The sequence below is a fragment of the Stenotrophomonas sp. TWI377 genome (assembly GCF_039674525.1).
GTDB lineage: Bacteria > Pseudomonadota > Gammaproteobacteria > Xanthomonadales > Xanthomonadaceae > Stenotrophomonas.
This window is the reverse complement of record NZ_JBDJNT010000004.1, coordinates 115,044-171,618: the sequence shown is the minus strand read 5'-3', so window position 1 is coordinate 171,618 and position 56,575 is coordinate 115,044. Positions and strand designations below refer to the sequence as shown.

At 66.2% G+C, this 56,575-nt stretch carries 50 protein-coding genes (2 of these 50 only partly in view); 18 read left to right on the top strand and 32 right to left on the bottom strand.

Annotation, left to right across the window (positions count from 1 at the left end; genetic code table 11):
• On the bottom strand, positions 1-1,862 hold the 5' portion of the coding sequence (locus ABE546_RS06425) for a TonB-dependent receptor (RefSeq protein WP_346462984.1). It extends 1,150 nt beyond the left edge of the window; the window shows 1,862 of its 3,012 coding nt (coding positions 1-1,862); the start codon lies at positions 1,860-1,862; its stop codon lies off the left edge, out of view.
• 421 nt (positions 1,863-2,283) lie between these two features.
• On the opposite strand from ABE546_RS06425, the gene ABE546_RS06420 reads away from it, so the two are divergent.
• On the top strand, positions 2,284-3,561 hold the full coding sequence (locus ABE546_RS06420; protein ID WP_346462983.1) for a sugar MFS transporter: 1,278 nt from the start codon (positions 2,284-2,286) through the stop codon (positions 3,559-3,561).
• 9 nt (positions 3,562-3,570) lie between these two features.
• Here the strand turns inward: ABE546_RS06420 and ABE546_RS06415 are convergent, their stop codons facing one another.
• Positions 3,571-4,578, bottom strand: coding sequence for a LacI family DNA-binding transcriptional regulator (locus ABE546_RS06415; protein WP_346462982.1), 1,008 nt, complete (start codon positions 4,576-4,578; stop codon positions 3,571-3,573).
• 389 nt (positions 4,579-4,967) lie between these two features.
• Between ABE546_RS06415 and ABE546_RS06410 the strand changes: the two genes are divergently transcribed.
• Entirely contained in the window at positions 4,968-7,499 is a 2,532-nt protein-coding gene (locus ABE546_RS06410) for a glycoside hydrolase family 3 N-terminal domain-containing protein (RefSeq protein WP_346462981.1), read from the top strand.
• A gap of 132 nt (positions 7,500-7,631) precedes the next feature.
• Here the strand turns inward: ABE546_RS06410 and rho are convergent, their stop codons facing one another.
• Positions 7,632-9,428, bottom strand: coding sequence for a transcription termination factor Rho (gene rho / locus ABE546_RS06405; protein WP_313211332.1), 1,797 nt, complete (start codon positions 9,426-9,428; stop codon positions 7,632-7,634).
• A 221-nt stretch (positions 9,429-9,649) separates the two neighbouring features.
• A complete protein-coding gene (trxA, locus tag ABE546_RS06400; RefSeq protein ID WP_019183509.1) occupies positions 9,650-9,979 on the bottom strand; it encodes a thioredoxin TrxA in 330 nt (109 codons plus the stop codon).
• A 559-nt stretch (positions 9,980-10,538) separates the two neighbouring features.
• Here trxA and rhlB point away from each other — a divergent pair.
• The 6 genes from rhlB to rpoH all read left to right on the top strand — a co-directional run bounded on the left by rhlB (position 10,539) and on the right by rpoH (position 16,960).
• Positions 10,539-12,248, top strand: a complete 1,710-nt coding sequence (rhlB, locus tag ABE546_RS06395; RefSeq protein WP_313211331.1) for an ATP-dependent RNA helicase RhlB — start codon at positions 10,539-10,541, stop codon at positions 12,246-12,248.
• 224 nt (positions 12,249-12,472) lie between these two features.
• Entirely contained in the window at positions 12,473-13,159 is a 687-nt protein-coding gene (ftsE, locus tag ABE546_RS06390) for a cell division ATP-binding protein FtsE (RefSeq protein ID WP_121040406.1), read from the top strand.
• Positions 13,156-14,106: a permease-like cell division protein FtsX gene (gene ftsX, locus ABE546_RS06385; RefSeq protein ID WP_313211330.1), complete on the top strand. Its 951-nt coding sequence runs from the start codon at positions 13,156-13,158 to the stop codon at positions 14,104-14,106. The genes ftsE and ftsX overlap by 4 nt, the downstream gene beginning before the upstream one ends.
• Positions 14,107-14,113: 7 nt before the next feature.
• The gene (locus ABE546_RS06380; RefSeq protein WP_313211329.1) at positions 14,114-14,956 is read left to right on the top strand and encodes a response regulator; all 843 of its coding nucleotides are present in this window, start codon (positions 14,114-14,116) and stop codon (positions 14,954-14,956) included.
• Positions 14,953-15,672: a uracil-DNA glycosylase gene (gene ung / locus ABE546_RS06375; RefSeq protein ID WP_284128706.1), complete on the top strand. Its 720-nt coding sequence runs from the start codon at positions 14,953-14,955 to the stop codon at positions 15,670-15,672. The genes ABE546_RS06380 and ung overlap by 4 nt, the downstream gene beginning before the upstream one ends.
• A 412-nt stretch (positions 15,673-16,084) precedes the next feature.
• The gene (gene rpoH / locus ABE546_RS06370) at positions 16,085-16,960 is read left to right on the top strand and encodes an RNA polymerase sigma factor RpoH (protein WP_019183519.1); all 876 of its coding nucleotides are present in this window, start codon (positions 16,085-16,087) and stop codon (positions 16,958-16,960) included.
• Between the two features lie 224 nt (positions 16,961-17,184).
• On the opposite strand, the gene purD is transcribed toward rpoH, so the two are convergent.
• The 11 genes from purD to prmA all read right to left on the bottom strand — a co-directional run bounded on the left by purD (position 17,185) and on the right by prmA (position 31,325).
• Complete coding sequence (purD, locus tag ABE546_RS06365) at positions 17,185-18,471, bottom strand: phosphoribosylamine--glycine ligase (RefSeq protein WP_346462980.1); 1,287 nt, start codon at positions 18,469-18,471, stop codon at positions 17,185-17,187.
• Between the two features lie 32 nt (positions 18,472-18,503).
• On the bottom strand, positions 18,504-19,967 hold the full coding sequence (locus ABE546_RS06360) for a class I SAM-dependent DNA methyltransferase (RefSeq protein WP_346462979.1): 1,464 nt from the start codon (positions 19,965-19,967) through the stop codon (positions 18,504-18,506).
• Between the two features lie 2 nt (positions 19,968-19,969).
• A complete protein-coding gene (gene rhuM / locus ABE546_RS06355; RefSeq protein WP_346462978.1) occupies positions 19,970-21,010 on the bottom strand; it encodes a RhuM family protein in 1,041 nt (346 codons plus the stop codon).
• Complete coding sequence (locus ABE546_RS06350) at positions 21,007-22,545, bottom strand: restriction endonuclease subunit S (protein WP_346462977.1); 1,539 nt, start codon at positions 22,543-22,545, stop codon at positions 21,007-21,009. Before ABE546_RS06350 ends, rhuM begins: the two co-directional genes overlap by 4 nt.
• On the bottom strand, positions 22,542-25,382 hold the full coding sequence (locus ABE546_RS06345; RefSeq protein ID WP_346462976.1) for a type I restriction-modification enzyme R subunit C-terminal domain-containing protein: 2,841 nt from the start codon (positions 25,380-25,382) through the stop codon (positions 22,542-22,544). The genes ABE546_RS06350 and ABE546_RS06345 overlap by 4 nt, the downstream gene beginning before the upstream one ends.
• Before the next feature lie 179 nt (positions 25,383-25,561).
• A complete protein-coding gene (locus tag ABE546_RS06340; protein WP_161578742.1) occupies positions 25,562-26,482 on the bottom strand; it encodes a hypothetical protein in 921 nt (306 codons plus the stop codon).
• Positions 26,483-26,502: 20 nt separating this feature from the next.
• On the bottom strand, positions 26,503-27,360 hold the full coding sequence (locus ABE546_RS06335) for a hypothetical protein (protein WP_346462975.1): 858 nt from the start codon (positions 27,358-27,360) through the stop codon (positions 26,503-26,505).
• Positions 27,361-27,377: 17 nt separating this feature from the next.
• On the bottom strand, positions 27,378-28,961 hold the full coding sequence (gene purH / locus ABE546_RS06330; protein ID WP_346462974.1) for a bifunctional phosphoribosylaminoimidazolecarboxamide formyltransferase/IMP cyclohydrolase: 1,584 nt from the start codon (positions 28,959-28,961) through the stop codon (positions 27,378-27,380).
• 141 nt (positions 28,962-29,102) lie between these two features.
• Positions 29,103-29,378, bottom strand: coding sequence for a DNA-binding transcriptional regulator Fis (gene fis / locus ABE546_RS06325; RefSeq protein WP_123730002.1), 276 nt, complete (start codon positions 29,376-29,378; stop codon positions 29,103-29,105).
• Between the two features lie 114 nt (positions 29,379-29,492).
• Positions 29,493-30,374, bottom strand: a complete 882-nt coding sequence (locus ABE546_RS06320; RefSeq protein WP_346462973.1) for a DUF3426 domain-containing protein — start codon at positions 30,372-30,374, stop codon at positions 29,493-29,495.
• A gap of 30 nt (positions 30,375-30,404) precedes the next feature.
• A complete protein-coding gene (prmA, locus tag ABE546_RS06315; RefSeq protein ID WP_346462972.1) occupies positions 30,405-31,325 on the bottom strand; it encodes a 50S ribosomal protein L11 methyltransferase in 921 nt (306 codons plus the stop codon).
• A gap of 186 nt (positions 31,326-31,511) precedes the next feature.
• Between prmA and ABE546_RS06310 the strand changes: the two genes are divergently transcribed.
• Both ABE546_RS06310 and ABE546_RS06305 read left to right on the top strand, forming a co-directional pair.
• Positions 31,512-32,474 carry a hypothetical protein gene (locus ABE546_RS06310; RefSeq protein WP_346462971.1) on the top strand — a complete coding sequence of 321 codons (963 nt, stop codon included), beginning with the start codon at positions 31,512-31,514 and terminating at the stop codon, positions 32,472-32,474.
• Positions 32,471-32,845, top strand: a complete 375-nt coding sequence (locus tag ABE546_RS06305) for a hypothetical protein (protein ID WP_313211322.1) — start codon at positions 32,471-32,473, stop codon at positions 32,843-32,845. The genes ABE546_RS06310 and ABE546_RS06305 overlap by 4 nt, the downstream gene beginning before the upstream one ends.
• A gap of 125 nt (positions 32,846-32,970) precedes the next feature.
• On the opposite strand, the gene accC is transcribed toward ABE546_RS06305, so the two are convergent.
• The 6 genes from accC to ABE546_RS06275 form a co-directional block, all read right to left on the bottom strand.
• Positions 32,971-34,338: an acetyl-CoA carboxylase biotin carboxylase subunit gene (gene accC / locus ABE546_RS06300; RefSeq protein WP_313211321.1), complete on the bottom strand. Its 1,368-nt coding sequence runs from the start codon at positions 34,336-34,338 to the stop codon at positions 32,971-32,973.
• A 10-nt stretch (positions 34,339-34,348) separates the two neighbouring features.
• Complete coding sequence (accB, locus tag ABE546_RS06295) at positions 34,349-34,837, bottom strand: acetyl-CoA carboxylase biotin carboxyl carrier protein (RefSeq protein ID WP_121040377.1); 489 nt, start codon at positions 34,835-34,837, stop codon at positions 34,349-34,351.
• Between the two features lie 52 nt (positions 34,838-34,889).
• Positions 34,890-35,312: a lysozyme inhibitor LprI family protein gene (locus ABE546_RS06290; RefSeq protein ID WP_346462970.1), complete on the bottom strand. Its 423-nt coding sequence runs from the start codon at positions 35,310-35,312 to the stop codon at positions 34,890-34,892.
• Positions 35,312-35,761 (bottom strand): type II 3-dehydroquinate dehydratase, encoded by a 450-nt coding sequence (gene aroQ / locus ABE546_RS06285; RefSeq protein WP_346462969.1) that lies wholly within the window; start codon positions 35,759-35,761, stop codon positions 35,312-35,314. Before aroQ ends, ABE546_RS06290 begins: the two co-directional genes overlap by 1 nt.
• A 206-nt stretch (positions 35,762-35,967) precedes the next feature.
• Positions 35,968-36,699 carry an antibiotic biosynthesis monooxygenase gene (locus ABE546_RS06280; RefSeq protein WP_346462968.1) on the bottom strand — a complete coding sequence of 244 codons (732 nt, stop codon included), beginning with the start codon at positions 36,697-36,699 and terminating at the stop codon, positions 35,968-35,970.
• Between the two features lie 20 nt (positions 36,700-36,719).
• Positions 36,720-37,358: a carboxymuconolactone decarboxylase family protein gene (locus tag ABE546_RS06275; protein ID WP_346462967.1), complete on the bottom strand. Its 639-nt coding sequence runs from the start codon at positions 37,356-37,358 to the stop codon at positions 36,720-36,722.
• 246 nt (positions 37,359-37,604) lie between these two features.
• Between ABE546_RS06275 and ABE546_RS06270 the strand changes: the two genes are divergently transcribed.
• Positions 37,605-38,525 carry a LysR family transcriptional regulator gene (locus ABE546_RS06270; RefSeq protein WP_313211309.1) on the top strand — a complete coding sequence of 307 codons (921 nt, stop codon included), beginning with the start codon at positions 37,605-37,607 and terminating at the stop codon, positions 38,523-38,525.
• Positions 38,526-38,572: 47 nt separating this feature from the next.
• Complete coding sequence (locus tag ABE546_RS06265) at positions 38,573-39,907, top strand: MFS transporter (RefSeq protein ID WP_346462966.1); 1,335 nt, start codon at positions 38,573-38,575, stop codon at positions 39,905-39,907.
• Here ABE546_RS06265 and ABE546_RS06260 read toward each other — a convergent pair.
• Positions 39,902-40,798: a LysR family transcriptional regulator gene (locus ABE546_RS06260; RefSeq protein WP_346462965.1), complete on the bottom strand. Its 897-nt coding sequence runs from the start codon at positions 40,796-40,798 to the stop codon at positions 39,902-39,904. The two genes, ABE546_RS06265 and ABE546_RS06260, sit on opposite strands and share 6 nt — an antisense overlap.
• A gap of 165 nt (positions 40,799-40,963) precedes the next feature.
• On the opposite strand from ABE546_RS06260, the gene ABE546_RS06255 reads away from it, so the two are divergent.
• A complete protein-coding gene (locus tag ABE546_RS06255; protein WP_346462964.1) occupies positions 40,964-41,998 on the top strand; it encodes an alpha/beta hydrolase in 1,035 nt (344 codons plus the stop codon).
• A gap of 78 nt (positions 41,999-42,076) precedes the next feature.
• On the opposite strand, the gene ABE546_RS06250 is transcribed toward ABE546_RS06255, so the two are convergent.
• The 3 genes from ABE546_RS06250 to ABE546_RS06240 form a co-directional block, all read right to left on the bottom strand.
• Entirely contained in the window at positions 42,077-42,523 is a 447-nt protein-coding gene (locus ABE546_RS06250; RefSeq protein ID WP_121040371.1) for a nuclear transport factor 2 family protein, read from the bottom strand.
• 32 nt (positions 42,524-42,555) lie between these two features.
• On the bottom strand, positions 42,556-43,401 hold the full coding sequence (locus ABE546_RS06245; RefSeq protein WP_346462963.1) for a type 1 glutamine amidotransferase domain-containing protein: 846 nt from the start codon (positions 43,399-43,401) through the stop codon (positions 42,556-42,558).
• A 90-nt stretch (positions 43,402-43,491) separates the two neighbouring features.
• Positions 43,492-44,508: a helix-turn-helix domain-containing protein gene (locus ABE546_RS06240; protein WP_346462962.1), complete on the bottom strand. Its 1,017-nt coding sequence runs from the start codon at positions 44,506-44,508 to the stop codon at positions 43,492-43,494.
• Between the two features lie 68 nt (positions 44,509-44,576).
• On the opposite strand from ABE546_RS06240, the gene ABE546_RS06235 reads away from it, so the two are divergent.
• Positions 44,577-45,320, top strand: coding sequence for a hypothetical protein (locus ABE546_RS06235; RefSeq protein ID WP_346462961.1), 744 nt, complete (start codon positions 44,577-44,579; stop codon positions 45,318-45,320).
• Here the strand turns inward: ABE546_RS06235 and ABE546_RS06230 are convergent.
• The 3 genes from ABE546_RS06230 to ABE546_RS06220 all read right to left on the bottom strand — a co-directional run bounded on the left by ABE546_RS06230 (position 45,315) and on the right by ABE546_RS06220 (position 49,499).
• Complete coding sequence (locus ABE546_RS06230) at positions 45,315-45,503, bottom strand: nuclear transport factor 2 family protein (protein WP_313212940.1); 189 nt, start codon at positions 45,501-45,503, stop codon at positions 45,315-45,317. The two genes, ABE546_RS06235 and ABE546_RS06230, sit on opposite strands and share 6 nt — an antisense overlap.
• 42 nt (positions 45,504-45,545) lie before the next feature.
• Positions 45,546-48,341: a PAS domain-containing protein gene (locus tag ABE546_RS06225; protein WP_346462960.1), complete on the bottom strand. Its 2,796-nt coding sequence runs from the start codon at positions 48,339-48,341 to the stop codon at positions 45,546-45,548.
• Positions 48,342-48,431: 90 nt separating this feature from the next.
• Positions 48,432-49,499: an SDR family oxidoreductase gene (locus ABE546_RS06220; protein WP_346462995.1), complete on the bottom strand. Its 1,068-nt coding sequence runs from the start codon at positions 49,497-49,499 to the stop codon at positions 48,432-48,434.
• 83 nt (positions 49,500-49,582) lie between these two features.
• Here ABE546_RS06220 and ABE546_RS06215 point away from each other — a divergent pair, with 83 nt between their 5' ends.
• Positions 49,583-49,963 (top strand): helix-turn-helix domain-containing protein, encoded by a 381-nt coding sequence (locus tag ABE546_RS06215; protein ID WP_346462959.1) that lies wholly within the window; start codon positions 49,583-49,585, stop codon positions 49,961-49,963.
• 250 nt (positions 49,964-50,213) lie between these two features.
• Here ABE546_RS06215 and ABE546_RS06210 read toward each other — a convergent pair whose 3' ends face one another.
• Positions 50,214-50,807, bottom strand: a complete 594-nt coding sequence (locus tag ABE546_RS06210; RefSeq protein WP_346462958.1) for a TetR family transcriptional regulator — start codon at positions 50,805-50,807, stop codon at positions 50,214-50,216.
• Between the two features lie 111 nt (positions 50,808-50,918).
• Between ABE546_RS06210 and ABE546_RS06205 the strand changes: the two genes are divergently transcribed.
• On the top strand, positions 50,919-52,127 hold the full coding sequence (locus tag ABE546_RS06205) for an MFS transporter (protein ID WP_346462994.1): 1,209 nt from the start codon (positions 50,919-50,921) through the stop codon (positions 52,125-52,127).
• Positions 52,127-53,326: an MFS transporter gene (locus ABE546_RS06200; protein ID WP_346462957.1), complete on the top strand. Its 1,200-nt coding sequence runs from the start codon at positions 52,127-52,129 to the stop codon at positions 53,324-53,326. Before ABE546_RS06205 ends, ABE546_RS06200 begins: the two co-directional genes overlap by 1 nt.
• Before the next feature lie 26 nt (positions 53,327-53,352).
• Here the strand turns inward: ABE546_RS06200 and ABE546_RS06195 are convergent, their stop codons facing one another.
• From ABE546_RS06195 to ABE546_RS06185, 3 genes are all read right to left on the bottom strand, one after another.
• Positions 53,353-53,922: a nuclear transport factor 2 family protein gene (locus ABE546_RS06195; protein ID WP_346462956.1), complete on the bottom strand. Its 570-nt coding sequence runs from the start codon at positions 53,920-53,922 to the stop codon at positions 53,353-53,355.
• Positions 53,923-53,997: 75 nt separating this feature from the next.
• Complete coding sequence (locus tag ABE546_RS06190; protein WP_313209021.1) at positions 53,998-54,201, bottom strand: hypothetical protein; 204 nt, start codon at positions 54,199-54,201, stop codon at positions 53,998-54,000.
• Complete coding sequence (locus ABE546_RS06185; RefSeq protein WP_179459899.1) at positions 54,198-54,341, bottom strand: hypothetical protein; 144 nt, start codon at positions 54,339-54,341, stop codon at positions 54,198-54,200. Before ABE546_RS06185 ends, ABE546_RS06190 begins: the two co-directional genes overlap by 4 nt.
• A 391-nt stretch (positions 54,342-54,732) precedes the next feature.
• Between ABE546_RS06185 and ABE546_RS06180 the strand changes: the two genes are divergently transcribed.
• Positions 54,733-56,575, top strand: partial view of a methyl-accepting chemotaxis protein gene (locus ABE546_RS06180; protein WP_346462955.1) — the 5' portion only. 719 nt of this gene lie beyond the right edge of the window; the window shows 1,843 of its 2,562 coding nt (coding positions 1-1,843); its start codon is at positions 54,733-54,735; the stop codon falls past the right edge of the window.

Genomic DNA, 56,575 nt, shown 5'->3' with positions numbered 1-56,575 from the left:
ATGTTCCAGTCAAAGGTAGTGCGGTATTGCAGGTAAGCGCTCTTGGACGTTTCCGTGGTACGGATGTCCTCGGAGTATTCCGTCGGGGCGACATAGCAGGTGGGGCAGGCAGGCTCCACGCCATTGGCCACCTGGGCGGCACGATCGCGCAGGCGGTCGAAATCGAAGACCAGGAACTGGCCCGTCAGGCGCGGATCGTTGTGGCCGGAGAACGCCTTGAAGTACTTGCCCATGTCATCGGCGTACCAGATGCTGTCATCGTAGTCCGCAGGCGTACCGACGCCACCCCAGCTGTCTCGCTGCATGATGGCCGCGGCCGAGCGATTGTCCACCTTGGTGTGGCCCACGCCGAAATCCAGCGCGGAGTAGTCGGCAAAGCGGAACACGCCCTTGGCCTGCAGCTGCTCCACTTCAGACTTGTTGTAGCTGTTCTGGAAGACCGAGCCGGTCACCAGGGCATCCGACGCCTGGATGCCGCCAGGAGGCAGTGCGATGTTGATGATGGGGAGGTCGCCGCTGTAATCCACCGTGGTCTTGCCACGCACGTAAGCGGCGACGCCCAGCACGCCCGCCGAGCCGTAGGGGCCATCGGGCTGCGATTCGGCACTGGCGCGGTTGTAGTCGAAGGACAGGTCCAGCGCGTCGTTGACCTCCCACTCGACGTTGAAGCCCACCGCTTCCATGTTGTTCTTGGTCGCCAGCTTCATGCCGCCCATGGCCACGTCGCCGTTGACCACGTCTTCGCTGTAGACGATAGGCGCGGCAACCGGGCCGTTGGTCCAGGTGCTGTCGCCAGGGCCATAGTTGAACCACACCGACAGTTCGCTGCGCTGCTGCTGGACCTTGTTTTCCACATAGGTGTAGTCCAGCGTGGTGGTCACGTTGTCCAGCGGCTTCCACTGGAACGTGGCCTGCCCGTTGGTGCGCTGCCGCTGCACCGCATTGACGTTGTAGGCCGAGTTCTGCGGGCGGCCATAGATATCATCGGCGCCCGGGCGGTTGGTGATCCGGTCGGCATAGCCCGTGCCTGGTTGTGGCAACGCCCGCCAGTCGGTGGTGTCGCTGCCACGAAGGGTCGCCCAGCCTTCGGCCACGGTCGCCTGGTTGAAGCCCGAGTCGCGTTCCTGATGGCTGGCACTGAGTGCAACACCGAAGCGTCCGTCGGCGTAGGTCTGGCTGAAGATGCCCGATAGCTCACCGGTGATGTTGGACCCTTGCAGCGTGCGCGGCACGTTGTCGTTGGAGGTGTCGTGCACCGCCTTCAGGCCCAGGCTGACGACCGGCGCCGCCTCCAATGGACGCAGCGTCTTGATGTTGATGGTGGCGCCGATGCCGCCCGTCGGATTGTCGGCGCGGGTGGTCTTGTAGACCTCGACGGCCGAAATCGATTCGGAGGCGATATTCGCAAAGTCGAACGATCGCGAACCGTTCAGGCCAGCACCGCCGTTGCCGAGGTTGGACGCCGGCATCTGCCGGCCGTTCAGGAGCACCAGGTTGTAGTCCGGGCCGATGCCGCGCACGGTGACTTTGGAGCCCTCGCCGCTGGAGGTGCGGTCGATCGACACGCCGCTGATGCGCTGCAGCGATTCGGCCAGGTTGGTATCCGGGAACTTGCCGATGTCCTCGGCAATGATGCCGTCGACCACCCCCTGGCTGTCGCGCTTGAGGTTCATCGACGAGGTGAGGCTGCCACGGATGCCGGTGACCTGCACCGCATCCAGCGTGGTGGGATCGACGCCATCGGGGGCCGTCGTGGTGTTCTCTCGGGCCGCAGGATCCTGCGCCCAGGCCGGGCCGGCCAGGACAGCGAGAAGTGCGGAGGTGAGCATCGCCTTGCGGGGTACGGCCTTGTACGTCTTCATGATGATCCCTCCCCAGGGAATTCGATCGTGGCGGTTCTGCGTTGTGTCGGCGCGGGGTCCAGTGCGCACGGCCCGGATTGGAGCCATGGTTGACAGCGTTGTCAACAAACGCACGTGGCGATGCGCTTGCGGCCGACACCGAGCTGTGTCGTGCGTTGCAGTCGGGACGGCTGCGCGCGCGGCGGAAACACTGCAGCACGGGCGTTGTAGCTCGATTATGCGGGGACGTGGGCCGCCGGAATGGCGATGCTGATCTGTTGTGCAGTGCAGAACGAAACTGCGCGAAGGCATTCGGGCGCGTGCACTGCAGCATCGGCCGACCGTCGGATCCGATTGCTGACAGCGCTGGACAATCGCGGTCCAAGCAGGTTCCATGTCTGGCCGCCGACTGGCCGGCACTCCCAATCTGGAAGGACATGCAATGGACACTCCTGCTGCCGTCCGCGGACAACATGTGCAAAGCAATGGCGTTGCACTGGCCGTGGTCACCGCCATCTTTTTCATGTGGGGCTTCCTCACCTGCCTCAACGACATCCTGATCCCGCACCTCAAGGCGGCGTTCGCCCTGACCTGGGTGCAGGCGATGCTGGTCCAGTTCACCTTCTTCGGTGCGTACTTCCTGATGTCGCTCCCCGCCGGGCGCCTGGTCGCGGCGGTGGGTTACAAGCGCGGCATCGTGGCCGGGCTGGCCATTGCCGGTGTGGGCGCGTTGCTGTTCTGGCCGGCCGCGCAGGCGCATGTGTACGGCCTGTTCCTCGGCGCGCTGTTCGTGCTGGCCACCGGCATCACCGTGCTGCAGGTGGCCGCCAATCCCTACGTTGCGCTGCTCGGGCCGGAACAGACCAGTTCCAGCCGGCTGACGTTGGCGCAATCGATGAATGCGCTGGGCACCACCATCGCGCCGCTGTTCGGTGGCCTGCTGATCCTCTCGGCCGCGCCGCGCACGGCCGATGAGCTGGCGCTGCTGCCGCACGCTGAAGCGCTCGCGTATCGCGCTGCTGAAGCGCAATCGGTGCAGGTGCCGTACTTCGGCCTGGCAGTGGCGCTGTTCGTGCTGGCGGTGGCGATCTGGATGTTCCGCCTGCCGACCATTCCCGGCGTGGAAGGCGAGGCTGCCACCGGCAGGGGCCGCCTGCGCGATGCGCTGCGCCACCGCCACCTGCGCTATGGCGTGCTGGCGATCTTCTTCTATGTGGGTGCGGAAGTCTCGATCGGTAGCGTGCTGGTCAACTTCCTTTCGATGCCGGGTATCGGTGAGGGGCTGACCGAGCAGGAAGCCACGCGCTACGTGTCCTTGTACTGGGGCGGCGCGCTGGTCGGGCGTCTGCTCGGTGCGGCATTGCTGACCCGTCTGGATCCGCGCCGCATGCTGGGGGTCTTCGCGTTGATCGTCATGGCCCTGCTGGCGGTGACGATGCTGGCCAGCGGCAACCTGGCCAAGTGGAGTGTGGTCAGCATCGGCCTGTTCAATTCGATCATGTTCCCGACCATCTTCGCGTTGGCGATTGCCCGCCTCGGTACGCTGACCGGCCAGGCATCGAGCCTGCTGGTGATGGCGATCGTCGGTGGGGCGGTGATCCCGCTGGCGATGGGTTGGCTGGCCGACCATCATGGGCTGCAGGTGTCCTTCCTGCTGCCGATGCTGTGCTACCTGTTCATTGCGTTCTACGCGTGGCGCGGTTCGCGCCACAGCGGCTGAGGCAGGCGGTCAGCGGCGACGCGGTGGGTGCGTGGATTCGCGCACCAGCACCGCGTGATCGACGGTGATCATGGTGCCGGCGTCCGGCGAGCGGATGTGATCGATCAACTGCTCGGTGGCCAGCCGCCCCATGGCGGCGGTCGGCTGCCGCACCGTGGTCAGCGCCGGGTAGATATGCCCGGCGATCGGGGTGTCATCGAAGCCGCAGACCGACAGGTCCCGGGGGATGCGCAGGCCGCGTTGGCCGGCGACGCGGAACACTGCGGCGGCCATGTCGTCGTTGGCGGCGAAGATCGCCGTGGGTGGCGCTGCCAGATCCAACAGGGCGTTGGCCGCGTGGATGCCGGATTCGAACGAGAACTGGCCGTTGACCACCAGCGCCGGGTCGTACTCGATCCCGTACTGGCGCAGCGCCTGGCGATAGCCGGCGTGGCGCCACTGGCAGGCGCCATGCGCGCGCGGGCCCTTGATGTGGCCGATGCGGCGGTGGCCCTGCGCGACCAGGTGGCCGATCAGTTCGACCACCGCCGTGGTCTCGTCCATGCGCACGCCGATGCAGCCTTCGGGGTGCCGCGGCGCAATGGAGGCATACGGAATTTCGTGTTCTTCCAGATAGGCCAGCACTACTGCGTCGTCGGTCAGTGGCGGGATCAGCACCACCCCGTCGGGGCGCGAATTCTCGAACAGCGCGGCCAGATCGGGCAAGGTGCGGCGCGCGGTGCCGACCGGGCCCAGGATCAGGTTGTAGTGGTTGGCGTGGCACGCCTCCAGCATCCCGTTCTGGATTTCCATCAGGTAATTGCGCGAGGGGTTGTTGTAGACCAGCGCCAGCGCATACGAGCGCTGACCGGCCAGGCTGCGCGCCGAGAGATTGGGTTTGTAGCCGAGGCGGGCCACCGCGGCCAGTACGCGGTCGCGGGTTTCCACGCGCACGTTGGGCTCGTTGTTGAGCACGCGGGACACCGTCTTGATCGATACACCCGCAACGGCGGCGACATCCTCGATACGACTACGCATGGTGCGGGGGTTCCTCTTGGAGGGGCGGGCGGGCAGATGCCGATGGTAGTGCGGGTGTGTCACATCGATGTTGCCGATGCAGGCGGATGTTGCCATGCCGGCGACGTGCGTGGCGGGTTCGTGTTTTTCCATGCCGCGATGCAGCAGTTCACGGGAGGGGCGGACACACGCTGCGCCGGCGATCCCTGCTGCAGCGGGACTTCGGCCGCAACCCTGCCCGACCGCGGTTGACAGCGTTGCCATGGGCTTATATGACAGCGCTGTCAGACAGGGGCGCTGACCGACGCAGTATCGCTACCCCGCCGGCCATCGACATCGCAGCGCGAGCGGTGCCCGGCTGCGGTCGCGCCCGTCCCGTTCGCGCGTATTTCATCAGAGGAAGATGTCCAGTGACCAGCTCCAACAAGACGATTCTCGCCACCTGCCTGCTGGCCGCGCTGGCCTCGACGGCCGGTGCCGCACCGGCCACCGGTGAACGCCTGCAGGACTGGCCCCACGTGACCAGCGCGATCGCGCCGGATGCCGCGCTTGAGGCGCGGGTGCGGGAAATCGTGGCGGAGATGACGCTGGCGCAGAAGGTGGGCCAGATGACCCAGCCCGAGATCAAGATGATCACGCCCGATGAGGTCCGCCAGTACTACATCGGCTCGGTTCTCAATGGTGGCGGCTCCTGGCCGGGCATGGACAAGCACGCCACGGTGGCGCAGTGGCTGCAACTGGCCGATGCCTATCGCGCGGCCTCGCTGGCCACCGATGCACGCACGCCGATCCCGGTGATCTGGGGCACCGATGCGGTGCACGGTCACAACAACGTCTACGGCGCCACGCTGTTCCCGCACAACATCGGCCTGGGCGCGGCGGGCGATGCCGCCCTGATCGAGCGGATCGGCCAGGCCACCGCACACGCGGTGCGCGCGACCGGCATCGACTGGGTGTTCGCGCCGACCCTGGCGGTGGCGCACGATCCGCGCTGGGGCCGTACCTACGAAAGCTATTCCTCCGATCCACATGTGATCCGCGCCTTCGCACAGGCCTACGTCAAGGGCGCGCAGGGACGTTTCGGCGATGACGGCAACGTGGTCGCCACGGCCAAGCACTACATCGGCGATGGCGCGACCGACAACGGCCGCGACCAGGGTGAGGCGCTGGTCGACAAGGCCACGATGATCAACGTGCACGGGCAGGGCTACTACGGCGCGCTCGGCGAAGGCGTGCAGACGGTGATGGCGTCGTTCAACAGCTGGAACGACCGCAGTGGCGGGGTCGACTACGGCAAGATGCACGGCAACAAAGCCCTGCTGACCGGTGCGCTGAAAGAGAAGATGGGCTTCGACGGTTTCGTCGTGTCCGACTGGAACGGCATCGCCCAGGTGCCGGGCTGCCGCAACGACAGCTGCGCGCAGGCGATCAACGCCGGCATCGACATGGTGATGGTGCCCGACGACTGGAAGGCCTTCATCGCCAGCACCATGGCCCAGGTGGAGCGCGGGGAGATCCCGATGGCGCGCATCGACGATGCAGTCACCCGCATCCTGCGCGTGAAGCTGCGTGCAGGCCTGTTCGATCACAAGCCGTCGGACAGCCGCTACGCCGGTGATGTCGCTGCCGTGCAGCACCGTGAGCTGGCGCGCCAGGCGGTGCGCGAGTCGCTGGTGCTGCTCAAGAACGATGCGAAGGTTCTGCCGCTGCGCCGCGATGCACGCGTCATGGTGGTCGGCAAGAGTGCCGACAACCTGTCCGATCAGTCCGGCGGCTGGTCGCTGACCTGGCAGGGCACCGAGAACCGCAATGCCGATTTCCCCCACGCTGATTCGGTGCTGGGGGCGTTGCGTGCCGAGCTGGGCACACAGAACGTTGCCTACAGCGCTGATGCCACCGCGCTGGATCCCACCCGGTTCGATGTGGTGGTGGCGGTGATTGGCGAGACGCCGTACGCCGAGACCAACGGCGACATCCTGGCCTCTGATTCGGTCAGCCACAGCCGCGCCTATCCGCAGGATCTGGCGGTGCTGCGCGCGGCCCAGGCCAGTGGCAAGCCGGTGGTGACCGTGTACTTCTCCGGGCGCCCGATGTACACCAACGACCTGCTCAACCAATCGCAGGCCTTCGTGGCGGCGTGGCTGCCGGGCACCGAGGGCAGGGGCATCACCGATGTGCTGGTGGCCGGCAAGGATGGCAAGCCCGTGCATGATTTCCGCGGGCGCCTGAGCTTCCCGTGGCCGGGCGTTCCCTGCCCGGCACCGATCGACCGGCCGGACCCGAAGCGTCCGCCGCTGTTCGCGCTGGGTCACGGCCTGGCCTACAGCTCGCCCGGCACGCTGACGCGTCTTCCCGAAGCCAATCCGGACAACTGCGGCGAGGTGACCACCCTGCCGATCTTCAACCGGGCTGACACGCCACCGTTCGCGCTGCATGTGGCGGCCGGCGGCGCGACCCAGCCGCTGGGCAACGACCTCAACGCCACGCTGCGCTGGCCGGCCGCCGCGCCAGTGGTGCAGGTGCGCACCGTGCAGGTCAACACCCAGCAGGACGCGAAGGAAGTCACGTGGCTGGCACCGGCGCAGTTGATCGCGCGCAGCACCTCGCGGCGCAACCTGGGCGCGCTGGCGCGCAACCACGGCGCGCTGCAGTTCGACCTGCAGCTGGTGCAGCGCCCGACATCGCCGGTGACGGTGAGCATGCAGTGCGGCACCGGCTGCGACGGCGGCGTGGATATCGCGCCGCTGCTGACCACGCTGGCACCGGGCCAGAAGCAGACCGTGACCGTGCCGCTGGCGTGCTTTGCCAAACGCGGCGTGGACCTGGGCGCGGTGGAAGCGCCGTTCGTGGTGAGCGCCGACACGCCGTTTGCGGCGGCGTTTACCCAGGTGCGCGTGTCGGTGAATGCAGACAAGGCGCCGGGCGTGGTGCGCTGCCCGTAGAGCCGGGCTCTGCCCGGCCGGCGTTCGGCGGAGGATGCGTGGAGCCGGCCAGCGGCCGGCACTACCCGGGCACCCTCTCAACGAAAAAGACCCCGCAATGCGGGGCCTCTTTCTGTCCGGATGCTGCGCCGATCAGCGCTTCATCGAACCGAAGAACTCGTCGTTGGACTTGGTGTTCTTCATCTTGTCGAGCAGGAATTCCATTGCGGCCATTTCATCCATCGGATGCAGCAGCTTGCGCAGGATCCAGATCTTCTGCAGCAGTTCCGGTTCGATCAGCAGATCTTCGCGGCGGGTACCCGAGCGGTTGATGTCGATCGCCGGGAACACGCGCTTTTCGGAGATGCGACGGCTCAGGTGCACTTCGCTGTTGCCGGTGCCCTTGAACTCTTCGTAGATCACCTCGTCCATCTTGCTGCCGGTATCGACCAGCGCGGTAGCGATGATGGTCAGGCTGCCGCCTTCCTCCACGTTACGCGCCGCGCCGAAGAAGCGCTTCGGACGGTGCAGGGCGTTGGCGTCCACACCACCGGTGAGCACCTTGCCGGAGCTGGGCACCACGTTGTTGTAGGCACGCGCCAGGCGGGTGATCGAGTCGAGCAGGATCACCACGTCCTTCTTGTGCTCGACCAGGCGCTTGGCCCGCTCGATTACCATTTCGGCGACCTGCACGTGGCGCGCAGCCGGTTCGTCGAAGGTGGAGCTGATGACTTCGCCGCGCACGGTGCGCTGCATTTCCGTCACTTCTTCCGGGCGCTCATCGATCAGCAGCACGATCAGGTGCACGTCCGGATGATTGGTAGTGATCGCCGTGGCCACCTGCTGCATCATCATCGTCTTGCCGGCCTTGGGCTGGGAGACGATCAGCGAACGCTGACCCTTGCCCTGCGGTGCCATCAGATCGAGGATGCGGCCGGTGATGTCTTCGGACGAACCGTTGCCGCGTTCCAGGGTGAAGCGCTTGCGCGGGAACAGCGGGGTCAGGTTCTCGAACAGCACCTTGTTCTTGGACGCTTCCAGCGGCTCACCGTTGATGGTGTCCACGATCGACAGCGCGAAGTAGCGCTCGCCGTCCTTCGGGAAGCGGATGCGGCCGGACAGGTGGTCGCCGGTGCGCAGGTTGAAGCGGCGGATCTGGCTGGGCGAAATGTAGGTATCGTCCGGGCCGGCCAGGTAGCTGGCTTCGGCCGCGCGCAGGAAGCCGAAGCCGTCCGGCAGGATTTCCAGCACGCCGTCGGCGGCAACGCCGTCGCCATGACGGGTCAGCACCTTGAGCAGGGCGAAGATCACGTCCTGCTTGCGGGCACGGGCCACGCCTTCGGAGATCTGCAGCTGTTCGGCGATTTCCAGCAGCTTCTGTGCCGGCATGCGCTTGAGGTCACTCAGCGAATAGACCGGGAAGCCTTCGGGCACGTTGGCCTGCTGGCTGCGCACGAACGGCTGCTGTTCGCCGTTGTCCTGCGGCATGCCGTCGTCGTTGTAGCGATCGCCACCGCGGTTGCGGTCACGGCGATTGCGGAAACGGTCGCGGCGGTTGCCTTGGCCCTGACCCTGGCCTTGGCCTTGGCCTTGGCCCTGGTTCTGGCCCTGACCCTGCTGGTACGGGTTCTGCCCGCCCTGCGGGTTCTGGTTGCGGCCGTTCTGGTTGCGCTGGCCACCGTCGCCGGTGTCCTGCTGACCACCGCCCTGCGAGGGCGATGCGTCGCCACCGGCAGGGGCTGCCGGTGCCGATGCCTGCGGGGCTGCCGAAGGAGCAGCAGCCGGCGCCGGCGCGTCAGACGCGGCAGCCAGAGGCAGAGCGGGTTGTGAGGGGGGAGAACCTGCGTCGGCAGCGGTGTTGGCGGCGGCCTTGGCGACGCGCGGCTTGCGCACGCGCTTCTCGGCGGGCGCGTCGGCGCTCCCGGGTTCGGAAGTAGTGATATCGGACAAGTGCTGGATTCCTCGCTAGAAGGTGCGAGCGCCCGGCAGGGCGGCGAACGTTGGGAAAGGATCTGGAAGGAAACTGCGTCCAGAAGATGCGGCGCGCGAATGCGGCCGGATATGCCGACACTAACACCGGCTCGCGGCGGCGCGCAAGCCGGGTGGGGCAGGGTCATTCATGCGGGCGACGGGCCCGCGTGGCAGCCGGACGGGCCGGCTGCCTGCTGCGATCAGGCCAGGGCCTTGTCGAGCATGCCGGCCAGCTGGGCCTTGCCGACGGCACCGATCTGCTGGGCCTGGACTTCGCCGTCCTTGAACACCAGCAGCATCGGGATCGAGCGCACGTGGTACTTGGCAGCCAGGGCGCGGTTCTGATCCACGTTGACCTTGGCGATCTTGGCGCGACCGTTGTAGGCGTCGGCCAGTTCATCCAGCGCCGGGGCGATCATCTTGCAGGGACCACACCATTCGGCCCAGAAATCGACCAGCACCGGTTCCTTGGAATTCAGCACTGCGCTATCAAAGTCGGCGTCGCCGACATGTACAACCTTGTCGCTCATCTTGGTTTCTCGTCTGGTAATGCACCCGGCAGGGCCGGAGGAAGTTGAATTTGGGCAACGCCGACCGGGCGTCACCCTCGTCTGGTGCCTCGTGGCCGCGGGCGGCCAGCGGTGCGTTCGGCGGATGCCTGGACGCTCACGGGGCGCAGTGTACCGCTATCGCCGTGACCGGACAGACGCTGGTTGGAAAGAAGCGTCCCGTGATCGCCCACCTGCGTTATCGCGACGATCCCGGTTGATATGCGGGGGCCGGGAGGCCGGTTCCAGCCCCGCCCGCCGCGCCGTTCAACCGGCGGCAGGGCGGGTGAATACGAGGTGCAGAGCGCACGCCAGCCCTGCCAACGCGCTGTAATGGCGCGCTGGGCGGGCATTCTCATGGGGTCGAGCGACGGGGGATCCCGGTTTGCCGCCGACATTGCGCTAAACTGGGGCATTGCGCGGCGCCCTGGACCCGAGTCCGGCCCCGCCAATCCCGGCGCAGGGGCCGTTTGCGACGGTGCCCCCCAAGATGATGCAAGCCACCCGCACCTCTGCCGGCTGGCCTTACCAAGACGGACTCATGAGCGACAAACCGCTGACCGATTTGACCTTCTCCTCCTTCGAGCTGCATCCGGCCCTGCAGGCCGGCCTTGAAGGAGCCGGATTCACCCGTTGCACGCCCATCCAGGCGCTGACCCTGCCGGTCGCGCTGCCCGGCGGCGACGTCGCCGGCCAGGCCCAGACCGGCACCGGCAAGACCCTGGCCTTCCTGGTCGCGGTGGTGAACCGCCTGCTGACCCGCCCGGCACTGGCCGATCGCAAGCCGGAAGACCCGCGCGCGCTGATCCTGGCCCCGACCCGCGAACTGGCGATCCAGATCCACAAGGATGCCGTGAAGTTCGGCTCCGACCTCGGCCTGCGCTTCGCACTGGTCTACGGCGGTGTGGATTACGACAAGCAGCGCGAAATCCTGCAGCAGGGCGTGGACGTGATCATCGCCACCCCGGGCCGCCTGATCGACTACGTCAAGCAGCACAAGGTGGTCTCGCTGCACGCCTGCGAAATCTGCGTGCTCGACGAAGCCGACCGCATGTTCGACCTGGGCTTCATCAAGGACATCCGCTTCCTGCTGCGCCGCATGCCCGAGCGCAGCACGCGCCAGACGCTGCTGTTCAGCGCCACGCTCAGCCACCGCGTGCTGGAGCTGGCCTATGAGCACATGAACGAGCCGCAGAAGCTGGTGGTGGAGAGCGAGTCGATCACCGCCGCCCGCGTGCGCCAGCGCATCTACTTCCCGGCCGACGAAGAAAAGATCCCGCTGCTGCTGGGCCTGCTCTCGCGCAGCGAAGGCGCCCGCACCATGGTCTTCGTCAACACCAAGGTGTTCGTCGAGCGCGTGGCCCGTTCGCTGGAAAAGGCCGGCTACCGCGTCGGCGTGCTGTCCGGCGACGTGCCGCAGAAGAAGCGCGAGAGCCTGCTCAACCGCTTCCAGAAGGGCCAGCTGGAAATCCTGGTGGCCACCGATGTCGCCGCCCGCGGCCTGCACATCGACGGCATCAAGTACGTCTACAACTACGACCTGCCGTTCGACGCCGAAGACTACGTGCACCGCATCGGCCGTACCGCGCGCCTGGGCGAAGAAGGCGATGCGATCAGCTTCGCCTGCGAGCGCTACGCGATGGGCCTGCCGGACATCGAGGCGTACATCGAACAGAAGATCCCGGTCGAGCCGGTCACCAGCGAAATCCTGACCCCGATCCCGCGCGCGCCGCGTGCACCGTCGCCGGAAGGCGAGGGTGATGCCGAGGGTGACGAGAACGAAAGCGTCGGCCAGATCTTCCGCGAAGCACGCGAAGCGCGTGCCGCCGAAGAGCAGCGTCGTGGCGGTGGCAGCAGCCGTGGCGGCAAGCCGGCCGGTGGCCGTGGCGAACGCCGCGCACCGGGCGAGCGCAGTGCCGATGGCAAACCCCGCCGTGAGCGAAAGCCGCGCGTGGAAGGCGAGCCGCCGGCCGTGGCCGCCGATGCCGCTGCCACCCCGCAGCTGGCCCCGACCGCCGCGCCGTCTGCCGAAGGCAGCCCGGCCGTGGAAGGTGAGCGTGCGCCGCGCAAGCGTCGTCGTCGTCGCCACGGCCGTCCGGTCGAAGGTGCCGAGGGCGCCGCAGCGACCGGCCCGGTGACCCCGGTGCAGGTGACCGCCAAGCCGATGCGCGGCACGCCTGCCGCCGATCCGGGCGCCTCGTTCCTGACCCGCCTGGGCCGCAAGATCCGCCGGATGCTGTCCGGTTCGTAAGACCGGACGCGCGACCCGCGATGCCTGGGGGGTATAGCCCCCTTGGTAAGGGGGCGGTCGCGAAGCGACGGGGGATCGGGTGCTGATGAGAGGGGCCCACGGTTTGCGCAGCGAACCGTGGGGCGACAGCGCGAATGCGATGGCGCTTCCCCCGACCAACGGTCGGCACCTACCGTCTGACGCCCGACCTCCACGCCGCCACCCTCGTCCTGCATAATCAGGGGATGAGCGTCCTGCGTTTTGACAATGTCAGCAAACAATATGCGGGCGGCCACCAGGCACTGGTGGACGTCAGCTTCGATGTCGCCCCCGGGGAAATGCTGTTCGTCACCGGCCATTCCGGTGCGGGCAAGAGCACCCTGCTCAAGTTGATCCATCTCGACGAGCGGCCCAGCCGCGGCGCGGTGATCTTCAATGAGCGCAACCTGCTGAAGGTGCGCGGCGGAAGTATTCCGCGGCATCGGCGCGAGGTCGGTGCGGTGTACCAGGACCATCGGCTGCTGATGGACCGCAGCATCGCCGAGAACGTCGCCCTGCCGTTGATCCTGCGCGGCACCCGCCGCAACGAGATCGGCAAGCGCGTGCGCTCGGTACTCGAACGCATGGGCCTGGGCCATCGCGAAAAAGCCCTGCCCTCGCAGCTGTCGGCCGGTGAACAGCAGCGCGTCGGTATCGCCCGTGCGATTGTCGGCGAGCCCACGCTGCTGGTCGCCGATGAGCCCACCGGCAATCTCGATCCCACGTTGGCGGCGGAAATCATGGCGTTGTTTGCCGAGTTGCCCGATCGCGGCACCAGCGTGCTGGTGGTCAGCCACGATCTGGCCCTGCTGCGACGCATGCGCAAGCGCGTGCTGATCCTGGATCACGGCCGCCTGGTCGATGACATCTCGCCGCAGGACCTGGCCGAATGAATACTCCGGTGACCAAGGAAACCGCCGCGCCCTCGCGCTTGGGCGTGTGGCTGCACCATCACGGCCACAGCGTGGTCTTCAGCCTCGGCCGTGCGTGGCGCAAGCCGTGGGCGACGCTGCTCACGGTGATGGTCATGGCGCTCGCGCTGGCCCTGCCGCTGGGCCTGTCGATCGCGCTGGACAACCTCAAGCACTTCGCCGGCAGCGTGCAGCAGTCGCGCGACATCAACCTCTTTCTGAAGACCGACGCCGGTGCCGATGCGGCCCGCCAGGTGGCCGAGACCCTGCGCGGTCGCGCCGACGTGGCCAACGTCACCGTGCAGACCCCGGAGCAGGGCCTGGCCGAGCTGCGCGAGAGCGCCGGGCTCGGTGAGGCCATCGATGCACTGCATGACAATCCGCTGCCGACCCTGCTGATCGTGACCCCGGGCGAGGGCGCCGACGACGCGCGCCTGGCGCAGTCGCTGGAAGGCCTGCCGCAGGCCGATCTGGTCCAGCACGATGCGTTGTGGCGCAAACGCCTGGATGGCTGGCTGGGCTTTGGTACGCGCCTGGTGCAGGTGCTGTCGGTGCTGCTCGGCCTCGGTGCCGCACTGGTGGTCGGTAATACCGTACGCCTGGACATCCAGGCGCGCCGCGATGAGATCGGCGTGCTGCAGCTGCTCGGCGCCAGCGATGGCTTCATCCGCCGCCCGTTCCTGTATCTGGGCGCGTGGTACGGCCTGGGCGCCGGCGCGGTCGCCCTCGCGCTGATCGGTGCGGCCGGGCTGGCGCTGCGTCCGCCGCTGGCGGCGCTCTCGCAGAGTTATGGCAGCCCCTTCGTGCTGCATGGTCTGGACCTGCTGCATTCCTCGTTCGTGCTGCTCGGCACCGTGGTGCTGGGCTGGCTGGGCGCCTGGCTGGTGACGGGGCATTTCCTGCGCCAGACCCGTCCGACCGAAACCTGAGGCCCGCATGCGTCCGCAAGCCCTCAAGCACCTCGCCGACGACGCCCCGCGCGTGATGGTCGTCGACGGCTCCAGGCTGGTCCGCAAGTTGATTGCCGATGTGCTGCAGCGCGAACTGCCGGCCGTGGAGGTGGTGGGCTGCGCGAGCATCGCCGAGGCGCGTGCGGCGCTGGATGCCGGGCCGGTCAGTCTGGTCACCACCTCGCTCACCCTGAGCGATGGCGACGGGCTGGACCTGGCGCGCATCGTGCGCGACGCGGCGGGGCAGGCCTACGTGCCGGTCATCGTGGTCTCCGGCGACGCGCAGCAGCATCTGGAACAGCGCCGCTTCACCGAGTACGTCACCGATTATTTCGACAAGGCGCTCGGTCACGAAGCCCTGGCCACCTTCATCCGTGGCTATGTGCAGCCAGAGACCATTCCGGGCGCCACGATCCTGTATGTCGAAGACAGCCGCGTCGTCGCCGAGGCGACCAAGCGCATGCTCGAACGGCAGGGCCTGAACGTGCTGCACGTGCTCACTGCCGAAGATGCCTTCGCGCTGCTCACCGCCGAGTCGCTCGGCCGCAGCAGCCACCGCATCGATCTGGTGCTCACCGATGTCACGCTCAAGGGCGAGCTCAGTGGCCGTGATGTGGTGCAGCGCGTGCGCGTGGACTTCGGCTACGGCAAGCGCCGCCTGCCGGTGCTGGTCATGACCGGCGACGGCAACCCGCACAACCAGTCCGGCCTGCTCCAGGCCGGTGCCAACGATCTGGTCCAGAAGCCGATCGAAGAGCGCCTGCTCATCACCAAGGTGCTGTTCCAGCTGCGCCTGTCCCGCCTCAACGAAAAGCCTGTAGTGCGATGAATGACGATGTAGTGCCCAGCATCCAGCTCGAACCGAGCTGGAAGACGCGTATCGGTGATTACCTGCTGCGCCCGGACATGCGCGAACTCTCCGCGTTCCTGCGCCAGCGCAAGGCGGCCGGTGCCCAGGTGTTTCCCCCTGGCCCGCAGATCTTCGCCGCGTTCGACGCCACGCCCTTCGACCAGGTCAAGGTGGTCATCCTCGGCCAGGATCCGTATCACGGGCATGGCCAGGCCCACGGCCTGAGTTTCTCGGTCATGCCGGGCGTACCGGTGCCGCCATCGCTGCTGAACATCTACAAAGAGATCGAGGCCGATCTGGGCATCCCGCGCCCGGACCACGGCTGCCTGCTGCCGTGGGCGCACCGTGGGGTGCTGCTGCTCAATGCGGTGCTGACCGTGGAGGCGGGCAACGCCGGCTCTCACCAGCGGCGTGGCTGGGAGGGCTTCACCGACCATGTGGTGGACACGCTCAACCGCGAGCGCGAGGGCCTGGTGTTCCTGTTGTGGGGCAGTTACGCCCAGCAGAAGGGCAAGGTCATCGATACCGGCCGGCACCGGGTGCTCAAGGCACCGCATCCTTCGCCGTTGTCGGCGCATCGCGGCTTCCTGGGCTGCCGTCATTTTTCGATGGCCAATGACTACCTGCAGCGCCGCGGCAACGCGCGCATCGACTGGTCGCTGCCGCCGCGTGCCGCGCTGGAGCCGGCGGCGTAATCACTGGCGGTCGTCATCTGGACGGCCAGCATCGCGATGATGGAGTGCGCCACCTGCCGCTTGCGGGTTGAACATGGCGGGCTATTACCAGGCGTCGGTGGGTTTGGGCCTGCCACGCGTAGCGGTGGCGCAGGGGTAGAGCCAGGCCATGCCTGGCTGAACTGCCGACAACCTTTCCGGGCTGAATGGGCGCATCCGGCAGCCTGTTCAGCCAGAAAACACGCGCCAGCGCCCAATTCATCCGTCTATCTTGTTGATTTCATGGAGTTTGATGGTTTGTTTCCAGCCTCTCGCCACTGTCATCATTTCGCGGTACGTTAGGGGTGTCTTCGGTGCCAGCGTCCCATGAACAGAACGCTGGAACTTCTTTCCCCTTTAGCAGTCCAATTCCGGGACTGCTAAGATGAGTGCTATGAGCCAGAACACCTCTACTGCCCTTGTGGCAAACAATCTCCCGATTCCCAGTGCGCTCGGTTCGCTGGACGCCTACATCGGTGCCGTGCATCAGATCCCGGTGCTGTCGGTCGATGACGAGCAGGATCTGGCCCGCCGCTTCCGCGACGAGCTGGATCTGGACGCCGCGCGCGAGCTGGTCCATTCCCACCTGCGCTTCGTGGTGCACGTCGCCCGTGGCTACAACGGCTACGGCCTGGCGCTGGGCGACCTGATCCAGGAAGGCAACATCGGCCTGATGAAGGCGGTGAAGCGCTTCGACCCGGACATGGGCGTTCGCCTGGTGTCGTTCGCGGTGCATTGGATCCGTGCGGAAATGCACGAGTTCATCCTCAAGAACTGGCGCATCGTCAAGGTCGCCACGACCAAGGCGCAGCGCAAGCTGTTCTTCAACCTGCGCAAGTCCAAGACCCGCCTGGGCTGGATGAACGCGGCCGAAGTCAGCGCGGTGGCCAAGGACCTGAACGTGTCCGAGCGTGAAGTGCTCGAGATGGAGTCGCGCCTGTCGGGTCGCGATATCGGTTTCGATCTCTCCAGCGATGACGATGACGATCATGCGCCGCCGTCGCCGGCTGCCTACCTGCGCGCCAACGAAGAAGATCCTTCGATGGCGTACGAGCGGATGGACAGCGAAGACAATCAGCTGCAGCTGCTGCGCGAAGGCATGGCCGAACTGGATGCGCGTTCGCGCGACATCATCCGCCGTCGCTGGTTGGACGCGGACAGCAAGGTGACGCTGCAGGAGCTGGCCGATGAGTACGGCGTGTCGGCCGAACGCATCCGCCAGGTCGAGGCGAACGCGCTGAAGAAGATGAAGGCGCTGTTTACCGCGTAATGCGGGGCGGCGTTGAGGTGATGAAAGGCCCGGCACTGCCGGGCCTTTTCTTTTCTGGAAGCGCTATGCCTATGTGGGGCCGCTGACCTGTCCGACAGCAAGGGGTGCCGTGTGCTGATTCGCCTGCGTCGCAAAGGTCTCGACGCGGTCCTGTAACGCAACGGCCCGGCAATGCCGGGCCGCTGACGTCACACGCTCCACGCCATGCGCGGATCCGTGCGGCCTTACATCTCCCGCGCGATCGCACGCCAGCCGATGTCGGTGCGGTGGAACTCGTTGTCCCAGGTCACCTTCGCCACGCCGGCATACGCGTTGGCCTGCGCATCGCCCACGCTGTCGCCCAGCGCCGCCACGCACAGCACCCGGCCGCCCGCGCTCACCACCTGGCCCTGCGCGTCCAGCGCCGTGCCTGCATGGAACACCTTGGCCGTGGCCGGCACCGTGTCCAGACCGTGGATCACATCGCCGCTGATCGGCGTTTCCGGGTAGGGCGCCGCCGCCATCACCACGCCCAGCGACGGGCGCGGATCCCACTGCGCCTCTACCTCGTGCAGGCGTGCGTCGATGGCCGCCTGTACCAGCTCGACCAGGTCCGACTGCAGGCGCAGCATCACCGGCTGCGTTTCCGGGTCGCCGAAGCGCACGTTGAACTCGATCACCTTCGGCGCGCCGTTGGCATCGATCATCAGCCCGGCATAGAGGAAACCGGTGAACGGAATACCGTCGGCGATCATGCCCTGCACGGTCGGGTTGACCACCTCGCGCATCACCCGGGCATGCACCGCGTCGGTGACCACCGGGGCCGGCGAGTACGCGCCCATGCCGCCGGTGTTCGGGCCGGTGTCGCCGTCGCCCACGCGCTTGTGGTCCTGCGAGGTCGCCATCGGCAGCGCGGTGGTGCCGTCCACCATGGAAATGAAACTGGCTTCTTCGCCGTCGAGGAACTCCTCGATCACCACGCGCGCGCCGGCGTCGCCGAACGCGTTGCCCGACAGCATGTCGCGCACCGCGTCTTCGGCCTCGGCCAGGGTCATCGCCACGATCACGCCCTTGCCCGCGGCCAGGCCGTCGGCCTTGACCACGATCGGTGCGCCCTTCTCGCGGATGTAAGCCAGCGCCGGCTCGATCTCGGTGTGCACCGCATAGAACGCGGTCGGGATGTTGTGGCGGGCCAGGAAGTCCTTGGCGTACGCCTTGCTGCCTTCCAGCTGCGCAGCGGCGGCGGTCGGCCCGAAGATGCGGTGCCCGGCGGCGCGGAAACGGTCCACCACGCCGGCCACCAGCGGCACTTCCGGGCCGACCACGGTCAGGCCGATGCCTTCGGTGCCGACCAGCGCCAACAGACCGTCCAGATCGGTGACCTTGATGTCCACGTTGCGGCACTTGGGCTCGGTGGCGGTGCCTGCATTGCCGGGGGCCACGATGACTTCGCTGACCTGCGCGGACTGTGCCAGCTTCCAGGCCAGGGCGTGTTCACGGCCGCCGGCGCCGATGACGAGGATCTTCTGCATGGTGACGTATTCCGGATAGGGGGTCGGGGGAATCAGGAGGGACGGGGAAGCGCTTGGGCGACGTCCTTGAAGGCAGCAAGGGCGGCTTCGAGATGTTCGATGATTTCCTGTGCCAACACATCCGGCGGCGGCAGGTTGTCGAGGTCATCCAGGCTGTCGTCCTTCAGCCAGAAGATATCCAGGCTGGCTTTGTCGCGGGCAACCAGTGCCTTGTAATCGTAGTAGCGGAAACGTTCCGATTCCTTGCGCGTGTGACGATTTGCCGGATTGTAAGCGTCAACGAATTCCCGCAGATCCTCATCGCGTAGCGGCTTGGTCTTAAGGGTGAAGTGCTTGTTGGTGCGCAGGTCGTAGATCCATACGCCCTTGGTGTGGATCTTGCCATCCTTGGGCTTGGAATCGAAGAACAGCACGTTTGCCTTGACGCCTTGGGCGTAGAAGATGCCAGTCGGCAGGCGCAGCAAGGTATGGACGTCGCAGGTTTCAAGCAGCTTGCGCCGAATCTTCTCGCCGGCCCCGCCTTCGAACAGCACGTTGTCAGGCAGCACCACCGCAGCGCGGCCGGTGGTCTTGAGCATCGATACGATGTGCTGAAGGAAGTTGAGCTGTTTGTTCGACGTGGTCTGCCAGAAGTCCTGGCGCTCGTAGGTGAGCGCATCACGGTCTTCCTCGCCTTCCGCGTTGGTGATGGTCATGCTGCTCTTCTTGCCGAAGGGCGGATTAGCCAGCACATAGTCGACCTTTTTGCCTGGCTCGGAGATCAGTGCGTCGGAGCGGCTCACAGTGGGCTCGCCATCGAGGTCGCCGATGTTGTGCAGGAACAGATTCATCAAGCACAGACGGAGCGTGGAAGCGACGATCTCATTGCCGAAGAAGGTCTGGTGCCGCAGGAACTTCTGCTGCTTCTTGTCCAGGTGCATGCCTTCGCGGGTCAGCCAGTCGTAGGCACCCAGGAAGAACCCACCAGTACCACAGGCCGGATCGGCAATGGTCTTGCCAGGTTCGGGCTGCAGGCATTCAACCATTGCCTTGATGAGCGGGCGGGGGGTGAAGTACTGGCCGGCACCGCTCTTGGTGTCTTCAGCGTTCTTCTGCAGCAGGCCCTCATACATATCGCCCTTGACGTCGATCTCCAGGCTCAGCCAGTTTTCCGAGTCGATCATCTGAACCAGTCGCGACAACTTCGCAGGATCGTGGATCTTGTTCTGCGCCTTGAAGAAGATCGCGCCAAGCACGCCCGGCTTGTCGCCAAGCTTGTGCAAAACGTCAAGATAGTGCTCTTCCAACTTGGCGCCGGTCTGTTTGCGCAGACTGGCCCAGTCGTACTTTTTTGGGATGCTCAACTCGCGGTTATGCGGTGGCTGTGAATACTCGTAGGCCAGCTTCAAAAACAGCAACGAGGTGAGCTGTTCGAGGTAGTCGCCATAGCCCATGCCGTCGTCGCGCAGGGTGTGGCAGAAGTTCCAGATCTTCTGAACGAGGGTGCTGCTGTTCATGGTTACGGCGTGTCTTTCTTTGGAAGGGAGGTCAGGCGCTTGGCTTCGGCCTGCAGGAGTTTCAGGTCTTCCTCGGCCTCGTGGTCGGCGGCCAGCGTCTCGGTCGCGCGGCGGTTGGCATCGAAGGCGGCGTAGCGTTCACCCACAATGGATTCCATCTGTTCCCGTGAGATGCGGCCCGGACCGGTCAGAACTGCCCGTTCGTTGAAGTCGAGGAAGCGGTCGGTCTGGGTGATCCAGTCGGACATGCGGGTTTCGAGACGACGCAGGGCGCGGTCCTCGGCGAAGTCCAGGAACATGGTCACCAATCTATTCAGTTGATCGAGCTCCTGGGTATCCAGGTAGTTCTTCGATACTACGGTGTCCGATTTGCGCAGTCGGCTGCCACTCCAGTTGGTCAATCCCATATGCTCGGCATCCGCATCGGCACGCTCCACAATCAACTGGGCGGCCGTGCGGCCGGTGATGGCGTAGACAAGCTTGTTCTGGATGGTGGCGAAGAAGGTCTTGGCGGTCTGGGCGGTGCCGTCGTAATCGCTGCTGCTGACCTTGAACAGGTCGCGCAGCGTCTGGTAGAAGCGCTTCTCCGAACTGCGGATATCGCGGATGCGGCGCAGCAGGTCGTTGAAGTAATCGGTGCGCTCGGCATCCTTGAGCCGCAGGTCATTGAGCAGGAAGCCCTTGACCAGGTACTCGGCCAGGGAGGAGCCGGCCCAGCGGCGGAACTGGACCCCACGAGGCGAGCGGACCTTGAAGCCGACGGCCATGATCAGCTCCAGCCGGTAGGCTTTCACGGTCCGGCGGACCTCACGGCTGCCTTCCTGGCGAACCTGTAAGTAATCCTTACAAGTTGCTTCCTCATCAATCTCACCCTCCTCGTAGACTGCCCGGATATGCTGGGTGATGTTCTGCGGCGTGGTGTCGAACAGATCCGCCATCTCCGCCTGGGTCAGCCACACCGTACCGTGAGCAGCGCGGAGGTGGACATCGGTGCGCCCGTCTTCGGTACGGTAGAGGATCAGCTCCCCGTTGTTGTCGTTCATGGCGTTACCTTGGACTTTCGGCCGCGTTTGGCTGCAACCGAACCGCTGGCCTTGGTGTCACGGGCAGCACGGATGCGGGCCAGCAGTTCGCTGGCGGGCTCCTCGTTGGGATCTTGGGAGACCAGTTGGCCGGCGAAGGCTGCCTTTAGCACGTTCTTACGCTGTGCCGTAGCCTGGAGAAGTCCGCTGAAAACACTTTCATGAAGTGTGGCTATCTGAGCGCTAAAATTTTCCAACCGACGTGTGATGACGTCCAACTCATCTAGAGGTGGCAGCGGGATCGGGAACGGCTGTAGGTCGCTCATGGAGATCCGTTTGTGGCCGGCAGTAGACTTTGCTGCAGCTTCTATCCGAGTCCTCGCCATTGGGCTCCGAAGCCAATATGAAATATAGGTACCCAAGCATTCAAAACCAGGAGTCATCTTGCCGCAGAATATCCGGTCGGGATACTGAACTGCTCCGTCGGGCAAATGATCAATGGTGACACAGCAGCCAACGTACTCCACCGAACCACTAAGCCGGGTAATGAGTAGATCGTGCAGGGCGAGAACATTCTCTTCACGAGATTGTTTCTCTGTGACATAGTTAAGCGCAGAAAAATCAACGGACCCTTGACGGACGGCACTTGACTTGAGTATCGGGAATGGCGTCACTTCTCGGATTGATGTCTCTGCACTACCGCTGCGCAGTTGAATAAGGAGTTGATCGAGACTGGCCCATGCCCAATTCTCCGGAAGCGTCGGAAGTTTGTCCTGATCTGGCTGAACAGGTTCCGCATACCTGGCTCGCCAATTCTTTGGTGGAGCCTTGCGCTGTTCATTGAGCTTGGCGAGTTGCTTCTTTTCCCAGCCGGCTCGGCGCTCGGACAGGATGCGCTGCAGTAACTCCGTGCCGGTTTCCTCTGGTTCGCCGTTTGCCGCGCGCCAATCCGCAGTCAACGTGCCCTCCACCGCCGACTTCAGTAGTGATTGGCGGTACCGATTCAGTTTGCGCCGCGCATCCTTCAGCTCGGCCATCCCCGCGTCAAGGTCGGACAGTAGCTCTTCCAACTTCTCAACGATGCGGGTTTGTTCGAGGCTGGGTGGTAGAAGAAGTGGAAGCGATCTGAGGGTCTCCAAGCGGATTCCGCTCACGGTTGTGCCTGTGCCTTCCCTTTGGATGACCTGTTCATTGGCGAGGATCCAGTAAAGAAGGAAGTCCGAGTCGACACCATCGCCGACGATCAGAGCCTTCAAATCCTGGTTGATGGCGCACTCCACTGTGGGTCGAATCGCCCGGCCGAGCGCAATGCGGGTTGCGCAAATCAGTGTGTTGGGCGGCACCACGTTGGTCGCACTGTTGGCAACCGCTTCCTCTGAAATATGCTCTTCGGCATCACTTGGTTTGGGCGACTTCATGTCCTTCACGGTGAACCAAGGAATTGCACCTTCGAAATAGGTCGCCACATTCCTTGAGGGGGTGCCGCCTCCCACTATGGAAAGCAGGCAGTCGCCCAGTTCTGATTCCGCCCAACCCACTGGCAGGTTCTTGCTCACGCCACCAACTCCTCATTCATCTCGGCCAGCAACTCATCCAGCTGCCCGTCAAACACTGTCCAAGCCTTCTGCAGCCCGCCCTTGCCGGCCAGCTGCGCGTAATCAAAATCGTCCCGTTCGATGCGGCAGCTGCTGGCGATATGGTCCTTGACCAGCCGCAGCCACTCCATCTGCTCGGGGGTGAACGAAGTAGCGCGCTGCCGGTTGTGGCGGAAGGTCCATGCCTGGAAGCGCTTATCTACACTGTCGGCGAACGGCCGCAGCTCTTCGTCCATGCCCAGCGCGAAGCGCACTAGTGATACGAGATCGGTCAGCTGGCGGCGAACGCTGTTGCCGTGCACCTTGTTTTCCTGCAAGCGAGCATAGGCTGACCAGAGTCTCTCCGTGGTCAGCATCAGTGGCGGCCGCGACAGGGTCTCTTGAAGCTCCTCGATCATCTCGAAGGTCAGCTCGCGGCGGCGGTAGGGTTGTGCATAGAAGAAGCCCAACGCCGCAATTTCTTCACGATGCGTCTGCAGAAACTCGCGGAACTGCTCAACAGCGGCTTCGGCATTGGCCTGCGCCTGCGCGGCAAACTCACTGCGCGTCACCGTGTCGAGATTGAGGTGGTCGATCAGCTGCTCACGGTCGCGGCGCGCTGACTCGATCCTTTCCCGTAGCGCGGGGTTGTCGAAAGGCTGGCAAGCAGCATCCACGCGCTTGCAGCGTGCTGCCTCCAGTTCTTCCTGGGTCAGCGAGGCTTCGTCTCGGGTGATACCGGCGGCCTGGGCCGCGTCAAGCGCATCGGCCGTCACCCGGTCGGGGTCGAGTGCTTGTATCAGTCCGCGTGCGAGATCGTGCAGACTGATGCCGCCGCTGGCCTGTTTGATCTTGGCTAGGGCCTTGTCATCCAATCGCTTGGTCAATCGCACCAGGCGATTGCCCAGGCTGAGCACAGTGTCCTCGTCGCGTGCGCCGACCGCCACGCCCTTGAGCAGGCCATCCAGGCTGAGCGCAGGCAAGCGCTCCAGTGGCCGGCTTTCGGTCTTCAGCGTTTTCTCCACACCTACGGCATCGATCAGCACAAAGCGGGCCTTGGCCCCATCGGCGGAGTTGCTGACCTTCTTCAGCGACTCGGCATCCAGGCTGCGCACGCCTCGGCCTTTCATCTGCTCGTAGTACCCCTTGCTGCGCACGTCACGCATAAATAGCAGCACTTCCAGTGGTTTCACGTCGGTGCCGGTAGCGATCATGTCCACGGTAACGGCGATACGCGGATTGTAGTCATTGCGGAAACTGGCAAGCACGCTATCGGCGTCGTCGCCGGCTACTGCTTTGCCGGTGTCAGGGTCGGTCCCGGCCCGGTAAGTGACCTTTTTGCAGAAGGCATTGCCCTCGCCATAGATCTGGCGCACGGTACGGATGATGTCGTCTGCGTGGCTGTCGGTCTTGGCGAAGATCAGCGTCTTCGGGGTCTCTTCGCGGTTGGGGAAAATACGGTTCTCTACCGCATTCTTCATTTCCTGGATGACGTTGCGGATCTGGCTGGGATTGACCACCGACCTATCGAGGTCCTTGTTGCTGTAGGCGGTGTCCTCTTCGGTCTGCGCCCAGCGCTTGGCCCGCGTTTCCCGGTCGCGGTGGTCGATCCATTCCCTGGCCTTCACCTCGGCACCCTTGGCACTTATCTCGGTGTCGATTTCGTAGACGTCGTAGCCCACATTAACGCCGTCCACTACGGATTGCTCGTAACTGTACTCTGCGACGATGTTCTCGTTGAAGAAGCCGTAGGTGCGCCTGTCCGGGGTGGCTGTCAGGCCAATCAGGAAGGCATCGAAGTAGTCCAGAACCTGCTTCCAAAGGTTATAGATGCTGCGGTGACATTCATCGATGACGATGAAGTCGAACTCTTCCACCGGCATCTGCGGGTTGTATTGCACCAAGTGCGCTTGGGCGGCGGACTGGCCCATTTCGTGCAGCGAAATGTCTTCGCTGGCCTCGGTCAGCTCAGTGCCCGACAGGATCGAGTACATGCGCTGGATGGTGCTGATACACACCTGCGCATGTGGATCTACATTGCTGGAGGTCAGCCGCTGGACGTTGTACAGCTCGGTGAACTTGCGGGCATCGTCCGGCGCGGTGTACGCCATGAACTCTTGATGTGCCTGCTTGCCAAGGTTGCGGGTATCGACCAGAAAGAGAATGCGCTTGGCACCGCCGAATTTGAGCAGGCGGTAGGCCGAGGTGATCGCGGTGAAGGTCTTTCCCGCACCGGTGGCCATATGGATCAAGGCGCGCGGCTTGTTTCTGGCCAGCGACTTCTCCAGGCCGGTGACCGCCTGGATCTGGCAGTCGCGCAGGTTCTGCTCGGCAAGTGGTGGCATCTGTGTCAGACGGTGGCGCAGGGTATCGGGCTGTGCGGCCCAGTCGGCGAGCGTCTGCGGGCGGAAAAAGTGAAACAGCTCGCGCGCGCGCGGTGATGGATCACCAGCGTCGGTAAAAAATAGGATCTGCCCCGTGGCCTCGTAGAGGAAACGCAGCGGCGTGTGGCCATTGCGCCACTTCAGCGGGGCTGTCGCGTAGCGTTCGGATTGAGTCTCGTGAACACTGAGATTTTTGCCGGCGTCATTGCGCTTGGCTTCGATAACCCCGACGGGCTCACGGTCGACGAACAGCAGGTAGTCCGCCGGGCCAGCATCGGTAGGGTACTCACGGACCGCGATTCCTGGTCCTGCACTGAGGTTGATTTCCTTCATGTCCTGCACGACCCAGCCGGCGGATTCCAGCTTCCGGTCAATGATGAGGCGCGCTTTAACTTCCGGTGTCATATCAACCCCCTGTGGTTGTTCGATAAGCATTCAATCTGCTCAGTTATCCCCATCAATATTCGACAGATACTGAAGCCGGTCAGTACGAGGCCAGGGCGTGTTCACGGCCGCCGGCGCCGATGACCAGGATCTTCAATGCAGTTCTCGCGTGTGGCGGGGGCAGACCCGCGATTTTACGCGGTGTCGGTCGGCCCTGCATTCGCCCCGGCTCAGGGCGTGCCGCAGCCTTCACGTTGCAGCGAGTCGGGCACCGCATACGCCCGTAGCGTCGGGTCGAAGATCAGCCGGTGATACTCCTGGAACGGGCCGGCGCAGTCCTGCCCGGTGCCGCGCACGATGAGTGGCCAAAAGCCGTCCACCGCCTCGTCGCTACCCAGCTGCGTACTGAAGTCGATGTTGTAGCGCGCGTCCTCGCACCCGGAGCGCTCCGCATCGCAGTCTTGGCGCCGGTCGTTGTCCAGGTGGTCACGGTAGCTGGCCACCTCGCGCAGGTAGTCGCCGTGCATCGCCACATAGCTGCGGGTGATCCGCGTGGCGCCGCGGCGGGCCCACGGATGGGTGATGATGAAGGCGTCGCGCTGCGGCCCCAGCCCCACGATTCCCACCGTGCCCGGCGCGCCCCACTGGCCGTACTGGGACTGCAGGCGCTGGGCGATGATGCGGAAGGGCACTTCCAATGCCATCAACTGTTCCAGCCCGCTGGTGTCCTTGGGCACGCGCGCATCCTCGCCCACCTGCAGCGCGTACAGGTCGATCCGGCCCGGCTCCACGCTGGCGGCATCCTCCAGCCGCTGGCAGACCGCCAGCAGGGTGCGCGCGCGGCCATCGCGATGCACCGGCTCACGTGCGCACACCTCCCGCGTGACCGGGCGCTGCGCGTCCACCTCGGTGTCTTCCCACTGGTCCTGCCAGGCGCCCTCCAGCCGTGCGCGGTCGCCGTAACGCGCCTGCAGGAAGCCCAGCAGACGTTGCTCGGTGGTGCCGCGCAGGTGGGGCATCGCCTCTATCGGCGCGCTGGTATCGAGCGCCCGTCGCGGCTTGGTGGGGTTGGCCGGTGAGCTGCTGTTGGTGCAGCCGGCCAGCAGAACAAGCAGGGCGGTGGCCAGCGCGGCCCGGTGCGGGCAGGTCACTGCACGGCCCGCGCACACCATCACTCGCACCCTTCGCGGTTCAATGCATCGGGGAAAGCGTAGGTCCAGGTCTTCGCGTCCAGGGTGAAGCGATGCTCGCGGCGCACCGGGGTGCGGCCACAACTCATCCCGGTTTCTTCGATCACCAGCGGCCACTGCCGTGCAGCCGGGTCGCGGGCGTCGAAGGTCAGGGCGAAATCAAGGTTGAACAGGCGGGCCTGGCAGTCCGGCTCGGCGTCGGCATCGTCGCAGTCGTAGGCACTGCTGTTGTCGATGTGGCTGCGCACGCCGCCGGCCTCCACCAGCCCGTTCGGGCCGGGCAGCACCAGCGTCTGGGTGATCAGCGAATAGCCCTGGCCAAACCAGCCGTGCTCGATGCGGAACCCGTAGAAGTCGCTGCCGGCGCGGATGATCTGCACCGTGCCGGGCTGGCCCTGGCTGCCGAAGTTCTGGCCGGTCAGTTCGGCGGCCACGGCGAAACGGTCGGCCGCGGGGCGCAGTACGAAGAAGTCGATCGCGCCCGGGTCCGGGTGCGCGCCGTCCAGCGGCCAACCGCACACAGCCAGCAGCTGTTGCCAGCTGTCGCCGGTCACCACCGGTTGTTCGGCGCAGACGCGCCAGTCGGTGGGGCGGGTGTCGCCATCCTGGTTCCAGCTGCCACGCCAGGTGCCGCCCAGTTTCGCGGCCTTGCCATAGCGTTCAGTCAGAAAGGCCTGCAGCCGCGCGGTACGGCTGACGTGGGCCACCGGTGCGGCAGGCGTCTGCGCCGCAACGGGGGCGGCCGGGGTCGCCGGTTCACTGGCCGGGGTGCACCCGGCCAGCGCGGCCGCACTGGCGATGGCCAGCGCGGCGAGGGTCTTCATGTGCTGCGGGGACATCCGTGTCGCTCCAGGGGTCAGTGGCGGAAGTGGCGGACGCCGGTGAACACCATGGCCAGGCCGTGTTCGTTGGCAGCGGCGATCACTTCGTTGTCGCGCATCGAGCCGCCCGGCTGGATCACCGCCTTGATGCCGGCCGCAGCGGCGGCATCGATGCCATCGCGGAACGGGAAGAACGCATCGGAGGCCATCACCGAGCCTTCCACCACCAGGTTCGCGTCGGCCGCCTTGATGCCGGCGATGCGCGCCGAGTACACCCGGCTCATCTGCCCGGCGCCCACGCCGATGGTGCGGTTGTCCTTGGCATACACGATGGCGTTGGACTTCACGAACTTGGCCACCTTCCAGGCGAACAGCAGGTCGGCAAACTGCTTGTCGGTGGGGGCCAGCGTGCTCACCACGGTCAGTTCGTCGCGCGCCATGCCGCGGTTGTCCGCGCTCTGGATCAGCAGGCCCGAGCCCACGCGCTTGGTGTCGTAGTTGTTGCGGCCCTGCCCATGCGGAATGCGCAGCACGCGCACGTTGGCCTTTTTCTGCGCGTATTCCAGCGCAGCCGGTTCGTAGTCCGGGGCGATCAGCACTTCAACGAACTGGCGGTCCAGGATCACCTTGGCGGTGGCGGCATCCAGCGGCTGGTTGAAGGCGATGATGCCGCCGAAGGCGCTGGTCGGGTCGGTCGCGTAGGCCAACTCGTAGGCATCGCCGTTGCCGGCACCCACGGCCACGCCGCACGGGTTGGCATGCTTGGCGATCACGCAGGCCGGCGCGTCGAACTGGCGCACGCATTCCCACGCCGCGTCGGCGTCGGCCAGGTTGTTGTAGCTCAGCTCCTTGCCCTGCAGCTGCTGGAAGGTGGCCAGCGTGCCCGGCACCGGGTACAGGTCGCGGTAGAACGCGCCGCTCTGGTGCGGGTTCTCGCCGTAGCGCAGGTCCATCACCTTCACGAAGCTGGAATTCATCTGCGCCGGGAATTCGCTGCGCACCGGTACCGCCGTATCGCGGGCGGCAACGGCGGACAGGTAGTTGCTGATCGCCGCGTCGTACTGGGCCACGCGGTTGAACGCGGCCACCGAGAAGGCAAAGCGCTTGGCCGCCGACAGCTTGCCGTCGTTGGCGTCCAGTTCGGCCAGCAGCTCGGCGTACTGCGCCGGGTCGGTGGCCACGGCCACGCGCGCGAAGTTCTTCGCGGCCGAGCGCAGCATCGCCGGGCCGCCGATGTCGATGTTCTCCACCGCATCGTCCAGCGTGCAGTCGGCTTTGGCGGTGACCGACTCGAACGGGTACAGGTTCAGCACCAGCAGGTCGATCGCGCCGATGCCGTGTTCGGCCATCACCGCGTCATCCAGCCCGGCACGGCCGAGCAGGCCGCCGTGCACCATCGGGTGCAGGGTCTTGACCCGGCCGTCCATCATTTCCGGGAAGCCGGTGACGTCGGCGACGTCCTTGACGGCCAGGCCCGCCTCGCGGATCGCCTTGGCGGTGCCGCCGGTGGACAGCAGCTCCACGTTGCGCGCCGCCAGGGCGCGGGCCAGGTCGATCAGACCGGTTTTGTCGGAAACAGACAGCAGGGCCCGGCGCACGGGCAGCAGATCGGAACTCATGGGGGCAGGAGATCGAAGCGGAGCGGGGGCATATTGTAGGCCAGTGGCGCTGGCATGGCCCCAGAAACGACGAAGGCCGGCACCGAGCGCTGCTCGATCCGGCCTGCTTTCCGCCAGGCACTAAGCGCCTGCCCACCGGCATCAGGTGGTGATGCCGTATTCCTTCAGCTTCTTGCGCAGGGTGGCGCGGTGGATGCCCAGCATCGCCGCGGCGCGGCTCTGGTTGCCTTCGCAGTGGTTGAGCACCTCCACGAACAGCGGGATTTCCATCTCGCGCAATACGATCTCGTAGACATCGTCCGCATCGCAGCCATCCAGGTCCCGCAGGTAGCGCCTGACCGACTGGGCCACGTGTTCGCGCAGGGGTGGCTTTGGCGCGCCACGACTGTTGTCAGGACGAGAAAGGACAGCGTTCAAGGAGTTTCCCGGTGCAAGAGCCGGGGCGGACAACAGCCCACGGCGGAAGGGTGATGGGGTCAGTCTAGCGCGTGCGTCGGCCGCCTGCCACGCTGCGGCGGCCCCGGCGACGCCTCAGAGGAACTCAAAGGTGAATGCGACGGTAGACGCCGCAGGCTCGCGCACGCGGAAGGCGATCTGCGCGCTTTGCCCCGGTTCCAGCGTCGCGGCCGGGTCCGTGGCGCGGTCCAGATAGTCGGCCGGCGCGAACACATTGGTGCCGATCACGCGGCCATCGGCATCAGACAGCGACAGCCGCAGCGACGGCCAGGCCTGGGCCCAGCGCGCGTCGTTGCGGATGCTGGCCTGAACCTGCAGCGCGCCGGCCTGGCCCGGCACCGGGCGCACATCGCGGCTGAGCATGCTGAAGGCCGCCGGCTCGCGCCAGGCTGGCAATGAACAGCCCAGCACACCGCACAGCCCGGCGATCCACGGGCGGGTGCCGGCATCGGCGGCAAGCCGGGCGCGGTCGGCCACGGCGATCTGCACCAGCAGCAGGGCGGCCAGCCCGGCGACCATGCCCCACTGCCAGCCCGGCGTTCGCAGGCGCGCACCGGGCAGGCGGAGGAAGCTCGGTGTGGTGATGGCATCGGCTGGCGGCAGGGCCGCCGTGGCCGTGCTGCGCGCGTCCTCGTTGAAGGTGCGCACGTCATCCGATGGGGCTGCCGTCTCAACGAGTGGCGCGGCCGCCAGCGCATCGTCGGCGACACGGTGCCGCTCGGACGCGGGTGAGCGTTCCCATTCCGAGACGGAGGGTTCCGGCGCGTGCACCGGCTGTGCTTCGATCACCTGTTCGACCGCCAGCGGTGCGATGCGATCGTCCACAGGCATGGCCGACGGCGCAGGTGCTGCGTCAGACGGCGCGGCCGGGCGGTCAGCCGGATCGGCCGGCGCCTCCGGCGACGGACGCAGGAACGTGGCGATCGGGCGGCGCGGCGGCATCGGAGGCTCGGACATGGGCACGGGACCGGGCAGGAGACGGGCTATTCAAGCACGGCGGACGCCGGTGATGCGCATCCAGTCACCGTCCTGCGCCACCGCCAGCTGTTCGAAGGCCGGGGCATAGCGCTCCAGCAGTTCGCCTTCCTGCCCATGCAGGATGCCCGACAGCGCGATGCGGCCGCCCGGCGCGACACGCGCGGCCAGCACATCGGCCAGTGCATCCAGCGCCGAGGCGAGGATGTTCGCCACCACGACCGGATACGTCGCCTGCGGCTCGTCGTCCGGCAGGTAGACCTGCACACGGTCCTGCAGCCCATTGCGCTCGGCGTTGTCACCGGTGGCGAGCACCGCCTGCGGGTCGTTGTCCACGCCGACCGCGCGCGCGGCCCCCAGCTTCAGCGCCGCCAGGGCGAGGATGCCCGAGCCGCAGCCGAAATCGAGCACGGTGTTGCCGGGCAGCGCACCTTCGGCGGCCAGGCCGTCCAGCCAACGCAGGCACAGGGCCGTGGTCGGGTGGGTGCCCGAGCCGAACGCCAGGCCCGGATCCAGGCGGACCACGGCGGCATCCTCGGCCTGCGCGGCTTCTGGAAGTTCATGGTTCCACGGCACGATCCAGGTGCGGTCACCGAAGGCCATCGGCTGGAACTGGTCGATCCAGGCGCGTTCCCAGTCTTCGTCGGCCACGGCGCGGAAGCTGGCATTGGCCCAGTCCAGGCCGGGATCGAAGGCATCCAGCGCGGCCAGCAGGGCCAGCGCATTGGTATCGCCCGGGAACAGCGCGGTCAGCACCAGGTCGTTCCACAGCGGGGTCTCGCCCACGCCCGGTTCCAGGATCGCGCGCTCGTTGCTGGTGTCGGCATCGGCATCGAGCAGGGTCACCGCCAGCGCGCCCACGTCGTCCAGCGCATTCTCATAGCGCGGCTGGGTGGCTTCGGTGCAGTGCAGGGTGAGTTCCAGGAAGGGCATGGGGGCAGGGACCGGCGGAAAACCGTGCATGTTAGACCAGTGCGGCCCGCGGGTCCCGGCGTACCGTGGGGAGGTCGTCTCGCCGGCCGGTAAGATCGGCCGGACGACCGGTTCAGACAGCGTTGCGGCTGCTTGCTAAACTTACATTTCTGCTGTCTATCGCTGACAGCCTCTGACGTCCCGCCCATGGCGCTCGTGCCCACCCTCAAAACCTGGTTGCTGGTCGTGCCAGCCCTGGCGTTGCTCGGGGTGGTGGGCTATCGCGCGGGCGATCGGGCGCTGCATGCCGAGCACGTGGCCTCGCCGGGCGATGAACCGACGGCGGCCAGCGCGCCGAGCGCGGTCCCGGCCGAAGCGCGGCAGCTCGCCCGGCGCCTGCTGGGCAGCGAGCGCGGCACGGCCGTGGCCTCCGGCCTGCCGTTGGACCTTCGCGCCGATATCGAAGGCGATACCGATCTGTTTGCGTATGCGCAGCGCCTGCAGCTGCAGGCCGCCAACGGCAATGCGGAGGCCGGGTGGATGGTCAGCCGTGTGTACGACTACTGCGCCACCTACGCCATGGACCCGGGGGGCTACCAGCTCGACAACGACGTGTTGACCGGGCTGGGCATGAAAGCGTCCGTGTCGATGGTGACCGCGCGCGAGCGTGTTTCGCGCCGCTGCGCCGGCTTCGTCAGCAGCGACAATCTGGGCCGGTCCTTGATCCTGACCCAGCGCCTGCAGGCCGCCAAGGCCGGCAACCTGGCGGCCGAGGCCTCGCTGTTCGCCGAAGGTTATCCACTGGAAACCGCTCCGGCCTATCGTCGCGGGCTGGTCGAGCGGGTGATGGAGTCGCGGGATCCGGAAGCCTTCATGGCACTGGCGCCGGGCATGGGCCAGCGCGCCAGCGGCGACAGTGCGATGAGCGGCATGGTGGCCGGCGATCAGTTCAGCGAACTCGCCTGGCGGCTGGCGGCCTGCGGGTTGGGCATGGCGTGCGGGCCCGACAGTGTGCTGATGAATAATTTCTGCGCGAACGGAGGGATCTGTTCGCAGGACGGTGGGCAGGACTTTGCCACTTTTGTGTATGACGCCGCGGTATCGCGGCAAGGTGCGGGGAAAATGAACGTGTTGGTTGAAGAGCTGGTCAAGCAGAGGAATGGGCGATGAATTACCGTCGAATCCTGCACGGTGCGAAATTCTGGTTCTGGGTGGCGTTGTTTGTCGCTTACTCGGCCGGGGCAGTGGGTCTGGTGATGATCGACACCTATGACGATCGTTACCGAAGCCTGTCCAAAGTGCAGTTGACCTCGGTCAAGGCCGATGCCGAAGTGCGTCGTGCCGGTGCCAGTCAGGTCGCTGCGGTGTATCGCGCGCAGAGTGGCATGCCGTTCGCTTCGCTGCCCACCGGCAGTACCTTCCAGGTGGTGTGGCCGGACGGGTCCACCGAGACGATGGTGATCGTGGATCCGACCTCCTCGCTGGGCGTGGAGCCGGTGAAGCATTCGCAGGTCACCGCAGCTGATACCGCCAAGCCGTAAGCACGTCAGCCAACCATGGGTTGGCTCTACCGGGTTTGTGCCCTCCGGCAGCCCGGTTCGCGCAAACAAAAAGGCGGGGAGATCCCCGCCTTTCTGCTGTCCAACGTGACGCGTGAATCAACCGATCAGGTCAACGCGATCGACTTGTTCTTGCGTTCGGCCAGGCGCTTTTCCAGGTAGTGGATGTTCTGCCCACCGGCCTGGAAGCCCTTGTCGCGCATGATGCGCTGCTGCAGCGCGACGTTGGTCTTGATGCCGTCCACGACCAGCTCGCTCAGTGCCACGCGCATGCGCGCGATCGCGGTCTCGCGATCCGGGCCGTGCACGATCAGCTTGCCGATCATCGAGTCATAGTTCGGCGGCACGCGGTAACCACTGTAGATGTGGGTATCCACACGCACACCGGGGCCACCCGGCGGATGGAACGCGGTGATCTGGCCCGGGCTCGGCACGAAGGTTTCAGCGTCTTCGGCGTTGATGCGGCACTCGATCGCGTGGCCGGTCAGCACCACGTCGCTCTGCTTGATGGTCAGCTTCTGGCCGGCGGCGATGCGCAGCTGCTCGCAGACCAGGTCGATGCCGGTCACCATCTCCGTCACCGGATGTTCCACCTGCACGCGGGTGTTCATTTCGATGAAGTAGAAGCGGCCGTCTTCGAACAGGAACTCGAAGGTACCCGCGCCGCGGTAGCCGATGCGGATGCAGGCTTCCACGCACACCTTGCCGATCTCATCGCGCAGCTCGGCGGTGATGCCCGGTGCCGGCGCTTCTTCCACCACTTTCTGGTGGCGGCGCTGCATGGAGCAGTCGCGTTCACCGAGGTGGATGGCATTGCCCTGGCCATCGGCAAGCACCTGGATTTCCACGTGACGCGGATTCTCCAGGAACTTCTCCATGTAGACCTGATCGTTGCTGAAAGCGGCCTTGGCTTCGGACTTGGTGGTCTCGATCGCCGCCTTCAACGAGGCTTCGGCATGCACCACGCGCATGCCACGGCCGCCACCGCCACCGGAGGCCTTGATGATGACCGGGTAGCCGATCTCACGGGCGATCTTGGTGTTGGCCACGATGTCGTCGGTCAGCGGGCCGCCCGAGCCGGGCACGCACGGCACGCCGGCGGCCTTCATCGCGCGGATCGCTTCCACCTTGTCGCCCATCAGGCGGATGGTGTCGGCCTTGGGGCCGATGAAGATGAAACCGGACTCTTCCACGCGCTCGGCGAAGTCGGCGTTCTCCGACAGGAAGCCGTAGCCCGGGTGGATGGCCTGGGCGTCGGTGACTTCCGCCGCGGCGATCAGGGCCGGGATGTTGAGGTAGCTCTCCGAGGACGGTGCCGGACCGATGCAGACCGACTCGTCGGCCATGGCCACGTGCTTGAGGTTGCGGTCGACCGTGGAATGCACAGCCACCGTGCGGATGCCCAGGGTATGGCACGCGCGCAGGATGCGCAGCGCGATCTCCCCTCGGTTGGCAATAACGACTTTGTCGAGCATGGACTAATCCTTAGCCGATCACGAACAGCGGCTGGTCGAATTCGACCGGCTGGCCGTTTTCGCCCAGGATGGCGACGATGGTGCCGGAAACATCGGCTTCGATCGGGTTGAACATCTTCATCGCTTCGATGATCGCCAGCGTTTCACCGGCCTTGACGGCCTGGCCGACCGACACGAAGGCCGGCTTGTCCGGCGAGGACGACGAATAGAAGGTGCCGACCATCGGCGCGCGCAGCACGTGGCCATCCGGCAGGGCGTTGCCGGCCTTGGCGGTGCCACCGGTGGAGGCTTCGGTCGGCGACTGCATCGGCATCGCCGGGGCAGCGGCCTGGGCCGGTGCGGGGGCCATCATCATCTGCGGCTGGGCCTGGACCATGCCGTAGCCGGAGACGGGCGCGCGCGACAGACGCACGGACTCTTCGCCTTCCTTGATTTCGATTTCGGCGAGGTTCGACTCTTCCAGCAGGTCGATCAGTTTCTTGATTTTGCGGAGATCCATAGGGGCCTCTTTGGCTCGTGGTGTCAGTGGTGGGAAGCGCGGCGCGCTCGGGTCAAAGCAATTCGTAGAAATCGCGCAGCTGCCGCGTACGGTCGCGCGCGAGGGTGGTCAGGCAGTGCATCTGCGCGCCATTGCGCGAGGTGCCATCGGCGTTGAAGGCGTAGACCGCGTCGCAATCGTGGTCGCGCAGCTGCATCCACGCGCGCTGGGCCAGGATCAGCTGCTTTTCGGCATCGGCGCAGTGCGTGCAGGCGCCTTCGGCCGCCTGGCGGCGCAACTGCTGGCGCGCCTGGGCGTACACCGCGTTCAATTCGGTATCGGCCTCGCTGGCCCCATCCGAGGCGCACAGATCCGATTCCATGGTGCCGCTCGGCTGCGCGCAGTCGATGCCTTCCGCGCTGCGATCAGCGGCACTGGCGGCGCCACACAGGCAGCCCCACAGCGCGACGCTGGCCAGGACACGCGGCAGGGTCATCACGCCGAAGCAGCCGCCAACCGGGTCAGCGCTGCATCCATCGCATAGCGATAGCTGTCCGCCCCGAACCCACAGATCACCCCGACCGCCTTGTCGCTGAAATAGCTGTGCTGGCGGAAGGGCTCGCGCGCGTGCGGATTGGACAGGTGGATCTCGATGAAGGGCAGGTCCACCGCGGCCAGCGCATCGCGCAGGGCCACGGACGTGTGAGTGAACGCGGCCGGATTGATCAGGATGAAGGCGGTGCCGTCATCGCGGGCGGCCTGCACCCGATCGACCAGCACGTGCTCGGCATTGGACTGCAGGCTCTCCAGGGCATGGCCGACGGCCTGCGCCTGGGCCAGCAGGGCCTGGTCGATCTGCGCTAGCGTGGTGTGCCCATAGACCCCCGGCTCGCGCGTGCCGAGCAGGTTGAGGTTGGGGCCATGCAGGACCAGCAGTTTCGCCATGGGTGCCGAACAACAGGAAAGGGCGGAGTCTGGCGGAACTGGTGGATCGTGTCCAGTTCGACGAAGTTACGCGTGTTTCAAGCGGTTGTTTGAAAATTGTGCGGGACCGTTGTGGCAGATGGATGTTGGCCGCTTGGCGTCGGCGGCACGGCGGTTGCAGCCTGTGGCACCTGTTCATCGCATGGCAGGACATCCAAGTCCTCCTCTCAGGGCACGTGGGTCGCATCGAACGACACCCCGCCACGGCTTTTCAACGCGATGGTGCTTACCTCGCTGTGCCCCTTGTCCACCAGCATCTCCGCGGTCCGCTGCAGATAGTCCTTGAAGTGGGGCGTTTGCCGGTGCGTGTCATAGGCAGCGGCATCGGCGTAGATCTCAAAGAAGATCCACTGCTCCGGATGCTCCTGCCGTGTAACGGCATACATCGCCAGGACGCCCGGTTCGATCCGCATGGACTCGCGCATCTCCGCCGTGACGATCCGGGTGAATGCCGGTATATCCGCGGGTTTGACCGTCACATCGACGATCCGGACCTCCGGCGTGTCGCCGCGCTGCATGACCGAAAGAGGGGCCGACTTTTCGGCAAGGAACACGGGCGTTGTTTCCGTCAACGTCTTGTCGGCGATGAGCGGCTGCGTGGCGCGTAGAAAATCGGCGTAGTGCGCGGACGCAAGATGCGTCTTCAAGGCGTCCGCATCCGCGTAGATTTCGAAGACGTACGCCACGCCCGGCCGCTGGCGATCGGTGACGGCGTGCATCGCCAGAACACCGGGCTCGGTCTGCAGGGAGGCGTCCATGTTGCGCCGGCCGGCCGCGTCGAACGCTTCCTGTCGGCCCGGGTCGGTGTGCAGCTCGAACATGCGCACGATGGGCTGTGCGGCGACGTCGGTGCTTCCCAGTATCAGGGACGTCAGCATCAATGCTATCCAGCCGGTCATGGTCTCCTCCTGCGCAGGGTTCAGTGGGCGAGCGTGCCGCGCCGCGCCTGGTCCGCGCGATCGGCGGCCTCGGCACTGACCACGTCGCGCAGCACCGCCACGGCATGTTGCAGCTGCGCCTCGCTGAGCGCCACGTTCCGGCTGATGCGCATGTGCGCCTGCACCTGCGACTCGGTCCCTGTCATGGCCGACAGCGCGGCCACGGTGGCGAGCTCGCGATCACCCCAGTCGAGGTTGTCGCGCGCAAAAATCGCGCCGAACAGATGTTCCTTGAGGTAGCGGTCGATTTGAGGCGAGAACGCGAACAACGGGCCTGCGACGGGTTGACCCGACAACCGGGTCTGGTTGGCGGTGCCTACGGCCAGCATCTGGTCCGGCGCGGGCAGCGTGGCCGGTGCCTTGCCCTGTGCATCGTGGACGCCCTGTGCCTTGCGGTCCTCCACCACCGTCATGAAGGTGCCCAGTGCATTCAACGCGCGCGGAAAGCCTGCATAGGCGTAGAGCTGACCCAGGATTTCCTTGATCTCATTGATTGTCAGCCCGGCATCCAGCGCGGCGCGCAGGGCCGGTTCGAGGCGGTGAAGATCGCCGGCCGCCGTGAAAGCGGCGATTGGCAGGATGGCCTGTTGGCGTGCGGAGAGAGCCGACTGGGTGTTCATGTGGATATCCGTGGTGTGGGCGGGCCGCAGCGGCGGCTCGCACGGTGGGGCGGTGGCTGTGTCGGCCGTGCATCCGATGATGCGATCGGGCAGCGACAGCGAGCGTGGGGAAAGGCGGGGTGGTCATCGCGCGCTCCTGCTGGGATGGCCCAAGGTGGGGCGCACCCATGGTGCCGCACCGTTTTATGTGGATAAACCTGCAGGCCACGAATAGAGTTATAAAAGCGGTTTATCAATGGGGCGGCCATGCGGCGCGAACACTACAACGACCTGCGCGCCCTCATGGCGGTGGCCCAGGAGCGCAGCTTCACCCGCGCCGCCGCGCGGATGGGGGTGTCGCAGGCTGCGCTGAGCTATACCGTGCGGGTGCTGGAGCAGCGGCTGGGGATCCGCTTGCTGACCCGCACCACGCGCAGCGTGACACCGACCGAAGCCGGTGAACGGCTGCTGGCGCAGATCGGGCCGCACTTCGCCAGCATCGACAGCGCTATCGACGACCTGAGTGAACTGCGCGATCGGCCCAGTGGCACCTTGCGCATCAACAGCAGCGATCCGGCCAGCGAACAGGTGGTCTGGCCCAAGCTGCAGCCTCTGCTGGATACCTACGCGGACATCCGGGTGGAGATCACCGACCAGTCCAATCTGGCCGACATCGTCGCGGAGGGGTTCGATGCGGGCATACGCCTGGGCGAGCAGGTGGCCAAGGGCATGATCGCGGTCCCGGTCACGCCGCCGCTCAGGATGGCCGTTGTCGGTGCCCCGGATTACTTCAAGCGGTGCGGGGTGCCGCGTACGCCCCAGGACCTGACCGTGCATGACTGCATCAACATGCGACTGCTGACCCAGGGTGGGCTGTATGCGTGGGAGTTCGAAAAGGACGGCCGCAGCGTGAACGTGCAGGTGGAGGGGCGGCTGACGTTGAGCAGTGTGCGCCTGATCGTCCAGGCGGCACTGGAGGGCCGCGGCCTGGCCTGCGTGCCGGACCTGATCGTGGCCGATGCATTGGCGGACAAGCGGCTGATGCGGGCGATGCAGGATTGGTGCCCGCCCTTTCCCGGTTTCCATCTCTACTACCCAAGCCGCCGCCAGAACTCGCCGGCGTTCGCGCTGCTGGTCGAAGCGCTTCGATGGGGTGGTGATGACGCACTGCTGAGAAAACCTCAGTAGTCCATGAACCCGGGGGCTGCTTATCAGTCCCCGCGGCGTGGGCCACCATGGCGCCCACTGAAAACACGTCCGGGCTCTGTCGCGCGTCGTCCGCGCTGCCCAACGCCACGTCCCTGTCTCGTCCCTGCGCACTGTGCAGGGCGGCAACGCCATTCCTGTTCCAGAGAGTGCTCCCCATGCCCCCTGTCGCCACCTCCCTCCCCGCGCAGAGCGACGCGCATCACGCTGCCGCCGCGCCGGCGCACTGGGCCGGCATCTTCGCCATGACCCTGTGCGTGTTCTGCCTGGTCGCCTCGGAATTCATGCCGGTCAGTCTGTTGACGCCCATCGCCACCTCGCTCGGCGTTACCGAAGGGTGGGCCGGCTATGGGATTGCCATCTCCGGTGCCTTCGCCGTCATCACCAGCCTGTTCATCGCCCGCATCGCAGGTGATCTCGACCGCAAGACACTGCTTCTGCTGCTCACCGTGCTGATGGGCATCTCCGGTGTCATCGTCAGCCTCGCCCCCAGCTATCCGGTCTACATGATCGGGCGCGCGCTGATCGGTGTGGTCATCGGCGGCTTCTGGTCGATGTCGGCCGCGATCGCGATACGGGTGGTACCGGCCGCGAGCGTGCCCAAGGCGCTCGCCGTCTTCAATGGCGGCAATGCGCTGGCGACGGTCGTGGCAGCCCCGCTGGGCAGCTACCTCGGCGGCATCATCGGCTGGCGCGGCGCCTTTCTGTGCCTGTTGCCGATCGCCGTGATCGCACTGGTGTGGCAATGGATCAGTCTTCCTGCCCTGAAGCCGGCGCCTCGCCAGGCGACCGGCAGCATCTTCGCTGTTCTCCGGCGACCGCTCGTGCTGCGCGGGATGGCCGCCGTCGGGGTGTTCTTCAGCGGTCAGTTCATGCTGTTCACCTACCTGCGCCCGTTCCTTGAAACGGTGACGCATGTGAGCGTGGGCATGCTGTCGATGCTGCTGCTCGCGCTGGGGGTGGCCGGCTTCATCGGCACCGTGCTCATCGGGGGATGCATCCGGAAGAGCGTCTACCTGCCGCTGATGATCATCCCGCTGGTCATGGCCGTCATCGCGCTGGGGCTTACCGTCTTCGGTCACTCCAGCCGCATGGCCTTCGTGCTTCTCGCTGCCTGGGGCCTGGTGGCGACGGCTGCACCGGTCGCCTGGTGGGCATGGCTGGCCCGGTCCATGCCCGATGATGCCGAGGCCGGTGGCGGGCTGATGGTGGCGGTCGTGCAGCTCTCCATCGCGCTGGGTTCCACGGTGGGCGGGTTGCTTTTCGACGGCAGTGGCTACCGCGCGACCTTCATCGTCAGCGCGGCGGTGCTGCTTGCCGGTTCGCTGCTGGCGGCACTTACCGCGCGCACCCGCACGTCATAGTGCGGGATGGCGCAGCGCGTTGATGAGGGCGGCAAACGCAGGCGATCCCTGCCGGCGGTTGGGGTAGTAGAGGTGGTAGCCGGAAAACAGCGGACACCACTCGTCCAGCACCTGCACCAGCTGGCCGCTGGCGAGGTAGGGTGCGGCAAGATCCTCGGTCACATACGCCAGTCCAATGCCATCCACGGCGGCATTGATGACATGGAACATGCTGTTGAACACCAGCTGCCCCTCTCCCTTGACGCTGAATTCCTTGCCGTCCTTTTCGAACTCCCATGCATAGATGCTGCCTGCGGGCCGGTGACGGATGTTGACGCAGGGCAACCCCGTGATCTCGTACGGCGTACGGGGTTTGGGATGGCGCTGGAAGTACGCAGGCGAGCCCACTACCACCAGCCGCCAGTCCGGACCAATGCGGACGGCGATCATGTCGTTGCTCAGCGCCTCGCCCAGGCGGATGCCCGCGTCGAAGCGTTCCTCGACCACGTTGGTGAATCCGTAGTCCACGTAGAACTCCAGCGTGATGTCCGGGTACGCGGCCAGGAAGGTCGCCAGCCTGGGCCGGATCACCATCTCGATGGCATCGTCGCTGCAGGTGATGCGAAGGGTGCCGACGGGGCGGTCACGGAGATCGCCGAGCGCATCCACGCTCTCGCCGATGGCGTCGAAATGCGGGCCGATCGAGCGCATCAGCCGCTCGCCCGCTTCGGTGGGCGCGACATTGCGCGTGGTCCGTGCCAGCAGCCGGACCCCCAGGCGCGCCTCGAGCTGTTTCAGGGTGTGGCTCAGCGCCGATGCAGAGACCCCGAGCCGTGCCGCGGCCCTGGTGAAGCTCTGCTCCCTGGCGACGGCCAGAAACGCCTGCAGATCGTTGGTTTTCAGGACAGCCATTGCTGATTCCGCATCAGGAGTCGGGCGCGATGCCCACAGTAACACCACGAATTGTGAGCAGAGCTCAGCACGCCTTCCACATTCCCCCGGCTAATCACGGTGGTTGCGGAGGGCTACCGTGGGTCCGGCCTACCAACGCCCTGCATTTCTCACTGAGTACCTCTCATGAAACGACTTGCCCTGCTGCTGGCGCTGGCCGCCAGTTCCTTCACGACCCTGGGAGCCACGATGCCTACCGGTGCAGACAATTTCTACAAAAGTGACACGGTCACCGTTGAACGGGTGACCTTCAAGAACCAGTACCACATGGAGGTGGTGGGGAATCTCGTCCGGCCCAAGGCGACATCGAACGCCACCGCGTCGGCCGCGGTGATCGTCGGCCACCCGATGGGGGCGGTCAAAGAGCAGAGCTCCATGCTGTATGCGCAGAAGCTGGCCGAGCAGGGCTTCGTGACCCTGGCGATCGATCTGCCCTTCTGGGGAGAGAGCGAAGGCGAGCCGCGCAATCTGGTCGCGCCCGAGATGTACAGCGAAGCTTTCAGTGCCGCGGTGGACTACCTGGGGACCCGCGACTTCATCGACCGCACGCGTATCGGTGTGCTCGGCATCTGTGGCAGCGGCAGTTTCGCCATCAGCGCGGCCAAGATGGATCCGCGGCTGCGGGCCATTGCCACGGTCAGCATGTATGACATGGGCGACGTGACGCGCAACGGTCTGGGCCAGTCGGTGTCGCTGGAACAGCGCAAGGCGATGTTGGCCAAGGCGGCCGAGCAGCGCTACACCGAGTTCACCACCGGCAAGGGAATCTTCCTCGACTATCTTCCCATCCAGCTGCCCGCCGATGCCGATCCCGTGACCCGCGAGTTCTGGGCGTTCTACCGTACCCCGCGTGGCATCGCCATTCCCAAGGGCCGCACGCTGGAGACCACGCAGAACCGCATGCTGACCAGCGAAGTCCGCTTCGTGAACTTCTATCCGTTCAATGACATCGAGACGATCTCGCCACGCCCGATGCTGTTCATCGCCGGCAGCGAGGCCCACTCGCTGGAGTTCAGCCAGAAGGCCTACGCGCTGGCCGGGCAGCCCAAAGCGCTGCATATCGTTCCCGGTGCTGGACACGTGGATCTTTATGATCGCGCCGACGTGATTCCGTTCGAGACACTGACGCGGTTCTTCAGGAGCAACCTGAGCGCCGACTGACACCGGCGCAGGGTGCGGGGCGGCCATCGCGTCCAGGCTGCACCCGGACGCGATGGTTTCACGTCCGCCAGGCCCGGCTCAGGGCTTGATCTGGCCGGTCCAGGACTTGCTCATGATCTTCCACTGGCCATCGGTCTTGAGCAGGACCACGTAGTCCACGCCGTCCCAGCCGGGGTAATCCAGCATCACGCGGACGGCGGCCAGATTGGTGGCCATGTCCACGATTTCATAGCGGCGCTTGCGCTGGGCCTCGTTGGCCGCCGGCGTGCCGTTGAAGCCTTCTGCGAACTGTTCCCCGGTCCGCATCTGCAGCGCGCTGCCACGGGCTTCGGAGTAGCCGATCATCACGCCGTCTGCCCGGAAGACGTCCTTGGCCAACGTGTTGTCGGCAGTGATGTAGGCGCGCATGAAGGTCTGCATGACCTTGTCCACCGCCTCACGATCGGTGCTCTGCGCCATGGCCGAGGTGGGGAGCAGCAGGAACAGGCTGGCGGCAAGGCCAACGGATCGAATCGATACTTTCATGGTGTTTCCTCAGGGGTGTGGTGTGTGGGAGATCAGGGTTGAGCGGCTGCCTGGTTGGACGCCTGCACGGTGTGGACGCGAAGCGCCTCGACCACGGCCTGCGCCACCGGCGTGGCAGAGGCATAGTTCTGCCCGGTCACCAGCCGGCCATCGACTTCGACATGCGGGTCATCGCTATCCACCGTCCGGAAGGCACCGCCGCGGGACACGACGGTCTGGCGGATCAGGAACGGGAACTGGTGGAAGTAGGGCGCATTCTGGCGTTCGTGCTCTTCGGGGTAGCCGCTGATGCGCTTGCCCGAGACCAGGTACTGGCCGCCGGCAAGCTGGAGATTCACGATGCCGGCCGTCCCGTGGCAGACCGCCGAGATGACCCCGCCGTTGCCCTCGTAGACCTGCATGGCAATGCGCTGCAGCGCCACGTTCTCGGCGACCCCGTACATGGCATTGCTGCCGCCCACGTAGTACACCGCCCGGTACTGCGTGGGATCGATCTGTGCCGGGGTGACGGTGCCGCGCAGCCCGCGCATGATCCGGGCATCGTCCAGACGGTGCGCCACGTCGTCGCTGACGTAGTCATCCAGAATCGGTACGGCGCCGCCGTCGGGCGATACGAAGTCCACCGCATAGCCGGCGGCATGGAAGACATCCCAGGCATGCACGACCTCGCCAAAGCTGACGCTGGCCGGGAGCGTGGAGGTTCCATGCACCGTGGCGCTGGCGAGGATGAACAGGATGCGGTCCTGCTGGCCGCCAGCGGGCTGCCCCACGGCCGCGGGGACGGTGCTCCGCGGCGCAGCGTCGGTGGTGCAGGTACCGCCCAGCCAGACGCTGAGCAGGAGCAATACGAAGGTGGCGATGGTACGTAACGTCTGCATGGCACTGACTCGCAGGAAGGAGCCAGCACCCTATCCAATCGCTTTCAAATCAATGTATTGCAGCGTCTTCCCGGAGTGCGGAAATCGATTCTAGGAGTGCGTGGCGGCCGTGCGGTAGGCCGCCGGGGTGACGCCCTCGCACTTCTTGAACGCGCTGTAGAAGGTCGACATGGACTGGAAGCCCGCTTCCTGCGCCACGATATCCAGCGGTTTGGGAGGCTGCTGTTGCAGGATCGCCTTGGCTTCGATCACCCGCAGCTGGGTGAGGTACTGCTTGAACGAGGTCTGGTTGTTGTCGTTGAGCAGCTGCGACAGCCGGGTCTGGGGCATGCCAAGGCGACGGGCGAGGCGGGGCAGGGTCAGGGCAGGGTCCAGATGCAACCGCTCGCGCGCCATCAGCTCGGCCAGGGCCTGTAGTTCAACGGCGGCGTCGGACGCGGCAATCCGACGGTCCTGATAGGGCTCGATCGTTGCCCGCCCCGCGCGCAGGCGGAGCCCGACCAGAACGCTTACCGCGAGAACGAACGTGAAGGACAGCGCGCCGACGATATAGGACGTGTATCCGGCCGTGTAGTACGCGATCCAGATGATCCAGATGCCCGCCAGCGCGCCGAGCAGCAGCGGGGCGGACGGCGAGGCCAGCAGCCGGGCGCGGTGGCGATACACCTGCACGGTGGTGAGCAGCAGATAGCCCAGCCAGGCATAGTTGATGCCCGGCGTGATGACGTACCGCCACAGCTCGATATTGCGGGTGTACGGCAGCAGGACATTCACCGCCACGGCAAGCACCAGCAGCGCGACGAGGTGCCACCGGCCGTTCGTGTCCGTCCCGGCAGTCTCCCGTTGGCTGGAGCGCACCAGAAAGTAGAGGCAGGGGCCGATCAGGAAACAGGCGGTCAGCCCGAGCTGGAGAACGACCAGCGGAATATCCGGCCAGAAGTGGAAGGCCACGGATTTTCCCGTTCGCACACCCACCATCAGGATCAGCAGCGACAGCCAACGCTGCGTGGGCTCGCCCTTGGCGCGCCACCACAATACCGACGCCGCGACGATGCCATTGAAGGCGCCCAGCATCGCGAAGAAGAAGAGAAAGTGTTGGCTGAGCATTGGCGCAGTATTGAGAAAATGCGCGGCCCGTCAAGCGGGTCGCTTTTACCCCCGTGTATTCTCTGCGCATGGATGACACTCATTTTCTGGCGCGGCGGCGCCGGCTGTTGGCCGCGCTTGCGGGCGCCGCAGTGTTGCCCTCGTGCGCGCGTGGCAATGCGGTCGAGGGGGCGGTGGCCGTGCCGATGCTGGCGTCCGAGCGGGCGGGGATGGCGCCGTATCTGTTCCTGACCGTCACCAGCGCCACACGCAGCGTTGAGGAACTCGCGCAGCTGGTGCAGTCCACGCTGCTGCCGGCATTGGCACCTGCAGACATCCTGCACGCGTATGGTCCGGTGGCCGGCGCGATTCAGCTGTGGATGGCGCTGGAGCCTCACATGCTGGACCACTACGGTGTGAGCGTGGATGCCGCGCTGTCCCTGCTGGCCGGCGCCGTGGACGGCACCGTAAGCCCGGTGCCGGGCCGCAACACACTCGATGCGTGGGCGATCCAGCGCACCCACACCCGGGCCGAGGTGAACGCCAACGACATCACGCTGGCGCTGCCAGGCGAGCGCCACGCGCCGCTGTTTGCCTTGGGCAGCTCGCACTACGCGCTGGCGCCCCCGCCGTGGTCGAGCCAGGCCTGTTACTCCTTCATGCTCGAGCCACGCCGTCGCGTGGTCGCACCGTTCGAGCAGCACTGCCAGGCACTGCTCGACGCTGCGGCCGACGTCCTCCCCGATGATCTGCAGATCCAGATGGGACGACTGGGGGATTTCATGAAGGCCGTGCCTACGCTGTACGTGAGCGTGAAGGATGACGACTCATGACGCCGGCGACTTGCGTTGGCCGCTCCATGATTTGCTCACGATCATCCACTTGCCATCGATGTTCAGCAGGGCAAGGTAATCCTCGCCATCCCAACCAGGGTAGTCCAGCGTCAGCTTCACCTGCGCAGCGTGTGGGGTGACGCCAGCAGGCTGCCTGATCCCAGTCGGATCAAGGGCCCGCACTACGTTCCAGGACGCCGGGATTCGCTTCCCGGAGTCCTCCCGTCAGCGCACCTCGGCAAGCACCGCGCGCACCCGCAGGGCCAACTCCTCCAGCGTGAACGGTTTGCCGATCAGGTGGACGCTGGGGTCCAGTACGCCGTCGTGCTCCAGCGCATTGCGGCTGTAGCCGGTGGTGAACAGCACTTTCAGATCCGGGCGCCGCTTCAGGGCCTCATCGGCCAGCTGTCGCCCGTTGACCTCGGGCATCACCACATCGGTGAACAGCAGCGCGATATCGGGATGGCTGTCGAGCAGGGCCAGCGCGGTGGCGGCCCCTTCGGCGGCGAGCACCGGGTAGCCCAGCTCGCTCAACGCATCGATGGAGAACTGGCGGACGCCGGGCTCGTCTTCCACGATCAGCACCCGCTCGCGGCCCCCACTCAGCGGAGCGGTACCGCTGGTTGTCGGCGAAGGCGTGGCGGCGATGTCGGCCATGAGGCGCGGCAGATACAGGGTCACCGTTGTTCCCTGCCCGACGGCAGAGCGGATCTTCACGTGACCGGCCGACTGTTTGACGAAGCCATACACCTGCGACAGGCCAAGCCCAGTGCCTTGTCCCACCTTTTTCGTGGTGAAGAAAGGATCGAATGCCTTGGCGACCACCTCCGGCGGCATGCCGCTGCCGTTGTCGGCCACGGTGATCAGAACGTATTCGCCATCGGGAACCTCCGCCTGGGCGGAGCCAGCGCCCGCGGTGATCTCGCCGTTGGCGGTTTCCACCGTGAGGCGCCCACCGCCAGGCAGCGCATCGCGCGCATTGACGGCCAGGTTGAGAATCACGTTCTCCAGCTGATTGGCATCGGCGAACGTCCGCCACAGGTCGGCGGCCAGTACGGTCTGCAGGCGGATGCTGCTGCCCAGCGAATGCACCAGCAGGTCGGACATGCCCGCCACCAGCTGGTTCACATCCAGTGGCACCGGCTGCAATGGCTGCTGGCGCGAGAACGCCAGCAACCGCTGGGTGAGCTGTGCCGCCCGGGTGGCGCCATCGATGGCCATGTCGATGTAGCGCTTGGTGCGCGGGTCGTTGTCGCCGAGCCGCATCGCCAGCAGATCCAGCGGGCCGATCACGGTCGCCAGCATGTTGTTGAAGTCGTGGGCGATACCGCCGGTGAGCTGGCCGACGGCCTCCATCTTCTGACTCTGCCGAAGCGCATCTTCCACGCGGGTGCGTTCGGCGACCTCTTCGAGCACGCGGCTTTCCAGCTGCTCGTTCAATTCCTTCAAGCGGGCGTCGGCGATCTTGCGCGCGGTGATCTCGATCACCACCCCAACCACGCGGACGCAGCGGTCGCCCTCGAAGTGACCCCGGCCCTTGGCCGCGACCCAGCGCACGATCCCGTCTTCCTTGCCGACCGTGCGGTACTCCACGTCATAGAGCGCGCGCTGGGCCGGATCAGCCGCGGCGGCAAAGGCGGCGAGGGTCGCTGCACGGTCGTCGGGGTGGATGCCTTCGTTGAAATCACGCAGCGACACCGGAACATCGGCGGAGATGCCGAACATCGCCTTGGTCCGGGGCGGCCAGATCAAGGCGTCCGCCACCAGGTCGACATCCCAGAAGCCCATGTCGCCTGCCTCGGTGGCAAACCGCAGGCGCTCCTCGCTTTTGGCCAGGGCGGCCTCGGCGGCTTCACGCACGCTCAGATCCAGCATCGCGCCGATCATCCGCAGCGGCTCGCCCACCGCACCACGCAGGACGGTGCCGCGGTCGAGCACGGAGGCGAAACTGCCATCGGCGCGGCGGAACCGGTATTCGTTGTTCCACGCGGTACCGTCGCCCTCGATCACGGCATGGATATCCGCATCGACGCGCGCCCGGTCGTCGGGGTGGATATGGTCCAGCCACCACTGCGCGCTGGTTTCGCTCAGCGCATGGCCGAACAGCGTGGTCAGTGCCTCGTTCCAGATCACGTGACCATCGGAGATGCGCCAGTCCCAGATCGCATCGTTGGTGGCCTGCGCGGCCAGCCGATAGCGCTCCTCCACTTCAGCATGACGGGCTTCGGCCGCCTTGCGGTCGGTGATGTCCAGCGAGGTGCCGACCAAGCCCACCACGGTTCCGTCGGCATCACGCAACGGCGATTTGGTGGACAGCCAGCAGGCGCGCCGGCCATCGGCAAAGCTCACGTCTTCTTCGAGCTGCTCGGTCTGCCCGCTGGCCATGACCCGCTCGTCGGTGGCCATCACCGTGGCGGCCTGGGCCGGGTCGCTGAGCAGTTCGGCATCGGTGCGCCCCACATACACCTCGGGTGGCAGACCGATCAGATCGGTGGTGCCACGGTTGCCGATCAGGATCCGGCCCTGGCGGTCCTTGGCGTACACCACACCCGGCGCGGCCTCCACGAACGAACGCAGCAGGGTCTGCGCCTGGTCACGCTCGGCCTCCACCCGCCTGCGGTCATCGATGTCGATCAGCACGCCGGGAAACCCGACGGCGTTTCCGCTGGCATCCAGATCGACCCGGCCGATGGCCTCGATCCAGCGATAGGCACCGTCCGCGCCGCGGGTGCGGTACTGGTGGGCATAGCGACCGCCACGGCGCACGGCGTCGGCGATCGCCTCCGCCAGACCCGGGCGGTCCTCGGGGTGAACGGCGGACACCACCTGCTCCAGGCGCAGTTCACTGCGCGCGAGTGCGGGGTCCAGGCCATGCGCTTGGGCGAGGGCATCGTCGACAGTGAGGCTGTCCTGGGCGACATCCCAGAACCAGGTGCCGATGATTGCGCCGGCGGCCAGCGCCAGTTTGACGCGCTCGGTATCCCGTTCGCCGTGGGAACCCGTGGTAGGTGAAGAGCTCAAGCGGTACCTGCGATCAGCGGGGGGCGGCCGCCCTAGCGTATCGCTGCGGGGTGTCGCTGTGGAACCCTCCCAGCGCTGCGCGGCAGCGCCTCAGGGAATCAACCGCGCCGCCCGCAGCCGCGTGAACAGCGCGAAGAACGCATCGTCACTGGGCTGGTAATCCAGGAACCCCATCCGGCGGCTCTTTGACATGTCCGTCACCACTTCCAGCGGGCGCCCGAGATCGGCATCGGTGTGCCAGGGCGAGATCAGCTGGTGAATGTCAGACTCGGCCAGGCCGTGGGTGGCGGCCAGCGACGACCACAGCGCGGCATCATTGGCCATCTGCTCGGCGAGCGGACGGACCTGACCACTGAACGGCACGGCCTCGATATCGAACCACGCGGCGATCCGGCCCCACATCCAGCGCCAGCGGAACACATCGCCATTGACCACGTTGAAGGCCTGGTTGGCGGCGGCCGGGGTCTGCGTCGCCCACAACAGGTGCCGTGCCAGCTGTCCGGCATCGGTCATGTCGGTCAGCCCATCCCACTGCGCGAGGGAGCCGGGGAACTGGAACGGGCGCCCGGTGTGGCGGCACAGGGTGGCATGCACGGCCAGCGTGGTGCCCATGTTCATGGCATTGCCCACCGCTGCGCCGATCACGGTATGCGGGCGATGCACGCTCCAGTGGAAGCCATCGCGCGCGGCGGCGGCAAACACCTCGTCTTCCTGTGCGTAGTAGAAGTTGTCCACGGGCAGGCGCGGTTGTTCTTCACGGAAGGGCGTCTGCGGCAGGTTGCCCTGCGCGTACGCCTCGAACGGTCCCAGGTAATGCTTCAGGCCCGTGACCAGTGCCACATGCTGCACGCTGCCGGCTGGCTGCAGTGCATCCAGCAGATGGCGCACCATCGCGCTGTTGACCCGGATGTTTTCGGCCTCGTTGGCCTGCCGGGACCAGGTGGTGATGAACACGTGCGTGGGGGCCAGTCCGGACAGCGCGGCGCGCGTGGCCTGCGCATCGCGCAGGTCGGCGCAGACGCCGTGGGCGCCGGCGGGCAGCGAATCGGGCCGACGGGCCAGGCCGTGGACATCCCAGCCCTCCTGCAGCAGTCGTTGTATCAGTGCACTGCCCACGATGCCCGTTGCACCGACCACCAACGCTTTCTGCTTCACGATGTCGCCTCTTTCATTGCTTTACAGGCGCACACCTTAGGATATCGAGGTACGCCTCGAAAGAAGGCACCAAACGGTAACCACACATGAAAACGGGTACTCCCGAAGCGCATTGGCGAGAGGATTGCGCCCCCCGGCGGGTGCTGGAGCTGTTCAGCACCAAGTGGACCTCGATGGTGCTGCACACCCTGGCCGTGCGCCATGACGGCATTGCCCGCAGCAACGCGCTGCACCGCAGCCTGCCGGCCGTCTCCAAGAAGATGCTGATCCAGACGCTGCGTGACATGGAGCATGCGGGGATCGTGCTGCGCACCGAGTACCCCACCGTGCCGCCCTCGGTGGAGTGCACATTGACCCCACTGGGGCGGCAACTGGTCGAACCGATCGAACTGATCTACGACTGGGCGCGCCGCAATGCCGGCGCCCTGGATGCGCTGCAGCCGCGCGCGACGTCACGGCGGCGCTGAGCGGGACGTGCCAGCCGGATCGGGCAGCGTACGGCTCCCCTCCAGCTGATCGATGCGGTGACCCTCAGGTTCTGGCTCCTGAACGTGCTGGGTTGGTCGCTGTTCGCGCTGATCGCCTTCCTTGCGCGACCGAGTAAAGCGTCGGTGCCGGACGCGCCCTTGAAGAACGCGTCGGCCTCGCGGCCACAGGGAGCGATATATGACCTGCGGTCAGGGACCGGATCCAATGGCGGCCTGACCGGATGAGCGGTCAGTGCGGTGTGGTGACCCGCAGCCCACGCAGCAGCAGGTCGAGCGCCGCCACGCTCTGTGCCAGCCGCGCATCGCCATCATCGCCATCGGCGATCCAGAACGCGGCCTCGGCCAGGCTGCCGTACACCAGCGAGGCCAGGGCCTGCGGATGGGCCTCGGCGACCACGCCCTGATCGATCAGGTGCGCGAGCAGGCGCTGCATGGAATCGATGCAGTGGCGCTGCGATTCCGGCGAGGCGCCGCCGAGCACCGCCCGCGCATCGCGCAGGACGATGCGCTGGATGGTCGGCTCCAGGGCCATCTCCAGATACCCCATGCAGCGAAGACGAAAGCCCGTCCAGGGATCCTCGGCGGCGTCGGAGATCGCCTTGAGGCGGTCGTCCATCTCAGCGTCGATCTCATCGACGACGGCCGCGAGCAGGCCCTGCTTGTCACCGAAGTGGTGATACAGCGCGCCACGGGTGAGCCCGGCCTGCGCGGTGAGGTCGTCCATCGAGGTCTCGGCGTAGCCACGCTCGCTGAAGACCACGCGGGCCGTCGCCAGCAGCGTGGCGCGGGTCTGCTCCATGTCGGCGCGGGTGCGACGGGCCATCGATATCTCCTTGCTTGCGGGGCGGACCGCTGTTTACATCCGGAGCGTATGTATATAGGATTTTAAACATACGTTGTGTATGTAAAAGGTGGAAAACCAGTGAAACGCGCTGTGACCCGTCCCTATCGAGAGTTGTTCGCTGCGCCCGGTACCACCGGGTTTGCGCTGGCGGGGCTGCTGGCGCGGCTGCCCTTGCCGATGACCGGCATCGGCCTCATCACGCTGCTGGCCCAGGTGCGCGGCAGCTATGCATTGGCCGGCGCGGTAGCCGCGACGTTCGTGCTGACCTATGCGTTGCTGTCGCCGCAGGTATCCCGTCTGGTGGACCGGCATGGACAGCGCCGTGTCGTGCCGATGGCCACCGGCGTCAGCGTGATCGGCCTGCTGATGCTGCTGGCGGCCTCGTGGTGGGAAGCGCCGGCGGCCGTGCTGTTCCTCGGGGCACTGCTGGCCGGGGCGATGCCCAGCATGTCGGCCATGGTGCGCGCGCGCTGGACCGCGATCTATCGCGGACAGTCGCGCCTGCAGACCGCGTACGCGCTGGAAACCGTGTTCGATGAGGTCACCTTCATCGTCGGGCCGCCGTTATCGATCGGCCTGGCGGTCTCGCTGTTTCCGCAGGCGGGTGTCCTCGCCGCTACCGTGCTGCTGCCGATCGGCGCGCTTGCGTTGATCGCGCAGCGCCGAACCGAGCCCCCGATCGAGGCCGTACTACCCCATGCCACACCTGCTGCGTCCGTCATCCGTCTGCCGGGCGTGCGGTGGCTGGCCGTGTTGATGGTCGCGATGGGCGTGATCGTGGGCACCGTCGATATCGTCAGCGTCGCCTTCGCCGCGCACGTGGGGCAGCCCGCCGCCGCCAGCGTCGTGCTGTGTGCGTATGCCGCCGGCTCCTGCCTGGCCGGGGTACTGTTCGGTGCGCTCAAGCTGCAGACGCCACTGCGCCGCCTGTTGCTGCTGGGCGGGATCGCGACCGCATTGACCACATTGCCGCTGCTGCTGGTGGGAAGCATCGCCGCACTCGCCGTGACGGTCTTCGCGGCGGGTGTGTTCTTCGCCCCGACGATGATCGTGGCGATGTCGTTGATCGAGCAACAGGTCCCGCCGCGCCAGCTCACCGAGGGCATGACCTGGCTGCTGGCGGCGCTGAACGTGGGCGTGGCGCTGGGCGCGGCGATCGCCGGCTACGGGGTGGATGCACACGGGCCACGCGCCGGGTACCTGGTTGCCTTGTGTGCGGGAGGAGCGGTGCTGCTGGCGGCGGCGTTCGCGCACGGCGTGTTGCGTCCGCGTGAGCCACGCCACCTGGGGATCTGCTGATGCAGGCGCAATCCACACCGCGCCACCCGTGGTGGGCGGTCACCGCGGTCAGTCTGGCCACCTTCTCGGTCGTCACCACGGAGATGCTGCCGGTCGGCCTGCTGACCCCGATCGCCGAAGCGTTGGACACCGCCACCGGCACTGCGGGCCTGATGATCTCGTTGCCCGCACTGCTGGCAGCGCTTTTCGCACCGCTGGTGGTGATCAGCACCGGCAGCGTGGATCGACGCTCGCTGCTGTGCGGGCTGCTGGGTCTGCTGGTGATCGCCAACCTGGGTACGGCTTTCGCCCCCACGCTGGGCTGGATGCTGGCGGCCCGCGTGCTGGTCGGGCTGTGCATGGGCGGCATCTGGGCCATTGCCGGCGGGCTGGCGGTGCGGCTGGTGGCAACGCGATCGGTAGGCCTGGCCACATCGCTCATCTTTGGCGGCGTGGCGGCTGCTTCCGTGCTGGGCGTTCCGCTTGGCGCGCTGATCGGGGAGCTGCTGGGATGGCGTTGGGCGTTCGGCAGCATGGCACTGCTGGGGGCCGCCGTCCTTGCCCTGCACCTGGCCGTGATGCCCGGGCTGCCGCCGTCCGGCACGACCAGCGTGCGCCAGTTCGGTCAGCAACTGGGCAACCGCGGGCTGCAGCTTGGGTTGATGCTGACCTTCCTGCTGGTCGCCGGGCACTTCATCGCCTTTACGTTCGTTCGGCCGCTGCTGATGTCGGTCTCGGGATTCGACGCGCGCTGGGTGGGGCTGTTGTTGTTCGGCTACGGCGCCGCGGGCATGGCCGGCAACTTCCTTGCCGGCATCGCGGCAGCACGACGTACCAGGCTGACGGTGTCGCTGATCGCGGCGGGTCTGGTGCTGGCGCCCTCGCTGTTCCTGACCCTCGGGGAGTCGCGCCTGGGCGGTGCCGTCGCGCTGCTGGCGTGGGGGCTGGCCTACGGCGGGGTATCGGTGGGCTTGATGACGTGGATGATGAAGGCCGTGCCCAGGGCGATGGAAATCGCCTCCGCACTCTATGTCGGTGCCTTCAATGTCGGGATCGCATCCGGGGCGTGGGTGGGCGGCCAAGCACTGGATCGGCTCGGTCTGACCGCCAATCTCTGGCTCACCGGTGGCTTCGCGGTCGCGGCAGGGGTGGTGTGCCTTGCTGGCCGCCGGATGGAATGGACGCAGCGGGACACCGGCATGCCTTCGCGCGCACCGTGACAGGGTGGCCCGAATCCTCCCCGGCGCTATCTGGTTTCCGTCGTCTGCAGCGCCGCCTTTTCAGCCTCGGTCAACGCGCGATGGCCGTAGCTCAGCACCCGGGTCATCTGCCATTGCCCGTCCTTGTGCTGCCAGACCATCACGAACTTCGCACTGCCTTCGCAGTGACCGGTCGCCACCTCGCAGAAGCGGTGCTCGCCTTCCTCGATCGCGCCGAAGTTCTTGATCGGGTAGACCTTGAGCGTCCCTGGAACCCGTTCGCGGCGGACCTTGTGGCAAATGTACTTGCGCGTGTTGGAGACCACCGTGTCGCGATCGAAGCTGGCCCCGCCGCTGTCGTGATAGAACTCGACGGTCGGCGAAAAGTAGCGGGCAAAGGTCTCCAGGTCGCAGCGGTTGTACGCGTCGAAGACCTGGTCATCCAACGCGGTGATGGTGCGCGTGAGGGTGGCTGCCTCCACGGCCTCCTCGCCAGCGGACGCTGACAGGGGCGCGAGCATGCCGGCAGCCACGAGCAGGGCGGCGAAAGCGGTGGGGCAGTGTGTCATCGGGGGTGCCTGCTTCAATCGGACCAGAGCGGGCGCCAGGTTTCGCATGGGCCGGGGCGTCCTTCAAGTGTCATTCGGAACGATGACCTGTGGGCACGGCAGAACGCACATGGCTCCGGCGTGTTACAGCGTGCTGGAATCCACCCGCTGGCGGCCAGCCTGGGTCAAATCGATGTCGCCGTCTTCCGCCTGGGCCGCGTAGCCGGCCTTGACCGCCCAGTTGGCGGCTTCATCGCTGACCGGACGCGTGGCGTTGATGTCGCGCAGGATCTGCCGCTGTTCGTCGGTCAGGTGCGTTGCCGCGCTCGTCCCGGTGCCGCCGCTCATGGCGCGCGGGCCTCGACGCTGACCACGCCCTGGGCCAGCCGCGCCCGCTTGGCGCGCCGATGGTTCACCCACCACACCAGCCCCGGCAGGCCGTACAGCAGTGCACCGGCGAGCAGAAAGATCTTGAAGGCGGCATTCATGGCGGTCTCTCTCCGTGCGGTATGGCGTTGGTGCGTCGTGATCGGCCCAAGGTGCGGTGGCGCGCACCGGATCCTGCAGCGGCCCCGGCCGCGATCCCAGCGCTAGTTCAGCGCAATCGCCGTGAAGGCGCTGTCCCTTCCTTCACTGTCGCACGTTCAGCGGGTGTGATCCCGGTGTTGCTGCAACCCGCCCGTTCAAGACGACGCATGCCACCGCCCGGCGAGGGATACCCCGAGCCGCCCGGCGCTCGTCGCCTGACCGTCATCACGTCGTCGTCTGGCGCCCTTACAACGGGAGCCACTGGCGACGCCAGGGGCGCTCAGTGAGATCGGCCCTCAAGTTCAGCGCGGTCCCGCCGATACCGGTGCGTCCTTCCGCCTGGAGTGCGTGATGTCGGTCGTCCCCCGTCGCCTGTCGTTGTTCGTCGCCCGTCTGGGCGATCGGTTCCGCTTCCGTCTCGCCCAGCCGACCCGGCTGGCCGCGCTCGGCCGCCTCAGCGTGGCACAGAAACTCAGGGCCAGCCTGCTGATCTGCGGTCTGGGCCTGTTTGCGGTCGCCGTCGTCTACGGCTGGACGCGCCATGATACCGAGCGTGCAGCCGAAACCTTCGCCGCGCGCCGGCAGGAGGCCGCACTGGCGGCCACGCTGGCGACCGAGATCGCCGATGCGCGGCGCCTGCAGACACGGTATGCCAGCACCTTCGATGACAGCGATCGCGAGGCGTTGCAGGCCGCGCAGCAGCGCCTGCAGGCGACCCTGGGCCAGCTGCAGCGCGATCCCCACGATGCCGGAAGCGCCGGGGCGCTGCGCGAGCTGGCTTCCCGCGCGGGTGACTTCGCCGAGGGCATCAGCGCATTGAATGCCCGGGTGGATGAGATGGGGCGCGGCGATGCTGGCCTGCGTGCGCAGTTGGAGGCGGCGGCTGCCACGCTGGAGGCCAGCGTCGAGGCCAGCGCGCGCCCGGTGGTGATCGCCCAGCTGCAGAAGATGCGGCGCGAGGAAAGCCTGCTGCTGCTCACCGGTGATGCGGCGCACACCGATCGTGCCAGCGAACAGAAGCTGCCGTTCGATCTGTCCCTGGCGCAGGCGCGCCTGGATGCAGAAACGCAGGAAGCGCTGCGAAGGCAGATGGAGGCGTATCAAGGGGCGCTGCTGGCCTACACCGCCGCCCGCATCGGGCTGGATGTGGAGGCGCAGTCACTGGCCGAGACCGCGGCCCAGATCGGGCCCGGGCTGCAGGCGCTGCAACAGGCGCAGACGCGGGCCTTGGCCGCGGCACGCGAGCGACAGGCCGCGCGGGCCAGCACCATGGGGGTCGTATTCGCGTTTACCCTGCTGCTGGTGGCGGTGGTGCTGATCGCCACCTTGCTGCTGGTGCTGCGCGCGGTCCGTCAACCGATCCGCGACACGCTGCGCTTTGCCGAGGACATCGCCGATGACCGGCTCGACACCGTGCTGACCATCCACAATCCGCACGATGAGATCGGCCAGCTGGCCGCGCGCCTGCGCCACATGCAGCAACGGCTGCGCGAGCGGATCGAGGCCGAGCGCGCCGTCGCGCGCGACAACACCCGCGCCCGCCAGGCGTTGGACAGTGCGCAGACCGGCGTGATGGTGCTCGACGGCGAGGGGCGGATCGGCTTCCTCAACCAGGCGCTGCTCACCGAACTGCAGCTCACGCACGCGGACTGGAGCGGCCAACCGGCGGCCGCCCTGCATCCGGCCTTCGCCAGCCTGTTGCCGAGGCTGCAGCGCGGCCAGCGTGCCAGCCGGGACATCGAGCACGCAGGCGTCCGCTACCAGCTGGTGATCACCCCGATCGTGGAGCACGACCAGCTGCTGGGGGCGGCGGTGGAGTGGCGCAGCCGCGCGCTGGAAACCACCGTGGAGAACGAGGTGGCCGCGCTGGTCGATGCGGCCGCGCGGGGCGAACTGCATGGGCGGATCGCGGTCGAGGACAAGCAGGGCTTCGTAAAGACGCTGGCGCTGAGCATCAACCACCTGCTCGATACCTTCCAGAGCAACCTGTCCGGATTGCAGGGGCTGCTCTCGGCGTTGTCGCAGGGCGATCTGCGCGTACGCATGCAGGGCGATTTCCACGGTGTGTTCGCGCGCCTGCGTGACGATGCCAATGCCACGGTGATGCAGCTGACCGACATCGTCGCGCGCATCCAGCAGGCCTCGGTGGCGATCAACCATGCCGCCGGCGAGATCGTCGCCGGCAACCACGACC

What these genes read in the sequence shown, in the direction of transcription:
- ABE546_RS06420 (WP_346462983.1), top strand. Translation starts at nt 2,284, where the DNA reads ATGGACACTCCTGCTGCCGTCCGCGGACAACATGTGCAAAGCAATGGC.
- ABE546_RS06415 (WP_346462982.1), bottom strand. Translation starts at nt 4,578, where the DNA reads ATGCGTAGTCGTATCGAGGATGTCGCCGCCGTTGCGGGTGTATCGATC.
- trxA (WP_019183509.1), bottom strand. Translation starts at nt 9,979, where the DNA reads ATGAGCGACAAGGTTGTACATGTCGGCGACGCCGACTTTGATAGCGCA.
- rhlB (WP_313211331.1), top strand. Translation starts at nt 10,539, where the DNA reads ATGAGCGACAAACCGCTGACCGATTTGACCTTCTCCTCCTTCGAGCTG.
- ftsE (WP_121040406.1), top strand. Translation starts at nt 12,473, where the DNA reads ATGAGCGTCCTGCGTTTTGACAATGTCAGCAAACAATATGCGGGCGGC.
- ftsX (WP_313211330.1), top strand. Translation starts at nt 13,156, where the DNA reads ATGAATACTCCGGTGACCAAGGAAACCGCCGCGCCCTCGCGCTTGGGC.
- ABE546_RS06380 (WP_313211329.1), top strand. Translation starts at nt 14,114, where the DNA reads ATGCGTCCGCAAGCCCTCAAGCACCTCGCCGACGACGCCCCGCGCGTG.
- ung (WP_284128706.1), top strand. Translation starts at nt 14,953, where the DNA reads ATGAATGACGATGTAGTGCCCAGCATCCAGCTCGAACCGAGCTGGAAG.
- rpoH (WP_019183519.1), top strand. Translation starts at nt 16,085, where the DNA reads ATGAGCCAGAACACCTCTACTGCCCTTGTGGCAAACAATCTCCCGATT.
- purD (WP_346462980.1), bottom strand. Translation starts at nt 18,471, where the DNA reads ATGCAGAAGATCCTCGTCATCGGCGCCGGCGGCCGTGAACACGCCCTG.
- ABE546_RS06360 (WP_346462979.1), bottom strand. Translation starts at nt 19,967, where the DNA reads ATGAACAGCAGCACCCTCGTTCAGAAGATCTGGAACTTCTGCCACACC.
- rhuM (WP_346462978.1), bottom strand. Translation starts at nt 21,010, where the DNA reads ATGAACGACAACAACGGGGAGCTGATCCTCTACCGTACCGAAGACGGG.
- ABE546_RS06345 (WP_346462976.1), bottom strand. Translation starts at nt 25,382, where the DNA reads ATGCTTATCGAACAACCACAGGGGGTTGATATGACACCGGAAGTTAAA.
- ABE546_RS06335 (WP_346462975.1), bottom strand. Translation starts at nt 27,360, where the DNA reads ATGTCCCCGCAGCACATGAAGACCCTCGCCGCGCTGGCCATCGCCAGT.
- purH (WP_346462974.1), bottom strand. Translation starts at nt 28,961, where the DNA reads ATGAGTTCCGATCTGCTGCCCGTGCGCCGGGCCCTGCTGTCTGTTTCC.
- ABE546_RS06320 (WP_346462973.1), bottom strand. Translation starts at nt 30,374, where the DNA reads ATGTCCGAGCCTCCGATGCCGCCGCGCCGCCCGATCGCCACGTTCCTG.
- prmA (WP_346462972.1), bottom strand. Translation starts at nt 31,325, where the DNA reads ATGCCCTTCCTGGAACTCACCCTGCACTGCACCGAAGCCACCCAGCCG.
- ABE546_RS06310 (WP_346462971.1), top strand. Translation starts at nt 31,512, where the DNA reads ATGGCGCTCGTGCCCACCCTCAAAACCTGGTTGCTGGTCGTGCCAGCC.
- ABE546_RS06305 (WP_313211322.1), top strand. Translation starts at nt 32,471, where the DNA reads ATGAATTACCGTCGAATCCTGCACGGTGCGAAATTCTGGTTCTGGGTG.
- accC (WP_313211321.1), bottom strand. Translation starts at nt 34,338, where the DNA reads ATGCTCGACAAAGTCGTTATTGCCAACCGAGGGGAGATCGCGCTGCGC.
- accB (WP_121040377.1), bottom strand. Translation starts at nt 34,837, where the DNA reads ATGGATCTCCGCAAAATCAAGAAACTGATCGACCTGCTGGAAGAGTCG.
- ABE546_RS06290 (WP_346462970.1), bottom strand. Translation starts at nt 35,312, where the DNA reads ATGACCCTGCCGCGTGTCCTGGCCAGCGTCGCGCTGTGGGGCTGCCTG.
- aroQ (WP_346462969.1), bottom strand. Translation starts at nt 35,761, where the DNA reads ATGGCGAAACTGCTGGTCCTGCATGGCCCCAACCTCAACCTGCTCGGC.
- ABE546_RS06280 (WP_346462968.1), bottom strand. Translation starts at nt 36,699, where the DNA reads ATGACCGGCTGGATAGCATTGATGCTGACGTCCCTGATACTGGGAAGC.
- ABE546_RS06275 (WP_346462967.1), bottom strand. Translation starts at nt 37,358, where the DNA reads ATGAACACCCAGTCGGCTCTCTCCGCACGCCAACAGGCCATCCTGCCA.
- ABE546_RS06270 (WP_313211309.1), top strand. Translation starts at nt 37,605, where the DNA reads ATGCGGCGCGAACACTACAACGACCTGCGCGCCCTCATGGCGGTGGCC.
- ABE546_RS06265 (WP_346462966.1), top strand. Translation starts at nt 38,573, where the DNA reads ATGGCGCCCACTGAAAACACGTCCGGGCTCTGTCGCGCGTCGTCCGCG.
- ABE546_RS06260 (WP_346462965.1), bottom strand. Translation starts at nt 40,798, where the DNA reads ATGGCTGTCCTGAAAACCAACGATCTGCAGGCGTTTCTGGCCGTCGCC.
- ABE546_RS06255 (WP_346462964.1), top strand. Translation starts at nt 40,964, where the DNA reads ATGAAACGACTTGCCCTGCTGCTGGCGCTGGCCGCCAGTTCCTTCACG.
- ABE546_RS06250 (WP_121040371.1), bottom strand. Translation starts at nt 42,523, where the DNA reads ATGAAAGTATCGATTCGATCCGTTGGCCTTGCCGCCAGCCTGTTCCTG.
- ABE546_RS06245 (WP_346462963.1), bottom strand. Translation starts at nt 43,401, where the DNA reads ATGCAGACGTTACGTACCATCGCCACCTTCGTATTGCTCCTGCTCAGC.
- ABE546_RS06240 (WP_346462962.1), bottom strand. Translation starts at nt 44,508, where the DNA reads ATGCTCAGCCAACACTTTCTCTTCTTCTTCGCGATGCTGGGCGCCTTC.
- ABE546_RS06235 (WP_346462961.1), top strand. Translation starts at nt 44,577, where the DNA reads ATGGATGACACTCATTTTCTGGCGCGGCGGCGCCGGCTGTTGGCCGCG.
- ABE546_RS06215 (WP_346462959.1), top strand. Translation starts at nt 49,583, where the DNA reads ATGAAAACGGGTACTCCCGAAGCGCATTGGCGAGAGGATTGCGCCCCC.
- ABE546_RS06210 (WP_346462958.1), bottom strand. Translation starts at nt 50,807, where the DNA reads ATGGCCCGTCGCACCCGCGCCGACATGGAGCAGACCCGCGCCACGCTG.
- ABE546_RS06200 (WP_346462957.1), top strand. Translation starts at nt 52,127, where the DNA reads ATGCAGGCGCAATCCACACCGCGCCACCCGTGGTGGGCGGTCACCGCG.
- ABE546_RS06195 (WP_346462956.1), bottom strand. Translation starts at nt 53,922, where the DNA reads ATGCGAAACCTGGCGCCCGCTCTGGTCCGATTGAAGCAGGCACCCCCG.
- ABE546_RS06190 (WP_313209021.1), bottom strand. Translation starts at nt 54,201, where the DNA reads ATGAGCGGCGGCACCGGGACGAGCGCGGCAACGCACCTGACCGACGAA.
- ABE546_RS06185 (WP_179459899.1), bottom strand. Translation starts at nt 54,341, where the DNA reads ATGAATGCCGCCTTCAAGATCTTTCTGCTCGCCGGTGCACTGCTGTAC.